Below are 55,994 nucleotides of genomic sequence, written 5' to 3'. Positions count from 1 at the left end.
AATCGACATAACGCACGGTTCCGCCGCCGCCGCTCTCCTCGCCCATCACGTGCCAGGGTTCGAGCGCCTGGCGGATTTCCATTTCGACGCCGCCATGATCGACGCGGCCATAGACTGGGAAGCGGAATTCACGCTGCGCCTCGAACCATTCGGGCTCGAAACGGTAGCCGGCCTCGCCAAGGTCGGCGAGCACGCCGAGGAAGTCTTCCCAGACGAATTGGGGCAGCATGAACCGGTCATGCAGCGACGTGCCCCAGCGGATCGGCGCGCCGCGCTGCGGCTCGCGCCAGAACCAGGCGACCAGCGCGCGCAGCAGCAATTGCTGGGCGAGGCTCATGCGCGCGTCGGGCGGCATTTCGAACGAGCGGAATTCGACGAGGCCGAGGCGTCCCGTCGGACTATCGGGCGAATAGAGCTTGTCGATGCAGATTTCCGCGCGATGCGTATTGCCGGTGACGTCGGTGAGCAGATTGCGGAACAGCCGGTCGACGAGCCAGAGCGGCGGCGCGGCTTCGCCCGGCTGCGGCAGATTGGCGAGCGCGATTTCGAGCTCGTAAAGCTGATCGTCGCGCGCTTCGTCGAGCCGCGGCGCCTGGCTGGTCGGCCCGACGAACAGGCCTGAAAACATATAGGACAGCGAGGGATGGCGCTGCCAATAGACGATCAGGCTGCCGAGCAGATCGGGCCGGCGCAGGAACGGCGAATCCTCCGGCTTGGCGCCGCCGAGCACGACATGATTGCCGCCGCCGGTGCCGGTATGGCGCCCGTCGTTCATGAATTTGTCGACGCCAAGCCGGGTCTGGCGCGCGTCTTCATAAATCGCCGTTGTGGTCTCCACCGCCTGGCGCCATGTCGCGGCGGGATGAATATTGACCTCGATCACGCCGGGGTCGGGCGTGACCTTGATGAGGTCCATGCGCGGGTCGTAAGGCGGCACATAGCCTTCGATGCGCACCGGCATGCCTTTGTCGCGCGCGGTTTCTTCGACGGCGGCGAGCAGTTCCAGATAATCGTCGAGCTTGGGGACGGGCGGCATGAAAACGCAGAGAACGCCGTCGCGCGGCTCGATCGATAGCGCGGTGCGCACGGCGCCGTCCTCAGCGACCTGGTCCGAGATGGCCTGCTGATCGCCAGCCTGCGCCTGAGGCACACTGACGGCCTGCTGGAAATGCCGCGGCTCGGGCAACGGCCCGCGCGGCTCCAACGGGTCCTGCTGATGAATATAGGGATAGGCGGAGGGCGGCACGAAGGCCAAAGCCTTCATCGGCAGACGATAGCCGACCGGCGAATCGCCGGGCATCAGAAACAATTTGCCGCGGCGCAAAGGCCAGCGTTCGCTGATCCAGCGCGAGCGCGTCGACGCCGCCGCATTCCAGCGCTGGATCGGCAGCACGAAGCCGGTCGGGCGCGACAGGCCGTGTTCGAACGTGCGCACCATGCGCGCGCGCTCTTCCGGATCGTCGATCTTGGGATCGGAGGGATCGACATTGACGGGGAGCGCGTTTTCCTTCAGCAGCCAATAGGCGGCGTCCTCATAGGCGGGCACGATATAATCGGCGTCGATGCCCAGCCGTTCGGCCAATTCGGTCGCCACCGCTTGCGCGTCCTGCTCCGTCAGCGACGTTGGCGTCGCCACGCCGGCGATCAGCGCAGGATCCCTCCAGATCGGTTGGCCGTCCTTGCGCCAGTAAAGCGAAAAGGCCCAGCGCGGCAGGCTTTCGCCGGGATACCATTTGCCTTGCCCGAAATGCAGGAAGCCGCCGGGCGCGAAGCGCTGCTGGAATTTGCGGATCAGCGTCTCGGCGCGCGCACGTTTGGTCGGGCCGACGGCGGCCGTGTTCCATTCGGGCGCATCATAATCGTCGATCGAGACGAAGGTCGGCTCGCCGCCCATGGTGAGGCGCACATCCTGGGCGACGAGATCGCGATCGACGAGATCGCCGAGCGCGTCGAGCTTGCCCCAGGCCTCGTCCGAAAAGGGCAGCGTGACGCGGGGCGCCTCGCGCAGGCGTTCGATGCGCATGCTGAAATCGAACGTCACCTGCGCCGGCTCGACCACGCCGGAAATCGGCGCCGCCGATTGGTGATGCGGCGTCGCGCAAAGCGGCAGATGGCCCTCGCCGCACAGCAGGCCGGAGGTGACGTCGAAGCCGATCCATCCGGCGCCGGGAATATAGACCTCCGCCCAGGCGTGCAGATCGGTGAAATCGCGATCCGTGCCCATCGGCCCCTCGATCGGATCGACATCGGCCTTGAGCTGGATCAGATAGCCCGACACGAATCGCGCCGCGAGGCCGAGCCGCCGCATGATCTGCACCAGCAGCCAGGCCGAATCGCGGCACGAGCCCGACCCCAGCTTGAGCGTCTCGTCGGGCTCCTGCACGCCCGGCTCCATTCGGATGACATAGGCGATCTTCTTTTGCAGCTCAGCGTTCAGTTCGACGAGAAACGGAATCGTGCGCGTCTTCTCCTTGGAGAGGCCGGCGACGAATTGCGTCAGCAAGGGGCCCGCCGGCTCGGCAACGAGATTGGCGGCAAGCTCCGCCTTCAATTCTTCGGGATAAGCGAAAGGAAATTCCTCGGCATAAGGCTCAACGAAAAAGTCGAACGGATTGATGACGGCGAGTTCGGCCGTGAGATCGACTGCGACGCTGAATTCCTCGGCCTTCTCGGGAAAGACGAACCGCGCCAGCCAATTGCCATGCGGGTCCTGCTGCCAATTGACGAAATGATTGGCGGGCGTGACTTTCAGCGAATAGCTCGGCACTTTCGTGCGGCAATGGGGCGCCGGCCGCAGTCGAACGGTCTGGGGGCCGAGCGCGACAGGGCGATCGTAGATATAGCGCGTGACGTGCTGCAGTCCGACCAGAATCGCCAAAGCGCACCTTTCATGAGATGGGTTCGACGCCAGCGCGGCTGCCCGAAACATCTACGCAGCGATTTGGCCCGCAGGCGGTTGCGAATGTCAATGCGTCGCAGCGCCTGCCAGCGCGATTGCCTAAATTCGCGCCAAGGAGCCTGCGATGTGATCGATGGGGGCGTGAGTTGGAGTACCGTATGGTTTTCCTTGCCTCGCTTGATCGAGCGCGTTTCCGGAGCGATCGGCTAAACACATAAAGGACGATCCAAGAGACTCACGTCCGCCGCCCCCCCTTGCTTGCGCATGCCCATTTCCTTACTCTTACGTATAAGAGTAAGGAAATGGGCATGCGCATCACATCAAAGGGGCAAGTGACGATCCCGGTTGAAATTCGTGAGCAGGCGGGTCTGTTGCCGCACACGGAAGTTGATTTTGAATTCGACGGCAAAGTCGTGCGGATCGTTCCCGCCGCCGTTAGAAACAAGGACAGCCGGGGAGCCCGCGTCGTCGCCCATTTGCGAGGACGCGGCGATATCGCCATGAGCACGGACGCCATCATGGCGCTCACCCGCGCCGAATGAGATGACGGCCGTATTGATCGACAGCAACGTCCTGCTTGATTTGATGAGCGAGGACGCTCGATGGTTCTCGTGGTCGGCGGCGGCGGTGGAAAAGGCGGCCGACAGTTTTCGTCTCGTCATCAATCCGGTGATCTACGCCGAGGTTTCAGCGCGGTATTCCCGGATTGAGGATCTGGACGCGGCGCTGCCCAAAGCAATATTCGATCGCGAGGCGATTCCCTACGAGGCCGCTTTTCTCGCGGGGAAATCATTTCTGGCCTATCGGCGACAAGGAGGAATAAAGCGGTCGCCGCTTCCCGACTTCTTTATCGGCGCCCATGCCGCCGTCGCCGGTTATCAATTGTTGACGCGCGACGCGGTGCGTTATCGCACTTACTATCCGAGGCTGTCATTGATTGCTCCAGAAGCCACACCATAGGCATAGCGCTGATCATCATCAGGCTTCGCCCGCAAGCTGCCGACGCCTCCTTCGCGCCCTCGCCCTTCACATAAAACTCTGCGGATCGACATCCACCGCCACCCTCACGCCGCCGCGCGGCGGCGGCGCTGCTGCGAGCAGCGCGCGGAGGAAGCCCTGCAGATCGGAAGCGCGCGGCGCTTTGACGAGCAGCCGAAAGCGGCAGCGTCCGCGCAACATCGCGATCGGGGCTTCCGCGGGGCCAAGCAGCAGCATCTCGCCTTCTTGCAATTCGCCGCCGGCCGGCGCGAGGCGCCAGCGATCGGTCGCGCTCAGCGAAAATGCGGTGCGCGCCAGCGCTCTCGCATAGGCCTCCGCGCCGCCGCGATCGGCGCCTGAAACCACAATGGCCGCGAGGCGCCCGAATGGCGGCAGGTCGCCGCGGCGGCGCTCCTGCGTTTCCTGAGCGTAGAAGCGCTCGACGTCGCCCGACAGCAAGGCGGCGATGACGGGATGTTCGGGTTGCCAGGTCTGAATGAGTCCTCGCCCGGATTTTTCGCCGCGTCCCGCCCGACCCGTCGCCTGCTGCAGCAATTGAAAGGTGCGTTCGGCGGCGCGCGGATCGCCGTTGGCGAGGCCGACATCGGCGTCGACGATCCCGACCAGCGTCAGCAGTGGGAAATTATGGCCCTTGGCGACGAGCTGCGTGCCGATGATGATGTCATAGGCGCCGCGCGCGGCTTCTTCCAATTGATGGCGCAGATGTTCCAGCCCGCCGGGAACATCGGACGACAAAACGAGCAACCGCGCCTGCGGGAACAATGTCTGCGCCTCTTCCGCGAGTCTCTCGACGCCGGGCCCACAGGCCGTCAGGCTGTCGGCTTCCTGGCATGTCGGGCAGATGTCGGGGCGTTTTTCGACATGGCCGCAATGATGGCAAAGCAAAGCGCGGCGAAAGCGGTGCTCGACAAGCCAAGCCGCGCAATTGGGGCATTGGAAGCGGTGGCCGCAGGCGCGGCACAAAGTCAGTGGCGCATAGCCGCGCCGATTGAGGAACAGCAGCGATTGTTCGCCTCGCCCGAGTCCTTCCTCGATGCCGGCGATCAGGCGCGGCGACAGCCAGCGCCCGCGCGGCGGTCCTTCGCGGCGCAGGTCGATCGCGGCGAGCAGAGGCAGCTTGCGCTGGCCAAATCGCGAGGCGAGCTTGAGCCAGCGATAGCGGCCCTGTTCGGCGTTGACGCGCGTTTCGATCGAGGGCGTCGCCGAAGCCAGAACGACCGGCGCGCCTTCCAGCCTTGCGCGCACCACCGCCATGTCGCGCGCGTTATAGGCGACCCCTTCTTCCTGCTTATAGGCGCCTTCATGTTCCTCATCGACGATGATGAGGCCGAGCGCAGCGAAGGGTAAAAACAAAGCCGAGCGGGCGCCAGCGACGACGCGCGCTTCGCCGCTGGCGACGGCGCCCCAGAGACGCTCGCGCCGCCGGGCGGGAACGCCAGAATGCCATTCAGCGGGGCGCGCGCCAAAACGCATCGCGAAGCGATCGAGAAATTGCGCGGTTAAGGCGATTTCGGGGAGGAGAATCAGAGCCTGCCGTCCGGCGCGGAGCGCCGCCGCGACGGCTTCGAAATAGACTTCGGTCTTGCCCGATCCGGTGACGCCTTCGAGCAGGGTCGCGCTGAACGCGCCTTTCTCTACCGCCTCGACCAAAACTTGCGCCGCATGCGCCTGGTCGGGTTCGAGCGCGGTCGGCGCGAAGTCCGGATCCGGGATTTCTGCGATCGGCTCGGGGGCCAAAGCGACCACTTCCAAGGCGCCGTCGTCGACCAGCCCGTCGATGACGCCCGTCCCGCATCCGGCGGCCTCCGCGAGCGCGGATTTGGCGAGGGGCGTGTCGTCGCCAAGCGCGGCGAGAACGCGCTGGCGCGCCGGCGTCAGGCGTTCGGGCGCTTTGCCTGTCTTGCGCACGCCAAAACGCGCGGCGGGCGGTCCGGCGGCCTCGGGCGCGCGCGTCGCCATGCGCAACACCATGCCGCGCGGCGCCAGCGTCCAGCGCGAAACCCAATCGATGAGATCGCGCAGAGGTTTGCGCAGCGGCGCCCAATCGCGAAGCTTCGCAATGGATTTTAAATTATCGCCGCCCGCTCCCTCGCGCAAAGCCCAGACGACGCCGGTCGCATGACTGCGGCCCAGCGGAATTTCGACGAACTGACCAGGCTGAAGAGGCGCGCCGGCGGGAATGCGATAGCTGTACGCAATATCGACCGCGACGGGCGCGAGAATGTCGGCGACGCCATTTGGCGCGGTCGCTCCGTGATTGTAATCGCCGATCATGACGCGAGGTCTAGCACTTCGCGATTGCCGGTGGCGCCTAATTTTGGCGCGATGCATTTGAGTTCAAGGACTTCAGGCAAACGCCACGCAAATTCTATGACCGACGTAAGAGAATTTAAAGCCCGATATTGGATCGCCGAACCGCGCGCCGTCAAATTTGGTAGGGACAGTTCCCGGGCGGGGCGGCTTTTATTGCGAGGGATTGCCACGATGAGATTCAGCGTCTTGTTTGCTTTGGCCATTCACGGTGATTGGCCGTCAGGCGCGCCGATTCGCGTCGAGCTCGTCAATTTCTTTCTACCGGTCGCCGACGGAGAGAAGGAGGGTGAGAGCATCGGATGTCGCCTATGCCGATAATGCCGATCCGGATTTCCCGTCGAAGAAGTTTTGCCGCCGCCAGCGCTGACGAATGCCTCGCCTGACGACCGAACGAAGGGCGACCTGATATGCGCAGACTCAAAGACGTCGACAGGATATTTCTGTTGCTCGTCCTCGTCATGATCGAATTTGCGGCGGCGGCGATCTATATCCCGATCCAGCAGGTGCATGTCGCCGCCGGGATCGAGCGCGCCTCGCGGTTTGAACTTGCCTTCGTCGCACAGGAGGCGAAGGTTGATCTCGCGTCTTTCAACCGGGATATCGCGCGCTATCTGGGAGAGCGGACCGCGGACCGCGCCAACAGCGTTCGGGCCGACTACGCCGCTTTGGCCGAGCGTGGAAAAGACTTTCGCCATGGCGATTTTGGCGCATTCGTCGCGGACGCTGCGACCCCCCAGATGGCGGCAGATTTTTTCGATCGGACGATCGCGTCGCTCGAACCGCTCATCCCCAATATCGAGGATGATGCAAACGCCGCCAAAGCCGCCGCGCTTGGCGAAAAACTGGAGCCGGGCGTCCAATCGCTGGCGGCGCAAGCTCTCGCAGCCAATGGCGAGATCGCCGCTCGCCGCCAGGAGCAATTGCGTGATCAGCAATTCGAAACGGTGGCCCTCAATATCGGGCTTCTCCTGACGAGTTGCGGCCTCATTGCGATGCTGGGAAGGCAAAACCGGTTCGTTCGCTTGATGCATGAAAAGCAAATCGAAGCGACGAAAAAATATGAATTTCTCGCCAATCATGACGGATTGACGGGCTTGCCGAACCGATTCCATTTCAGACAGATGTTGGCGCAGGCGCTCGCCAAGCTGGGCGAGCCCGGGCGCGAGGTCGCCCTGTTCAGCCTCGATCTCGATCGATTCAAGACGATTAACGACACGCTTGGCCATGCTGCCGGCGATGCGCTCCTCGTCTGCGTCGCTGAGCGATTGGCGGCTATGACAAAGGAGGAGTCCGGCGTCTTCGCCGCTCGTCTGGGCGGCGACGAATTCCTGATGATCGTTGAGGGCGAGGCTATTGGCAAACGCGTAATCGACATCACCGAGGCCACGCTGCATGCTTTAAGTCAGCCCTATTTGCTCGAGGGGCGCTCGATCGTGGTCAGGGCGAGCGTCGGCATCGCAATCGCGCCGCGCGACGGCTGGAACGCGGATGAAATCGTTCGCAGGAGCGATGTCGCGCTCAATCGCGCTAAAATAGGGGGGCGCGCCGTGGCGCGTCTGTTCGATGAAGAGATGGATCGCGAGAATCGCGAACGTCTGGCGCTTGAGATTGATCTTACGGAAGCGATCGAGCGCGACGAGTTCGAGCCCCATTACCAGCCCATCGTCGAATTTTCGACCGGCGAAATTATTGGTGTGGAGGCGCTGGCCCGCTGGCGCCATGGCCGGCTCGGCCTCGCTTCGCCTGGCGTTTTCATGGCGGTTGCCGAAGAGACGGGCCTGATCGCCGCCATTGGCCGCAGGATGCTCGATCTCGCCTGCCGGGACGCCTTCTCTATGCCGGAGCATATTCATGTCGCGGTCAATTTGTCTCCCGTGCAGTTTTTGCGCGGCGATATCGTGGAGACGGTGGAGCGCGCGCTCGCCCGATCGGGCTTGGCGCCCTCGCGCCTGGAATTGGAGATCGCCGAAGGGGTCATGCTCGCCGACGAGAGCAAGACTTTCGAGGTGATCGGCCGCTTGCGCGCGCTCGGCGTGCGCATTGCGCTCGATGATTTTGGCACCGGCTACGCCAGCCTATCGCATTTGCGGCGCTACGGTTTCGACAAGCTCAAGATCGATCCGTGCTTTATTCGCGAAATCGATCGCGCGCCGCAGGGCTTTGAAATCGTCCAGTCCATTGTCGCGCTCGGCCGGGCGCTCGGCATGACCATCGTCGCCGAGGGGGTCGAGACCGCCGAGCAATCGCGAATGGCCTGGCTGGCGGGCTGCGGCTACGGACAAGGATTTCTGTACGGCCGCCCGATGTCGGCGGCCGAACTGGGCAATCACTGCGGCTGGGACGATCGCCGCCCCACCCGGGAAATCGCTTAAGCGGACGTCAGTGCGTCACGCGCCTTTTTTGGCGCCCTGATTCTCGACGCGTTCGGCGATGCGGGCCGACTTGCCGCGACGATCGCGCAGATAATAGAGCTTGGCGCGACGAACCTTGCCGCGGCGCACGACCTTGATCGAGTCGATCATCGGCGAAAACACCGGAAATACGCGTTCGACGCCCTCGCCATAGGAAATCTTACGAACCGTGAAGCTTTCCTGCAGGCCGCCGCCATTGCGCGCGATGCAAACGCCTTCATAGGCCTGAACGCGCGTGCGCTCGCCTTCCTTGACCTTGACGTTGACGATGACGGTGTCGCCGGGCTGGAATTCCGGGATTTTGGCGTTGGCGCCAAGCTTTGCGGCCTGTTCGGCCTCGATCGTCTGGATGATATTCATAAGATGTCTCCATGCCGTGACGCCAAACAAGCGATATGTCTAGCGAAGCGCTTCGGCGCGCTGTTTTCAGTTAGGGGGCGGCTGTTACACCAAAGCGGCGCTGGTGTCGAGGCCAACGCTGGCGCGTCCGCGACAAATGCGATCAGCGCTGAAGATCAACAGCGTTCATTTTGGCAAGCCGGATTCGTTGTAGAAATGGTCGTGATGCGAAGATAGCGCCCCCGCGCTCCTCGACCCTTGTTCCTCGCTAGGCGCAACGGCCGCGTCCTGAATGCGGCTCGCGTCGATGACGCCTGCGAGTGCGCGCAGAACTTCCGTCACGCCGATTCCGGCCACTGCGGAAAGCTCCAGCGGGCTCGCCCGCTTCACGCCTTCGGCGAGCGCCGGCCCATATTCGCGCATGACTCGCTTGAGCCTATCCCTTTGCTTCTTGAGCGTTTCCTCGTCGATGGCGTCGACTTTCGACAAGGCGACAATCTCCGCCTTGTCGCTGAGTCCGCCGCCGTAAGCGGCAAGTTCACGGCGGATGGTGCGATAATCCGCGCCGGCATTCTCGCCCGTCGCATCGACCAGATGCAGCAAGACGCGGCAGCGCTCGATATGGCCGAGAAAACGATCGCCCAGGCCATGGCCTTCATGCGCGCCTTCGATCAGGCCGGGAATGTCGGCCAGCACAAAATCGCGTCCGTCGATGCGCACGACGCCGAGGCCTGGGTGCAAGGTCGTGAAGGGATAATCGGCGATCTTCGGCTTGGCGGCCGAAACGCTCGCCAGCATCGTCGACTTTCCCGCATTGGGCAGGCCGACAAGGCCGGCGTCGGCGATCAGTTTGAGGCGCAGGATCAACGTGCGTTCGATGCCGACTTCGCCAGGATTGGCGCGGCGCGGCGCGCGATTGGTCGAAGTGGTGAAATGGGCGTTGCCGAAGCCGCCATTGCCGCCCCGCGCAATGCAGACCCGGTCGCCTTCGTTCTTCATATCGGCCAGCAGCGTCTCGCCGTCTTCGTCGAACACCTGCGTGCCGGCCGGAACCTTGAGAATGGCGTCGGCGCCGCGGCCGCCGGCCCTGTTCTTGCCCATGCCGTGTACGCCGACCTTGGCCTTGAAATGCTGCTGATAGCGAAAATCGATCAGCGTATTGAGGCCCTTCGCGCATTCGACGATGACGTCGCCGCCGCGCCCGCCGTCGCCGCCGTCCGGTCCGCCAAATTCGATGAATTTTTCGCGCCGGAACGAGACGCAACCGGCGCCGCCGTCGCCGGAGCGGACATAGACCTTGGCCTGATCGAGAAATTTCATGGCGTCGCTCTTTGTTCGTCAGGCGGCAAGGCGCCGGGCGCCGGCGCGCGTCGGCTGGCCCAGGCCGCGCGCTCCAGGCGGAAGCGATCGCAGGGTACCATGCCGCCGCGCGCCGGCGCGCCTTCCAGTCCCGTCCCGCTATGGGCGAACCCGCATTTGTCGAGCACGCGGCGCGAGGCCGGATTCTCGACATGCGCCGTGGCGAGCATTTCGATCGCGCCGGTCAGCGTGAAGCCCGCTTCGATCGCCGCCAGGGCGGCCTCGGTGGCGAGGCCCTTGCCCCAGACTTCGGGGGCGAGGGCGTAGCCGACCGTCAGGCGCCCTTGCAGGCGGCTCTCCAGGCTGATCATGCCGATCGGTTCGCGTTTGCCGCGAATGGGGGCGATGACGAGAATGAGGTCGCGGCCCAAAGCATTGGCTTCGCGCGCGGTGAAGATGAAACGCTCGGCTTCGCCGGGCGGATACGGATGGGGGATGCGGGCCGTCATTTTCGCGACTTCCCAACGGCTGGAATAACGCTCGATCGCCTTGGCGTCGGCGACGCGCGGCCAGCGCAGCCAAAGCCGCTTCGTCTCCAGGCGAAAGACGTCGTCGCGAGCTATATCGGGAAACATAGGCGGCTCCGGTCCAACTGGGGCTCAGCGCAAACTGCGCCCCGTAACGACGAAGGGGAAGTGGAGCCCCACTTCCCCTTGCAGGCCTCTTGGGCCTACCGGACTTTTCGAGGGAGATTTCTCTCGCCTGCGATGTCTCTAGGGCTGTTCCTGGAGACCGTCCGCGGGGCTGGCGCCAAGCGGGGGGTCTCGTCCTTGCCCCGCTTTATTCCGCTGCTTGAAGAGCTACGACCGCTACATAGGCTCGACCGTTAGCTTTGGTTTCAAATGCAACCTTGCCGGCGGTCTTGGCGAAGAGCGTATGGTCGACGCCAATGCCGACATTGCGGCCGGGATGAAATTTCGTGCCGCGTTGGCGAACGATAATCATGCCGCTGATCACATTCTCGCCGCCGAATTTCTTTACGCCGAGACGGCGGCCAGCCGAGTCGCGACCGTTTCGCGAAGAACCGCCTGCCTTTTTATGGGCCATAACACCTGCTCCAAATCAGACGCTCACGCGGCATGCCGCAATTTAGCGCCTCTATAATCCAATTTTTCGTTTTAAGGAACCCGCCTTTAGGCGTGATCCTCGTGATGATGGTGACCCGTCTTGGGGACCGGCGGGTTGCCGGCCATCAGATCGCGCGCCTGGTCTTTCCAGTGGTCGCGGTCGGCGCGGCCGGCAAAGCCAACCTCGTGTTCGATCGCGGCGATATCCTCAGGAGCCAGCGCGGCCACCTGCCAGAAATGGAAGACGCCGACGCCATGCAGCTTCTTGGCGATGCCGGGGCCGATGCCGTGAATCCATTCGAGATCGTCAGGCGCGCCAAAAGCCTTGTCGAGCTTCTGGAACTTCGACGTGTCGAGCCCTGCGGCCTTGGCGGCGGCTTCGGCGGCGTGATGCGTCCCCTCGGTCTGGGACAACAAAGCCGCGGGAGCGGTCGATGCCGATTTATGCGCCGGCTTGGCGCCGCCCGTCAGGAATTCGGTGATCCGGACGACGGTCAGATCCTGCTTGTGGCCGCGCTTGCGGCGCGAGTTCTTGCGGCGACGCTTCTTGAAGGCGATGACTTTGGGCCCGCGTCCATGCGAGACGATCTCGCCGGCGACCGAAGCGCCCGCGACAAGCGGCGCGCCGATATGGCTCGTCTCGCCGTCGAACAGGGCGAGCACATCGAAAGCCACGACATCGCCGGGTTCGCCCGCGAGCGTCATGACCGTAATTTCGTCTTCGGCGGCGACCTTATATTGCTTGCCGCCGGTCTTGATGACTGCGAACATCGTTTTCTCCGTGTTCAATCCGGCGCTGCGCCTGAAAGGACGCGGCCGGCTTCTTTGCAGTATTGACCTGCTGGTGAATGCTCGGCCGCCCTAGGCGAAAGCCCAGAAAAGCCAAAAGCGCGGCCGAGAGCCGCGCTAGAGCGATGCGTCCTATAGGGGCGTCGGGGGCCGCTGTCAAACGATTTGCGCGCGCCGCCGCCGGTTTTGCGCGGACGTCGCCGACAGCAACCTTGCCCCTTTTCCGAGGAAATCTGCAGGGAAGAAAGCAGCCTCTTGCGCTGCGGGATGAAGACTGATAAATATTGAATATCGTCAGTTATCATTCTTCACGGTCCGCATGAACATCGTCCGCCGAACCTCGGAAGAAACCCGCCAGTGCATTCTTGTGGCGGCATGGGACCTGTTTCGCCAGATCGGCTTTCGCAAGACGACGATCGCCGATATCGCGGCGGCGCTCCGCATGTCGAGCGCCAATATCTATCGTTTCTTTCCCTCGAAAGACGCGCTGACGGAAGCTATTTGCCGCAACTTGCTCGGCGGCCTGCTGGAGGCGGCGCGGGCCTTGGCGGCGGGGCCGGGCGCGGCAGGCGAACGCATCCGCGCCGTGCTGTTGTTTCTGCATCGCAACCATCGCGAACAAATGATCAACGAGAAACGCGTCCACGAAGTGGTCGCCGTTGCGATGGAGCAAAACTGGACCGCGATTGAGGAATTCCTGGAGGCCTGCGACGCCGTAATCGTCGGCCTCGTCGGCGAGGGGCAGGCGAATGGCGAATTTGGCCCCGGCGATCCCGTCTTGCTCGGCGAGAGAACCATGGCGGCCTGCGCGTGCATCCTCCACCCGGACATGATCGCCGAATGCAGCGGCGACGATCCTGACGCTGATGCGCAGGGCGTCATCGACTTCGTGCTGCGCGCGCTCGCCAACAAAAATCCGCCCGCCCCTTTGCAAAGCCTGGAGTAAGCGTCATGAAACTTCGCCCGGCCGCCTTCGCCCTGCTGCCCGCTTTGCTGCTGGGCGCCTGCAATGCGCCGACCGAGGCCAAGAAAGAAGCGCCGCAGCGTCCGGTCCTTGTAGCGACGGTACATTATGCGCCGCGGGTCAACGGCCGCGTGCTGCCCGGAATCGTCAAGGCGCGCATCGAGAGCGATCTCGCCTTCCGCGTTTCGGGCAAGATGGCCGAGCGCCTCGTCGATGCCGGCGCCGTCGTGAAAAAGGGCGATCCCCTCGCCAGGCTCGATGATACCGATTTCCGTTTGCAGGTTGATCAGGCCGAAGCCGATTATTCCTCGGCCAAGGGCGCGCTCGCGCAGGCGCAAGCCGAAGAGGAGCGGATCGGCACGCTCAAGCGCCAAGGCTGGTCCGCCGCCGCCGACGTCGACAAGACCAAGGCCGCCGCCGATCAGGCGCGCGGCGCTTTCGCCAGGGCCGAACGCGCGGTGACTTTGGCGCGCAATGCGGTGAGCTATGCGACGCTCGCCGCGGATGCGGACGGCATCGTCAGCGCGGTTCTCGCAGAGCCCGGCCAGGTGCTCGCCGCCGGCGCGCCCGCGATGCGCCTATCCCATACGGGCGAACGGGAGGCCGCGGTCGCCATTCCTGAAACGCTGGTCGATCGCGTCCGCGCGGCGCCCGCGCGCGTCGAATTCTGGGCCTTGCCCGGCGTCAAGATGGCGGCGACTTTGCGCGAACTGTCGCCCAACGCCGATCCGACGACGCGCACCTATCTCGCGCGCTACAGCCTCGCCGACGCGCCCCCAGCGGTGCATCTCGGCATGAGCCTCACCGTGATGCTCGCCGATGGGGCTGAGAATGTCGCGCGTCTTCCGCTCGGCGCTTTGTTCGATCAGGGTAAAGGTCCGACCGTCTGGGTCGTCGATCGCGCAAACGGCGCGGTGACGGGGACCCCTGTGCGCATCGCCGGCTATGAAAACGAATCCGTGCTCGTCGTCGATGGCGTCGCGGAAGGCGCGGAAGTCGTCGCCTTGGGCGCCCATAAGCTCGACGCGGCGCAGAAAGTGCGCATCGTTCAAAATCTTGCGGGGTCGTGATGGGCCAGATCAATCTCTCGCAATGGTCGATTCGCCATCCCGCGTTGATCGCCTTTTTGATCTTCGCGATCGGCGTCGGCGGCGCCTTGAGCTATTTTCAGCTCGGACGCGCCGAAGACCCTTCTTTCACCATCAAGAACGTCAACGTCAGCGCGATCTGGCCGGGCGCGACGACGCAGGAAATGCAGGATCAGGTCACCGACCGCATCGAGAAAAAGCTGCGCGAGCTCGCCTATTTCGACAAGACCACCACCTACACCAAGCCCGGCTTCACCTCGATCGGCATCGACTTCAAGGATTCGACGCCCGCGCACCTCGTCCCCGCGCTGTTCACCGAATTGCGCAAGAAGCTCGGCGACATGCGGAGCGATCTGCCCGCCGATCTCGTCGGCCCGATCGTCAATGACGAGTTTGGCGACGTCGACGCCGTTCTCTATACGATCAAGGGCGAAGGCGCTTCCTACGCGCAGTTGAAGGAAGTCGCCGAAGCGTTCCGCCTTCGCTTGCAGCGCGTGCCCGACGTCACCAAGGTCGATCTCTTTGGCGATCAGGCGCAGCGCATCTTCGTCGAATTCAGCAACGCCAAACTGTCGACGCTCGGCGTGCCGACGCAGGCCCTGTTCGACTCGCTCGCCAAGCAGAATTCGGTCAATCCCGCCGGCGAGTTCCAGACAACGGGCCAGCGCGTGCCCGTGCGCGTCACCGGCGCGCTGGAAGGCGTCTCCGCCGTCGCCGAGACGCCGGTCTACGCCAATGGCGGGACGTTCCGCCTGGGCGATATCGCCGAAGTCTCGCATGGCTATGAGGATCCCGCCTCCTATCTCATTCGCTCGCAAGGCGAGCCGGCGCTGGAGATCGGCGTCGTCATGCAGAAGGGCGCCAATATCCTGGCGCTTGGCAAGAATCTCGACGAGGCGCTCGCCGATTTCGAAACCAATCTGTCGCAAGGGATTTCGATTCAGCGCATCGCCGATCAACCGAAGGTCGTCGGCGTCGCCGTATCCGAATTCACGCGCTCGTTCATCGAGGCGCTGGTGATCGTGCTGGCCGTCAGCTTCCTTTCGCTCGGCTGGCGGTCCGGCATTGTGGTGGCGACTTCCGTCCCGCTGGTGCTGGCGATCGTCTTCATCGTGATGGCGTTCCTCGGCCTCGATCTGCAGCGCATCACCTTGGGCGCGCTGATCATCGCGCTCGGCCTGCTGGTCGACGACGCGATCATCGCCGTCGAAATGATGGTGGTGAAGATGGAGCAGGGCTGGGACCGCGAGCGCGCCGGCGCCTTCGCCTGGACTTCGACAGCGTTTCCGATGCTGACCGGCACGCTCGTCACCGCGATCGGATTCCTGCCGATCGGCCTCGCCAATTCTGCGGTCGGCGAATATGCGGGCGGCATTTTCTGGGTGGTCGGGATCGCGCTTGTCGCCTCGTGGTTCGTCGCGGTGATTTTCACGCCCTATCTCGGCGTCAAATTGCTGCCCGACGTTGCGCGCAAGGCCCATCATGCCGACCCCAACGCGGTCTATAACGGCCGCTTCTATCGCGCGTTTCGCCGCGTCCTCCAGTTTTGCGTGGCGCGGCCGCTCGTCGTCATCGCCATTACCGTGACGTTTATTGGCGTCGGCCTCAGCGGCTTCAGCCACGTGCAGCAGCAATTCTTTCCACTGTCGGAAAGGCCGGAGCTGTTTCTCGAAATGCGCATGGCCGAGGGAACCTCGATCGACGCGACGTCGAAGATCGCGCATGAGGGCGAGCAATTGCTCGCCGGCGATTCCGACGCGTCGTCCTATACGACCTATATCGGCAAGGGCTCGCCGCGCTTCTGGCTCGGCCTGCTGCCGGTCCAGCCCAATGAGGCTTTCGCGCAGATCGTGATCGTCGCCAAAGACGTTGAGGCGCGCGAGCGGATCAAGGCGCGCCTCGACGCGGCGATCGGCAAAGGCGCGCTCAGCGCGGCGCGCGTGCGCATCGATCGCTTCAATTTCGGGCCGCCCGTTGGCTTCCCCGTGCAATTCCGCATCATCGGCCCCGATCCGGCGAAGGTGCGCGACATCGCCTACCGCGTGCGCGAAGTCATGCGCACCGACGACCGTATCGTCGACGCCAATCTCGACTGGAACGAGAAAATGCCGTCCGTCACGCTTGAGGTCGACCAGGCGCGCGCCCGCGCCCTCGGCCTGACGCCGCAGGACCTTGCGCAGACTCTGCAGACCTTTATCGGCGGGCTCACGGTGACGACGATCCGCGCCGGCGAGGAGAAGATCGATGTCGTCGCCCGGGCGGTTCCCGAGGAGCGCGCCGCGCTCGACCAGATCGGCAGCCTGACGGTTCTCGCGCACGACGGCGCCGCGGTGCCCGTTTCGCAGGTCGCGCATGTCCGCTACGGGACGGAAGAGCCGATCATGTGGCGGCGCAATCGCGACATGGCGATCACGGCGCGCGCCGACGTCGTCGACGGCGTGCAGGCTCCAGACGTCTCGACCGCTTTATGGCCGAAGCTGCAGGGGATTCGCGACAGCCTGTCGCCTGCCTATCGCATAGAGATGGGCGGCGCGATCGAAGAATCGCAGAAGGGCAATGCCTCGATCTTCATTCTGTTCCCAATCATGCTGCTTGGGATGCTCACGCTTTTGATGGTCCAGTTGCAGAGCCTGTCGCGCCTCGCGATCGTGTTCTGCACCGCGCCGCTTGGCATTGTTGGCGCGTCGATCGCGCTCAATCTCGCGCATCGGCCGTTCGGCTTCGTCGCGCTGCTTGGCCTGATCGCCTTGGCGGGCATGGATATGCGCAACACGGTGATCCTGGTCGACCAGATCGAGCGCGACGTGCGCGAACTCGGGCTGACTCGCGGCGAGGCGATCGTTTCGGCGACGGTGCGCCGCGCCAGGCCGGTCGTCCTGACCGCGCTCGCGGCGATCCTGGCGATGATCCCCCTGTCGGAGAGCGCCTTCTGGGGGCCGATGGCCTATACGATCATGGGCGGCCTGTCCGTCGCCACTTTCCTGACCCTGCTGGTCCTGCCCTCGATTTATGCGCTGGTGTTTCGCCGATCGCTCGGCCGGCAGAGCGCCGCCAAGGCCCCGTCGCGCGACATCGGCTTCGGCCCCGTGCTTCCCTCGCCAGCCGAATGATATGCCCCATTCACGACAGGACTCGATGAGCGCGGAAATCCCTTCCCCGCGAGCGCGGGGAGGGGGAGTCCCACCGCAAACGCGAAGCGTTTGCCGAGACACAGGGGGAGGGAATGAGCCTCAATGTCTCAGAAAACTCAACCCGGCAACTGCGGAAGGAGCCCGGCCACAACGGCTCGGGTTCGTCAATCAGGGCGATCAAAGAATCTCTGTTTCAGAGTACCGGAGCTTAAGCCATGTTCGCCGACTGGGCGCTCGCCAGCCTTCATCATCTCGCGATTTTCACGCTCGCGGCGACGCTCGCCGCCGAACTCGCCCTGCTGACGATCGACGTCGACGCCAAGGCGATCGGCCGGCTCGCGAGAATCGATATGGCCTACGGCCTGTCGGCGACGGCCGTGGTGATCGTCGGAATCGCCCGCGTGATCTGGGGCGCCAAGGGCTACGAATATTATATGGCCAACCATATTTTCTGGACCAAGATGGTCCTGTTCGCGATCGTCGGCCTGCTGTCGATCGCGCCGACGCTTCGCTATTTAGGCTGGCGGAAGGCGCTGCGCGCCGACGCCGCATTTCGCCCGGCGACCGCGGAAGTCGCGCGGATGCGGATCTATCTTTGGGCGGAAGCCGCATTCTTCCTCGCGATCCCGGTCGCCGCCGCCGCGATGGCGCGCGGCTATGGCATGGCGAACTAGTGGCTTGCGTCAGTGAAATTGAAGGGCTGGCGCCTCTTCTCCCTCCCCCCTTGTGGGGGAGGGCCGGGGTGGGGGGTCGCACTGCACTATCCGAAAGAATCTCTGTCCCTCACATTGATAGTTCAGCGCGACCGCCCTCCCTTACCCTCCCCCACAAGGGGGGAGGGAATTTCCAGCGCTTCATCAATTTCACTGGCGCAAGCCACTAGACGATCGTGACCACGCGCAAGCGGTGGCGAGACCGGTACGAAAATCAGCCAAAGGGAAATGACGATGAGCACAGTTCTGGTCACCGGCGGGTCGGGCTTTATCGGCGCCCATTCCATCCTGCAGCTTTTGGCCGCCGGCCATCAGGTGCGCACGAGCGTGCGGAGCCTGAAGCGCGAGGGCGAGGTGCGCGCCATGCTGAAGACCGGCGGCGCCGAGCCGGGCGAGCGTTTGTCCTTCGTCGCCGCCGATCTTGAAAACGACGCGGGTTGGCCGGATGCGGTCGCCGGTTGCGACTACGTCCTGCATGTCGCCTCGCCGTTCCCGAGCGGCGTCCCCGCCCATGAGGACGAACTCATCGTGCCGGCGCGCGAAGGCGCGCTGCGCGTCTTGCGCGCCGCACGGGCTGCCGGCGTCAAGCGCGTCGTGCTGACCTCTTCGTTCGCCGCGATCGGCTATGGCCAGCCGCCGCGCGATGCGCCATTCGACGAGACGAACTGGACCGATCCTAACGCCGCCGGCGTCAGCGCCTATGCGAAATCGAAGACTCTGGCCGAGCGCGCAGCCTGGGATTTCATCGCCCGTGAAGGCGGCGGCCTCGAACTTTCCGTCGTCAATCCGGTCGGCGTGTTCGGTCCGGCGCTCGGGCCGGACTATTCGACCTCGATCCTGTTGGTGCAGCGCCTGATGGATGGCGCCGTGCCCGGCGTTCCCAAACTCTCTTTCGGTCTTGTCGACGTGCGCGACGTCGCCGACCTGCATATCCTCGCCATGACGCATCCGGCCGCCAAAGGCGAACGCTTCCTCGCCGTCGCCGGCGATTTCATGACGATGCTCGACACCGCCAGACTGCTGAAGGCCCGTATGGGCGCGTCGGCCAGTAGAGTGCCGGCGCGACAGATCCCTAATTGGCTGGTGCGCCTCGCCGCGCTGCGCGATCCCGCCGTCCGGCTGATCCTGCCCGAGCTTGGCAAGGTGAAGAACGCCACTAATGAAAAGGCCCGGCGCATACTGGGCTGGGCGCCGGGTTCGAACGAGGAATCCATCCTCGCCGCCGCCGAAAGCCTGGTGCGGCTCGGGCTGCTGAAAGGTGGCGCGAAAAGGGCGGCTTAGCGCTGAAGGTATGGCGGTCGGCTCACGGCCCAACTCGTGAGCCACGAGCCGACCCTTTCGGTTTCCGCCGTTTCAAGAGCTCGCGCCGATCTTCAGAACGAGAAGCGACCTGTCCGAGTCACGATTGAGGCGGCGATGATCAGCCGCCGTCGAGCGCGGGCGCCGAACCGGTCAGCGCACTGATCTTCTCCACATCCGCCGGCGTCGCCGGATTATAGACCACCATGCTGAGGTCCGGCCGGCCATCGACCGCGAACGCCGAATATTCAAAGGCGAGCGGGCCGAGAACCGGGTGGCGTATGTGCTTGACGGCTTCCCCGTGGGCGCTGCGAACGTCGTTTTCCCGCCACATCGCCCTGAACTCGGGACTGAGTCGGCAGAGGTCTTCGACGAGCGATTCCACTTCCGCCGCCGCTCCCGCGCGCGCTGCATCCACCCGGAACGCGCCCAAGATGAACCGCGCGACGCTTTCCCAATCGTATTGCGCGGCGCGGGCGCGCGGGTCGAGGAAGGTGAACCGCAGGATGTTGCGCTGCTCCGGCGGCAGCGATCCATAGTCCATCAGCATCACGGTCGCCGCCCGGTTCCAGGCCACGACGTCCCATATCGCGGTCCTGATAATGGCGGGGCTCGGGTTCAACGCGTCGAGCACGCGCTGCAGCCGCGGCGTAACGCCTTCGCTCTTCCGGTAGCGCACCTCAGGCGGCCGGCCGAGGCCGAGCAGAAAAAGATGTTCGCGCTCGACATCCGTCAGCATCAGCGCGCGGGCGATCCGGTCAAGCACGTCCGCCGAGGGCGCCCCGCCGCGCCCCTGTTCGAGCCACGTGTACCAGGTCGGGCTGATGTTGGCGCGCTGCGCCACTTCCTCGCGCCGCAGCCCGAGCGTGCGGCGACGCTCCGGCGCAAAGCCGAACGCGGCCGGATCGAGCTTCGCCCGGCGGTCCTTCAGATAGATCCCGAGCCGATTCTCCTGCGCGACGCGCTCGCTCATCCTGTTAGCCATTATACTACGATAATCTCACTACTTTACCACGATATCAGGGAAGCAGATATTTGTCTCCAACAAAACCAGGAGATTTTGCTCATGCGTATTTTTGTCACCGGCGCCACGGGCTGGGTCGGCTCGGCCATCGTGAAAGACTTGATCGCCGCCGGTCATAAGGTGCTCGGTCTGAGCCGCTCGGACGCGGGGGCCGAAGCGCTGGCTGCGGCGGGCGCCGAGGTTCAGCGCGGCGCGCTCCAGGACCTGGACAGCCTCAAGAGCGGCGCCTCGCAGTCGGATGGCGTGATCCATACCGCTTTCAACCACGACTTCTCGAAATTCGCGGAGAACGGCGCGGACGAGCAGCGCGCCATCGAGGCGATCGGCGGCGTGCTGGAAGGCTCCGACCGCCCGCTCATCGTCACCTCGGGAATAGCGCTGCTGGCGCCGGGCGGCGTGGCGACCGAAAAGAGCGCGCCCCGTCCGGCCTCCGCGTCTTTTCCGCGCAACCCGGAGGCGGCGATCGCCGCGCTGGCGGAGCGCGGCGTGCGCGCGACAGCGGTGCGGCTTCCGCCGTCGGTTCATGGCCACGGCGATCACGGCTTCGTGCCGCGCGTCATCGCCCTTGCCCGCGAGAAACGCGTCTCCCCCTATCTCGGCGACGGTCTCAACCGCTGGCCGGCCGTGCACCGGCTGGATGCCGCCCGCGTCTTTCGGCTCGCCCTCGAGCGCGGCGTGGAAGGGGGACCCTTCCACGCGGTCGCCGATGAAGGCGTGCCGTTCAAAGAGATCGCCGAAGTGATTGGCCGGCGACTGAACGTTCCGGTCGTCTCACAGTCGCCGGAGGAGGCGGCGGAGCATTTCGGCTGGTTCGCCAGATTCACGGGCATCGACTGCCCGGCTTCGAGCGAGAGAACCCGATCGCTGCTCGGCTGGGCGCCCGGACAGCCCGGACTCATCGCCGACATCGATCATCCCGCTTACTTCGCCCATTAGAAAAAGTGCAATCGGGCGACCATCGCTCTCGATATCTCAGAAAGAAACGGAGACTTGCTCATGCGTGTGTTTGTAACCGGCGCCACCGGATTCATCGGTTCGGCCGTCGTCAAGGACCTGATCGCGGCGGGCCATCAGGTCATCGGCGTCTGCCGTTCGGACGATAAAGCGTCGGCGTTGGCGGCCACTGGCGCCGAGGTCTATCGCGGGTCGATCGCGGACCCTGACAGCCTCAAGGAAGGCGCCGCGCGATCGGATGGCGTCATCCATCTGGCCTTCAACCACGACTTTTCGAGATTTGTCCAAAACTGCGAGGACGATCGCCATGTGATCAAGGCGCTCGGCTCGGCTCTCGCGGGCTCCGACCGGCCCTTGATCGTGACCTCCGGCACCGGGATCGCCAATATCGCGCCCGGCCGGCCGGCTGAGGAAGACAATGCGACCGTCGGTTCCAACGTGCATCCGCGCGCAGCCTCGGAAGAAGCAGCTGTCGCTGTCGCCGCGCAGGGCGTCAATGTGTCGGTGGTGCGCCTCCCGCAGGTTCACGACACGGCCAAGCAAGGCCTCATCACCCCTGCGATCGCGGTCTATCGCGAAAAGGGCGCCTGCGCCTATGTCGGAGAGGGACTCAATCGCTGGCCGGCGGCCTATGTTCTCGACGTAGCCTGTCTCTACAGGCTAGCGATCGAAAAGGCCGAGCCGAACGCAAGATATCACGCGGCCGCCGAAGAAGGCGTGTCGACGCGCGATATTGCCGAAGCCATTGGCAGGCGTCTGAAACTGCCGGTCAAATCCATCGCCCCGGAAGAGGCTCCAGCCTTTTTCGGCTGGCTCGCCATGTTTGCCGGGCTCGACATGCCCGCCTCCAGCGAGCAAACGCGGAGAAAGCTGGGGTGGCGGCCGACCGGGCCGGGACTGATTGCCGACCTTGAACGGCTGGACGTTTCCGACGCCTGAAGCGCGCTGGGGTTTCCGCGGAAACCAGCGGCGCGCGCCTCGTTCATCTGCGCTTCCCGAATACCGGCGGCGCTGAACGCGACGGGTTGCGCGCCTCTGCGGCGATTGCGGCGCCCGGACTTGTCGCAGTCTTGGCGGCGGCGCCCCTTGCGGCGAGCGCCCGCGCTATGATGGCGTCGACGTCGCCGGCGCCGGGATCATCGGCTTCGGCTTGCGGCTTCAGCGCCGGCGCGCCCTCGCTGGGCGCTGGACCAAAACGGTTAGGGCCGGGATCGCCTCTGACGAACCCGGCGAAGCCGATGAGGATATAAAAAAGAACGGCGGTCAGGTTCTGCGCGGCAGGCGGGATGTCGGGGAAAAAGGCGAGATTTGTTTCGGACTGCTTCGCCTCCATGATGAACGCAAGGGGAATCGCCATCTGGATGAAAGCAACGCCGAGCCATGCCCAGAAAGGCGACCAGCCGAAATCGCGCATGCGCCTGCCAACCAACGCGGCGACCAAAATATCGTCGAAATCGGAAAGAAGGGCCCAGCCGGAATCTTCAGGCGCCGCATTCGTCGCAACCACTTGGACGACGATAAGAAAACCGATCCCTATCCAGTAGGGTTTCCTGGCCAATCGGCCTCTAAGCCACGGGAATCTGGGCTGGACACTCAAATCGCGCCCCGGGGCATCTATCTATTGAGACGTTCTGGCGCCTCACATAGTCTTGCATTGTTAAGTTAGCCCTAAGCCAGCGGGTCAAACGAAGTGGGCGTCCCGCTCTCCGCCGGGTTGCGATGGTCGCCGTGCTTTCGCAGAGCCGTCTTGGGATGTCGTGCTATGCCTTGGAGTGCCGGCTTCGCGGCCCTCAACAATCGAGAAAAGGAACAATCATGGCCGACCCTGCCGCCCTCATCGAGCTTGACGAACGCATCGCCGCGATCCGTGACAATATCCGAGAACTCACCGAGCAGGCCGCCGCCTTTTCCGGCGCCGGCGACGAGGCCTTCGCAGCGGACCGTATCGCCGCGCAAGAACAGGCGCTCGCCGCGCTGCTGAAAGAACGTCTGTCGCTGGCGAAATAGAGCCCGTGAAAGCACGGCCGGCCGTCATGACAAGCGCACGTCGCGCTCCGTCTCGACATGGCGTTTCCATCGGTGTCTCAGGTCGCTGAGACGGCAGCCGTGGCGCTCGTCGAGAAATTCGGCGGCGACGATGCGATCGGTGCGAAAGTGCCGAAAATCCTGACGCAGCTCGCACCAGGCCGCCAGCAGGCGCACCGTTTCGGCGTAGCCGATGATCACCGCCCATATCGTGCGCTCGCTGTCCTGCGCCTCCTGGTTTCGATAGCGGATCCTGATCTTGCGCCCGCTGCGGATCCATAAGCGGGCCTTCGCGATATCCAGGCCGTCAGGGGCCGGCCTATTGTTTGGCGGCGCGCCAATGGTCGGTTCGGCGATGAAAGGACGCAGACGTTCGGGAACCGCTGCGGCGATCTTGGCGATCAGGTCGCGCGCCGCGGCGGCCAGCACAGGATCCCCGCGCTCGGCGACCCATTGCGCGCCGAGCACTGCTGCTTCGATTTCATCGGGCGTCAGCATCAGCGGCGGCATATCGAAGTCGCGATCGAGGACATAGCCCAGCCCCGCCTCGCCGCGGATCGGCACTCTTTGCCCGATCAGATCCGCCATATCGCGATAGACGGAGCGCCGCGACACTTCCAGCTCTTCGGCCAGCATGTCCGCGGTGACAGGCCGGGTCGAGCGCCGCAGGATCTGGATGATCTGAAACAGGCGGTCGGCGCGGCGCATGGAATCTCCCTGCTGACAGGACGCTGTCAGCAGCACCCTGCCACAAGCCGATCGCCGCCGCATCCGCGGCGCAAAGACCTAGGGAAAGAGGACATGATGAAATTCGTCTCCGTGCGCATCATCGCCAGCGACGTCAGTCGTCTGGTCGAATTCTACGAAGGCGTCACAGGCCTGTCGGCGACGCGCTACACCGAGGATTTTGCTGAACTGGCGACGCCTTCCTGCACGTTGGCGATCGGCAGCGCGCGCACCGTGGCTCTATTCGGAGCCGGCTCCGCGCGCCCTGCCGACAACCACAGCTGCATCATCGAGTTCCGCGTTGACGATGTGGACAAAGAATATGGAAGACTCGAAAAAATCGTCCGCGAATTTGTCCAGCGGCCGACAACCATGCCGTGGGGAAACCGCTCCTTGCTGTTTCGCGACCCTGACGGCAATTTGATCAATTTCTTCACGCCCGTCAGCGCCGCGGCGATCAAGAAATTCAACGCTTAGGCGTTGAACTCGCGTTACGGCGATGACTTGGGTGGCGTCGAGGCGGAGGCCGTCAAACGCCCGGTTTCAGCGCAGCGAATTGCTCGACCAGCGCCGCGCGGAAAGCGGCGAGCGCTCGCTCATCGCCGGACAGATGCTGCTGAAGGTAGTAGCGAAACAAGCTGTCGCATAAGAGGTAGAGGCTGAACGCGCTCATTGTCTCCAAGTTCAATCGCTTGAGAAACCGGCCGACGAGCGCGATCAGCGCGTCTTCGATTTCACGAACGACGGAATGAAAGGCTTCGTCGAACAAGGCCTGGGCGCGGATGTCGTACCACAATCGATGAGTGCTCGCATGCTCGGCGATGGCGCCGACAAGCCCGTCGATGAACCCATCGATGACGGCGGCGGGCGAGCCCTCGGACAAAATCGGCGCGTCGAGCAATTCTACGAAATTTTGCTTGTAGAGCTTCACGCAATAGGTGATCAGCTCGACCTTGTCTTCGAAGTAATAATGAAGGACGCCGAGCGAAACGCCCGATTGGCTCGCAATATCGCGCAAGCTGGTGCGCGCATAGCCAAGGACGCCAAGCGTCGAGATCGCGTGTCCGGCGAGTTCGCGCTTCTTATCCGCCCGCTTGCCGGATCGCTTCGTCGCTTTCCCAGGCGATTTCGCCAGCTTGCTCGGCGGGATCGCAAATGAAGTCACGACGCTGGCGGCCGGCGAATGTGCAAAGCGTCTATCCCATCAGAGCGTTCAGGAAGATTTGCGGAATCTTCAGCCAGCTCGGTCGATATTCGAAAGATGTCAGCAGCTTGCCGATAACATGCTGCTTGCGGTTTGTCACGAACCACGGCGGGCGCGGCAGCAGGCTCATCTCGCCGCTGAGCAGGTTGCGCGGATACGGCCTGAACGGGGCCTCCACCACGGTGCGTTCGGGCTTGTCGAACATGAAGGTGTTGTGAACAAAGCCGATTCCGCTCTGCGCGTCGTCAAGCGTGTGGCCGGGAAAAGCGCCCCAGGGCGTCTTGACGAGCAGAAACCCAAGCCCGCTCCAGGCGTTGATGGCGATGCAGCCATAGCGCAGATCGACGAGGATCGCCTCGAATGTCTTGCGGCCGATCTTTCGCATCGTCGCGGGATGGATCAGGATATTGGCGCCAAGCGTGCCGCGCAGCCGCGTGTTGGCGTAGGCGATTGCAGCGCGGAGAAAGGCTTCCGGATCAGTCTCGTCGATGCGTCGCACGCTCATCGCCGGCGCAAACACTTCGTTGGTCTCGAACCACGCATCCCCGTCGCGGACGAAAGGCACGACCACGCATGACGAATCATTGGCAGGCGCGGGATTCGCCGCGTCGTGACCCCGGTCGCTGAAATCGCTCATGCGTCGCGTGGCGCCAGGGTAATAGGGCGCCCGCGGCGGCATCGCCTTGATCGTCGCCTCGATCTTCTGCAGCAGAGGCGCGGTCCCTTCCCAGCGCTCGGGCGCGATCAGCATCTGGCAGGCGATGCAATTGAAGCCCGAATTATGCATCTTCTGCGTGGCGATATGTTCGGCCTGAAACGACAGATCGGCGGCCGACCACGGACCGGGAACCACGATCGTCGGACATACCGCGCCAAGTTCCGATGTGATCGGCCTGCGGTTGCGCGGCGCACCGGCCTGTTTGTTGCGGCGGCCCTCTTCGCCCGGCCCCCAGACGATGACGTCGTGCGAGGCTTCGGCGCCGGTAATATGAATTTCGTCGACGCCTGGATGATTGCAGAGATATTCGCCGGCATCGGCGCCGCCTTTCACGATGCGCAGGGCGCCGCGCGCGATCAAGGGCTTCAAGGCGGCTTCAAGAACGTCGATCAGATAGTCGTTGACCGGGTTCAATTTCAGGATCGTCGCCTGATGCTCGGAAAAGAGCTTCTGGAAGCAGTCGAGCGGCGCGATGGCGGCGATATTGCCCGCGCCAAGCACGAGCGCGACCTTCCCCTCGCGCTTTTCGGGCGGAACATCGTAGGCGCCGGCGGTATGGCTCGCCAGATTGTCCTTCGTCACGCCCGCCTGCATCCAGATCTCGGCCTTGACGCCCGAAAGCAGAAGGCGGTCCCATAGCGAGTTGGGAACCACGGAAACGGCGATCCGTCCATTCGCCAGATCGCGGACCGGGAGGCCTTGCAGGAATGTCTTGTCCTTCATCCCCGACAAGGTCTGGATCAGGGCGTTGCAGCCCGACATCAGGGCGTAGGGCCCGGAAATCCATTCCTCTCCGGCGAGCGGCGAGCCGGCGGGAATCTGTTTCTTGCGCGCCGCCGTCAGCGCCCAGCTTTCCGCGACGTTCATCAACGCCTTCTTGATGTCGGCGAGGATCGATAGGCGCTCTTCGACGCTCGTTCGCGCCCAGGCGTTCTTGTTCGCCTGGAGCTCGGCGATCGCCTGATCGAGATGTCCGAAGGCGAATTGTTCGACGGGTGCGGGCTGGGCCATGGATTCGTCTCCGGTTCAGTGAATCGCCGCGGGCGCGGGCTTGCCTTGAATCATGTCGGCTGCCTTTTCGGCGATCATGATCGTCGGCGCATTGGTGTTGCCGCCGATGAGCGTTGGGAAGACCGACGCGTCGACGACGCGCAGGCCCTCCAGCCCACGCACGCGCAATTGCGGATCGACGACCGCCATCGCGTCGACGCCCATTTTGCAGGTGCCGACGGGATGGTAGATCGTGTCCGCCCGCGCGCGGATATGGCTTTCCCATTCGTCGTCGCTCATGCCGTCCTTCGTGTAGATTTCCTTGTGACGGTATTTGGCCATCGCCGGCGCTTCGAGGATGGCGCGGGTCATTTTCGCGCCCTTCATCAGGACTTGAAGATCTTCAGGGTTCGACAGATAGCGCGGATCGATGCCCGGCGCCGCCATCGGGTCCGCGCTCTCAAGAAAAACCTCGCCGGTCGAGCGCGGCCGAACGACGCAAACGTGACACGAGTAGCCGTAGCCCATGTGTAATTTGCGTACATGGTCGTCGACGATCGAGATGACGAAATGCAACTGGATATCGGGCCGGGAGAGCGCCGGATCGGTCTTCAAAAACGCGCCGACTTCCGCGAAGGGAGTGGCGATCAGGCCGGTTCCGTCTTTGCGCCATTGAAGGATGTGTTTGATCAGATTGACGGTCCCCGCCGCGCCGATGCCGAACAGATCGGTATCCTTCGATTTGTAAGCGAGAGTAAAATCGAGGTGGTCGCGCAGGTTCTGCCCGACGCCGGGAAGTTCGTGCGTCATTGGGATGCCATGGCGCTGGATGTCTTCCAGCCGGCCGACGCCCGATAATTGCAAAAGCTGCGGAGAATTGAACGCGCCGCCGCACAGGATGATCTCGCGATTGGCCTCGACCTCAACCTCCGCGCCGCGCGCGCGATAGCGAACGCTCCTCGCCCGTTTGCGGTCAAACACGATCTTCGTGGCGTGCGCTTTCGTGGCGATCGTCAGATTCGGCCGGTTGGAATTCGGATGCAGATAGGCGGCCGCCGCCGAGCAACGCTCGCCGTTTCTCTCGCGGCTGTGGAACTGGGTCACCTGATAGAGGCCGACGCCTTCTTGCTCGGGCCCGTTGAAGTCATTGTTGGTGCGGAACTGCAGTTCGCTCGCAGCCTGGATAAACGCGTGAGAAATGGGCCGCGGACTCTTCTGGTCCGAGACATGGAGCGGACCAGCAGCGCCGTGCAGCGCATCGGCGCCGCGCTCATTGGCCTCCGAGCGCATGAAATAGGGCAGGACTTCGTCATAGGACCAGCCTTCGCAGCCAAGACTCGCCCAATCGTCATAGTCCGAGCGGTGTCCGCGAACGTAGAGCATCGCATTGATGGCGCTGGAGCCGCCGAGCCCCTTGCCGCGCGGCTGATAGCCTCGGCGTCCGTACAGGCCCGCCTGCGGAACCGTGTTGAAAGCCCAATTGTTGATTTTGGGTCGTCCAGGCAGCATGGCGGCGACGCCGGCGGGCGCGCGGACAAGCCAGCTTTTGCCCTCGCCGCCCGCTTCAAGCAGGCAGACCGTCGCCGATGAATCTTCTGACAGGCGCGCGGCGAGGGTCGAACCGGCGGAGCCGCCGCCCACGATGACATAATCGAACTTCATGGCTTCCTCCCCGTTTCACTTTATTTCGTCTTCTTGATCCATCGCCGCTCTCTGAGGACCGGTTTTGATGGCGAGACTTTGATAGGCGGTCGATGCGTCTTCCGCTCCGACGCCACGCCGATAGTCCGAAGGTTAGGATAATCTGGGCGATTGTCCAGTTCTATTGTCCAAATAGAAATGACCGGACGAAATCGTGGGCGCGTTTGGCGCCGCCGGACGGGGCTTCGGAATGGCCGTCAACTGCGAGGGAGCGTCAGCGACGAAGCAACGGGCGATGGGCGTTCCGTCCCGCTCTATCGCTTGTCCGGCGCCAGGTCGGGCCGGCGCTCTTGGGTGATCCGCACGGCTTGCTCATGCCGCCATTGGGCGATGCGCGCGTGATCGCCGGACAGGAGTATTTCGGGGATCGTGCGCCCCTCCCATTCGCGCGGGCGCGTGTAATGGGGATATTCGAGCAGGCCGGATTCGAAGCTTTCCTGCGCCGCCGATTGCGCTTTGCCCATCACGCCGGGAATAAGCCGGACGCAGGCGTCCAGCACGGCGAGCGCGGCGATTTCGCCGCCCGACAGGATGTAATCGCCGATCGAGACTTCCGTCAGATTCCGCGCCGCAATGACGCGCTCATCGACCCCTTCGAAACGCGCACAGAGAATGACGAGGCCAGGGCCATCAGCCCATTCGCGCGCCATATCCCGCGTCAACGGTTTGCCGCGCGGGCTCATCAGCAGGCGCGGGCGGGCATCGCCGGGATCGAGCGCGGCGTCGAGGCAGGCCGCCAAGACATCGGCGCGCATCACCATGCCCGGGCCGCCGCCGGCCGGCGTATCGTCGACGGCGCGATGGCGTCCGACCCCCTGCGTGCGAATGTCCGATGTCTGGCAGGACCACAGACCGCGCGACAGCGCATCGCCCGCCAGCGAGAGGCCGAGCGGGCCGGGAAACATTTCGGGGAATAGCGTCAGAATCGTCGCCGCGAACATCAGCGTTCCTCCTGGCGAGGTTCGCCTTCGATTTCATGGGGCGGAACGATGATGATGCGTCCCTTGTCAAAATCGACTTCGACTGCGACGGCTTTGGTGAACGGCAGAAGCAGCGTTTCTCCGCCCGCCGCCGGCGCGATTTCAAGAATGTCGCCCGCCCCGAAATTGCGCAAGGCGATGACGCGGCCGAGCATCTCGCCTTCGCGTGTCAAAGCTTCGAGGCCGACGAGATCGTCATGGTAGAATTCGTCGTCCGACGGCGGCGGCAATTGCGCGCGCCGCGCGAAGAGTTCGACGCCCGTCAGCTTTTCCGCTTCTTCGCGGCTGCCCATTCCGGCGAGGCGCACGACGAGCATGTCGTCCTTGAGGAGACGCAGTGCCGCGAACTTGAAAGTTCGCGCGCCCGCCTTGTCTGTGAGATCGCCGTAAGCGCCGATCGCCTTGGGATCCTGCGCATAGGATTTGACGCGCAATTCCCCGCGAACGCCATGCGGCGCGCCGAATATCCCCAGAGGAATGAGGCGGTCGGATGCGGGCAAGAATCGCGTCCTTGCGGTGTAACCCCTTCTCCCGCTTCGCGGGAGAAGGTGGCCCGACGAAGTCGGGTCGGATGAGGGCCTGTCGGCGTGATGACCCTAATACGGATGCGGCGGTTGAGGTCGCGACCAGGGCGGTCGCCCTCATCCGACCTCGCTTCGCGAGGCCACCTTCTCCCGCGAAGCGGGAGAAGGTGATGCCAATTACGCCGCTGGCGCAGCCGCAGCAGCCGCCTTTTCAGCCGCGGCCGTCGCGGCGGCGGTGCGCTCCTGCGCCTTCTTCTTGGGCAGCGCTTTCTGCGGATTGTTCTGCGGCTCGCGCTTGGCGATGCCCAGGCCATCGAGCAGGCGCAGCACGCGATCGGTCGGCTGGGCACCCTTGGCGAGCCAGGCCTTGGCCTTTTCGACGTCGAGCACGAGGCGCAAAGCGTCGTCCTTGGCCTTGACCGGATCGAACGTGCCGATCTTTTCAACGAAGCGGCCGTCGCGCGGCATGCGCGCGTCGGCGACCACGATGCGATAGAACGGGCGCTTCTTGGCGCCGCCGCGCGCGAGACGAATTTTCAGAGACATGTTTTCATTCCTTTCTTGACGAATACGATACAAACTCTTCTCCCCGCGAGCGGGGAGAAGGTGGCCCGAAGGGCCGGATGAGGGGCGGCGCGACGCCGACCATTTGGTCTTGTTCGCGTCTCACCCCTAACGTCACGCCGCCCCTCACCCCAACCCTCTCCCCGCTTTGCGGGGCGAGGGGGCGCGGAGCGACTTCTTCTCAGTTCATTTCTTCTTACCTCCGAATGGATTGAACCCGGGCAGGCCGCCGAGGCCCGGCAGGCGCGGCGCGCCAAGGCCCGGCAGGCTGGGGAATGAAGAGGGGGGATTGAAGGCGCCGGGCGGGGGCGCATCGGGAATGCCGCCGCTTTTGGCGCCGGGCAGGGCGCCGCCCATCTGTTTTTGAAACGCTTCCAATTGTTCGGGCGTTGGCTGCGGCATGCCGCCGCCCATGCCGAACATCTGGCCGAGCTGCGCCATCGGTCCGCGCTTGGCGCCGCCGCCCATCGATTTCATCATGTCCGCCATCTGGCGATGCTGTTTCAGCAGGCGGTTGACCTGCTCGACATTGACGCCCGACCCCGCCGCGATGCGCTTCTTGCGCGAGGCCTTCAACAGGTCGGGATTGCGCCGCTCCCTAGGCGTCATCGAGGAAATGATCGCGCGCTGGCGCCCGATCACCTTGCCGTCGAGATGGGCGGCGGCGACCTGGTCCTTGATCTTGGCCATGCCGGGCAGCATGCTCATGATGCCGCCCATGCCGCCGATGTTCTCGATCTGCGCGAGCTGATCGGAGAGGTCGTTGAGGTCGAACACGCCCTTGCGCATCCGCTCGGCCATTTTAGCCGCCTGCGCCATATCGATATTCTGCGCCGCCTTCTCGACGAGGCTGACGATGTCGCCCATGCCCAGAATGCGGTCGGCGAGGCGCTGGGGATGGAAATCCTCCAGCGCATCCATTTTTTCGCCAACGCCGAGCAGCTTGATCGGCTTGCCGGTGACCGCGCGCATCGATAGCGCCGCGCCGCCGCGCCCGTCGCCGTCGACGCGGGTCAGCACGATGCCGGTGACGCCGACGCGTTCGTTGAAGTTTTTCGCCAGATTGACGGCGTCCTGGCCGGTGAGGGCGTCGGCGACGAGCAGGATTTCATGCGGCCGCGTCGCGTCGCGGATCTCGGCCATTTCGGCCATCAAAGGTTCGTCGATATGGGTGCGCCCCGCCGTGTCGAGCAGCACGACATCATAGCCCTGCAGCCGCGCGACGGTCTCGGCGCGTTTGGCGATTTCGACCGGGCCTTGGCCCGCGACGATCGGCAGCGTGTCGACGCCGATCTGCCGGCCGAGCACCGCGAGCTGTTCCTGCGCCGCCGGCCGCTTCACGTCGAGCGAGGCCATCAGCACCTTGCGCTTCAGGCGCTCGTTGAGCCGCTTGGCGATTTTTGCTGTGGTGGTGGTCTTGCCGGCGCCCTGCAGGCCGACCATCATGATCGCGATCGGCGCCGGCGCGTTGAGATCGATCGCCTGGCTTTCGCCGCCCAGCGTCTCGACTAGCGCGTCATGGACGATTTTCACGACCATCTGGCCGGGCGTGACCGATTTGATCACCGCCGCGCCGATCGCCTTGGTGCGCGCCTTGTCGACGAACGAGCGCACGACTTCGAGCGCGACATCCGCCTCGAGCAAGGCGCGGCGCACTTCGCGCATCGCGGAATTGACGTCCTCTTCCGAGAGGGCGCCGCGGCCGGTCAGCTTATCGAATATGCCGGAGAGCTTTTCCGAAAGGCTCTCGAACATGGGTCGCTCCTGAACTGTCCAACGACAATCGCGCCCGGGGGCGCAACGCGCTGCCGGACGGTGACCGCCAGCCTCAAGGGCTAGGTCGGCTGATCGACGAGGACGAACCTGACGAAGATAGGGGAAGGTGTTTAGGGGAGGGGGAGGGGGAAGTCAAACTTGAGGCCACCATGAGAGTCAGATGGATTTCGCGCCATAAAGCGAGCATGCGATATTATCACTTGCAACCGATCGATATCGTAGCGATAATATCGCTGTGAAGACCATCATCTTCAGTCACGCGGCCGCCAGAGACTTCGACGGACTTTCCAACGACGCCCGCGAGGCTGTGCAGAAGGGATTAGTCCGCTATGCGACGACCGGTGACGGCGATGTGAAATCGCTGTTTGGACGCGCCGGCTTTCGGCTCAGAATTGGAAACTACCGGGTCATTTTTGACGAAGATGCTTCGACCATTCTGGCGATCTATATCGGAAGACGCCAGACAACGACTTACCGGCGCAATTGAGGACGGATGAGATGACCGAACCGCAGATTATCCGTACCCCGTCGGGCGAGGAAATGGTGATCATTCCCCGCGCTGAATACGAGGCGCTGATCGCCGCCGCTCACAATGAAGACGAGGACGACGTCGCTATCTATGACGCGCGCAAGGCGGAGCTCGCGGCCAGTAGGAACGGTTTGCTTCCGCAGCCTGTCACCGAAGCTATGCTCAAGGGCGACAGCTTGCTTCGCGCCTTGCGGCGTTGGCGCGACATCACCCAGTCGGACCTCGCCGCGAAAGCTGGCGTTGGCCAGGGCTACATCTCTGACTTGGAAAACTGCCGTAGAGCTGGCGCACCGGAGACCTTGCATCGACTGGCGCGAGCGCTGGATGTGCCGCTGCAATGGCTCGAATAGCTAAACTGCGACGCCCTCACCCCTTCATTTGCGCCAGTGCCCCCGCTATGTCGCCCATGCCCCAATGTTCTGCGATCAATCCGTCGCTCACGCGGAAAATATCGCATGAGGTGAAGCGCAGCTTTTTGCCCGTCGGCGGCACGCCGAGATAGACGCCCTGGTGCGTGCCCGAATAGACGAAACTCGCGGCGACTTTATCTTCGCTCGCCACCAGCGCTTCGATTGCGACGCTGAGATCGGGCATTCCTTTCAGCCGGCCCGCGAAGAACGCCACCGTGCCCTGTTTCGGCGTCGCTCCCGCCGCGGGCGGCGGCGCGGCGGCGCTCGTCTGGTGGTTCACATAAGCGTCGGAAAACAACGCCGCGAAAGCGTCTATGTCATGGGCGTTGAGCGTGGCGACGAATTGTTCGGCCAGCCGGCGAGCGGGCGGGCTGGCCGTCTGCGCGGCGGCCTGCGTGCTTCCAGCCGCGCCGATGAGCAGGCCGGCCATTACCGTGCGGCGATCCATTTTCGGCTCCCTATCTCAGAGTCAACGAAACAGCGCGAAAAAGACAACGTAAATCCAGCCAAAAATCCCGTCGATGATCGCCCACAGGATCGAATGGTTATTCGTGTAGGAGATCGCAATCGCCAAGGCCGAGCCGAAGCCTACGCCATATTTGGCGCCTTCGACGCGCACGCCGTAATAGCGGCTTCCGTTCATTCTGTTCTCCTCAGAATCGCTTGCGCGCGATGGCGCCGAGATCGACGCGACTTTATCTGAATTTTCAATCCTTGATGAGTTCGGGCCGTCGCCATCGAACGCGGAGGCTGCTTTACCCCTAGATTCTTATATTCTATAACAATCGAACGAAAGACTCGGGAAGCGCGTGCGATCGGCGCGCATGTGGGGCGGGAAGCCTATGGCGCGACAGCGCACGCAAGTCGCCATTGTCGGGGCTGGGCCGGCGGGCCTTCTTCTTGGCCATTTGCTGCATCTGGCCGGCGTCGAGACGGTCATCCTCGAGCGCCAGAGCCGCGCCTATGTCGAGGCGCGCATCCGGGCGGGCGTTCTCGAACAGGGCACGGTCGACCTGCTCGATGAGGCGAATTTGGGCGCGCGCATGCGCCGCGAGGGCCTGCCGCATGGCGGTTTCGATCTCGCCTATGACGGCGTGCGCCATCGCATCGATCTGGCCGAACTGACCGGCGGCAAAAGGGTGATGGTCTATGGCCAGACCGAGCTGACCAAAGACCTTGGCGACGCGCGCGCCGCGGCGGGATCGCCGACGATCTATGAGGCGGCCGATGTTTCGATCCATGGCGCTGATAGCGACGCGCCGATTCTGCGTTACCGCTCGGGCGGCGCGGAACATGAAATCGCCTGCGATTTTATCGCCGCATGCGACGGCTCGCATGGAATCGGCCGGCGTTCGATTCCCGCCGCCGAGCTCAAGACGTTCGAACGCGTCTATCCCTTCGGCTGGCTCGGCATTCTCGCCGAGGTGCCCCCTTGTTCGCATGAACTGATCTATGCCAGGCACGAGCGGGGCTTCGCGCTCGCCAGCATGCGCTCGCCTGCGCGCAGCCGCTATTACATCCAGTGCCCGGTCGACGAGCGGCTGGAGGATTGGCCGGACGAACGCATCTGGGCGGAGCTCAAGCTGCGCCTCGGCCCCGAGGCGGCGGCCGCGATGACGATTGGCCCCTCGATCGAAAAGAGCATCGCGCCCTTGCGCAGCTTCGTCGCCGAGCCGATGCGCTGGGGCCGTCTATTCCTGGCCGGCGACGCCGCCCACATCGTGCCGCCGACGGGCGCCAAAGGGCTCAACCTCGCCGTTTCCGACGTGCGCCTGCTGAGCCGCGCGTGCGTCGCCTTCTACAAATCAGGACAGAGCGCCGGCATTGACGGCTATTCGCAGGCCTGTCTGGCGCGGGTTTGGAAAGCGGTGCGTTTTTCCTGGTGGATGACGCAGCTCATGCACAAATTCGGCGACAACGAGAGTTTCGAGGCGCGCGTCCAGGGCGCGGAACTAAGCTACCTCTTCGGCTCGCGGGCGGCTTCGCAGGCGTTGGCGGAGAATTACGTCGGGCTGCCGTTCTGAGGGCGGGGTCGTCCGTATCGTTGTCTCGCTTTCAGCGCGGCCGCCGGGCGTGAACCTCCGCGATATAGCCGCCTGGAAATCGCACGATAGCGGCGTCGCGATCTTCGGAGCTATAGGGGCCGGCCAGCAGGTCGACGCCCGCCGCCTTCGCCTTGGCGAGCGTGGCGGCGAGGTTTCCGACCTCATAGCCGGTAAGCTCTCGTCCATAGGGCCAGGGAAGATGTCCGTCGGTGACCAGCGCCGTGATCTTTCCGAAGGTCGATTCCAGGCGCACGCGGCGATAGGAATCGCCCGGCCTGCCGATCTCCACGCCCGGCGCCGTCGGATCGTCGGCGACCACGCGGCCGCCTGAGAACGTCGTAAAATCATGGATGAAAGCATCGATCTGATCGCGCGACACATAGACCCGGTTCTCCGGCACGGTCGCCAGCGGCGCGTAGGACGGCGGCGTATTATGCCAATAGATCTGCATATTCACCCCGCCCGGCCAGCGGATGACGACGTCGCGGCCAATGGGGTCGGCAAAGGGCGACACGACAATTTCGGCGCCGGCATGGCGGGCCGAAGCGATCGCGGCGTCCATGTCCGACACGAGATAGCCGGTGCGCTCTTCTCCGAACGGATAGGGGATCGGCGTCTTGAAGCCGAACACCGACAGGAAGCCCGCCGGCGTGAACACCACTTCGGAGATGGTCGAACTCGAAGTTGGCGTGACGTTCACCACAACCGGTTTGCTTGACCCGCCGCCAAAGACGGCGATGAAACTCGCCGCCAAAAGCTCGACCTGGTCGGGCGCGACATAGACGTGCGTCGAATCATATTGCGGTCCGACCGCCACGCTTGCGGGGGCAGAATCAGAGGCTGTCGCGGCCTGGGCGAAGGCCGCCACGGCTGGAAGGAGCGTCGCGAGAGCAAAGACTTTCAGCTTGTGCATTGGCAGGTTCCGGGACGCTTTTGGCGCCAGCGCCAAAATTGCGCTCGCTTGGCTCTTCGCCCTCACGAAGTTGGCGTGGATCCTATCGCGACTTGCCGCGCTCGACGAGGGCGGCCGAGCACCTATCCCAGCCTCGGCCATGTATCGCTGAGCCGATACCCCGCCGGCCACGGGTCCGCTGGGTCAAGCATGTGCTGATGCGTTCCCGTGATCCATGCGCGGCCCGAGATCACCGGCGTGATCGCCGGCCGCCCCGCGACCATCGTCTCCGCCGCGATGCGGCAATCGAACGTCGATCCGATGATCGAGCGCGCGCGATAGAAATCGCCGACCTTCATGCGGCCCCTGGCGTGCAGCGTCGCCATACGCGCGGAGCAGCCGGTGCCGGTCGGCGAGCGGTCGATCTTGCCGGGACGCACGACCACCGCATTGGCGCCCGTCAGGGCGCCGTCTTCTTGCATCAGCGGGCCGGCGAACTGGCAGAACGAGATATGATCCCATTCGGCATTATCAGGATGGACGAAGCCCAATTGCTCGTTGGCCGCCGCAGTGATTTTCATGCCGGCCTCGGCAAGGTCGCGCGCCTCGTCCGGCCGGATGGAAAAGCCCAAGGCGGCCGCATCGACGATGACGAAACTGTCGCCGCCATAGGCGATGTCGACTTTCAGCGCGCCAAAACCCTTCACATCGAGCAGCGCGTCGAGCTTGTCGGCGAAGGAGGGTACGTTCTGCACGCTGATCCGTTCGGCCTTGCCGTCCTTGCATTCGGCGACAATGTCGATCAGGCCGCCCGGCGCCTCCAGCGTCAGATGGGTTTGCGGCTCCCGCATCGGGACAATGCCGCTGTCGAGGAGGACAGTCGCGACGCAGATCGAATTGGAGCCCGACATCGGCGGCGTGTCCTCCGGCTCCATGATGATGAAGCCCATCTGGGCGCGCGGATTCTTGGGCGGCACGAGAAGATTGACATGGCGGAACACGCCGCCGCGCGGCTCGTTGAGCATGAAGTCGCGCAAGGTCTTGTCGCGCGCGATGAAGCGCGACTGCTCCCACAACGTCTCGCCCGGCGGCGGCGCGACGCCGCCGACAATGACGTCGCCGACCTCTCCCTCCGCATGGCAGGAGACGACGTGGATGGTTTTCGTAGACCGCATGATGAGGCTCGCGTGGGAGGGGCGGGGTGCAAGATAGGGCGCGGGCGGGGCGGCGTCACGCGGGCAGCGATGAATTCTTGACCCTAAGCAGGCGGTATGGGACGCGTGGGCTCGATGACGTTAGGGGGTGACGTTCAGCGCCATGAAGACCACGCGATATTTCGACGAGCAGGTCATTCGAAAACGCCCGTATATCAAGCGTGAATGGTGCAAAGTAGCTGTCACCGAGCCGCTTCGTCGCGAGACGCAACCCGACGGGCGCATTCGTCATTGGCTGTTAATTTCCGATACGCCGGACGGGAAACCGCGTATATTGCGGGTCGTTACGCTGGACGATGGGGAAACGATCCACAACGCTTTCTTTGATCGTGACTTCCCCAAGGAATAAGCCATGAAGCTGCACTATTATTCTGAAACCGACAGTCTCTACATCGAACTCTCCAGTCGGCCCGGCGTCGAAACGCGCGAGATCGCCGAAGGTCTGATCGCCGATCTTGATGCACAGGGCGGAGTTGTGGGCCTCGATATCGACCGCGCATCAAGCAAACTCGACCTCACAACGCTGGAAACCATCGCGTTGCCTGTCAAGAGAATGCCGGCGGCTTGACGGGCGGCCGAGACGCGATCCGCCTATCGGCAGACGCCGCTGTGAAGGGCCCCAGACCTCGATCCTGTTACTTTCTGTCCCCCTTTTCTCTTGCGCCCATTGGGCTTAGATAGCGGGCAACGCCATTCCAACCCCTCATGCGCCTCATTGGCGCGGGAGCCATTGATGCCCAAGGCCCGCACGCTCTACGACAAAATCTGGGATGATCATGTCATCGAGACGCAGTCGGAGGGGTCGACCCTTCTTTATATCGACCGCCATCTCGTCCATGAAGTGACCAGTCCGCAGGCTTTCGAGGGCCTGCGCATGGCCGGGCGCAAGGTGCATGCGCCGGAAAAGACGCTCGCCGTCGTCGACCACAACATCCAGACGACCGATCGTTCGGGGGGCATCGAGGATCCGGAAAGCCGCCTGCAAGTCGAGCAGATGGCCGAGAATGCGCGCGAATTCGGCATCGAATATTACAATGAATTCGACGCGCGCCAGGGCGTCGTCCATATCATTGGGCCCGAACAGGGTTTTACGCTGCCGGGCACGACGATCGTCTGCGGCGACAGCCACACCTCCACCCATGGCGCGTTTGGCGCGCTCGCCCATGGCATCGGCACCTCCGAGGTCGAGCATGTGCTCGCCACCCAGACGCTGATCCAGTCCAAGGCCAAGAACATGCGCGTGACGGTCGATGGCGCGCTGGGCGCCGGCGTCACGTCGAAGGACATCATCCTCGCCATCATCGGCGAAATCGGCACGGCGGGCGGCACCGGCCATGTCATCGAATATGCCGGCGAGGCGATCCGCGCTTTGTCGATGGAAGGACGGATGACGGTCTGCAACATGTCGATCGAGGGAGGTGCGCGCGCGGGCATGATCGCGCCCGACGAGAAGACCTTTGACTATCTCAAGGGCCGGCCCAAATCGCCCAAAGGCGAATTGTGGGACCGGGCGGTCGCCTATTGGTCGACGCTGGCGACCGATGAAGGCGCGCATTTCGACCATGAAGTGCGCCTCGACGCCGCGCGCCTGCCCCCGATCGTCTCCTGGGGCACCAGCCCGCAGGACGTCGTTTCGATCGGCGGTCTCGTGCCGCATGTTGAGGACGGCAAGACCGAGCAGAAGCGCGCCTCGATAAAGCGTTCGCTCGAATATATGGGCCTCAACGGCGGCGAGAAGATCACCGATATCGCGATCGACCGCGTGTTCCTGGGGTCCTGCACCAATGGCCGGATCGAGGATTTACGTGCGGCCGCTAAAATCATTGAAGGCCGCCGCGTCGCCGACAGCGTCAAGGCGATGGTCGTGCCGGGCTCCGGCCTGGTCAAGGCGCAGGCCGAGCAGGAAGGGCTCGACGCGATCTTCCGCGCGGCGGGCTTCGAATGGCGCGAGCCCGGCTGCTCGATGTGTCTCGCGATGAACCCGGACAAGCTGGCGCCGGGCGAGCGTTGCGCCTCAACCTCGAACCGCAATTTCGAAGGCCGCCAAGGCTACAAAGGCCGCACCCATCTGGTGTCCCCCGCGATGGCGGCGGCCGCGGCCATCGCCGGACGCTTCGTCGATGTCAGGGAGTGGCGGTGAGCACGCCGCCAAGTTCCCTCCCCCCTTGTGGGGGAGGGTTAGGGAGGGGGGTCGCGCTGAACTATCTGGTTGGGGCGCGAATATTTTCCCGATAGTCCTGCGCGACCCCCCACCCCGGCCCTCCCCCACAAGGGGGGAGGGAGAAACAGCGCCACGCTTTCGCAGGTCAGAGCAGACGATCGGGCCAATGTCATGAAGATCGGCGCGCTGTTCATCGACGAAAGCGATATCGCCGAAAGTTTTGTGCGCGCGTCCGGCCCCGGCGGGCAGAACGTCAATAAGGTCTCGACCGCCGTCGAATTGCGCTTCGACGCGCGCCGCGCGGCTATGCCCGAGGATGTCGGACGGCGCCTCACGCAACTCGCCGGGTCGCGCATGACGAACGACGGCGTGATCGTCATTTTCGCGCAGCGCTTCTCCAGCCAGATCCGCAACCGCGAAGACGCACGCGAGCGGCTCGCCGCGCTGATTCTCAAGGCGCAGGAGACGCCGCGGCCGCGCCGGGCGACGCGGCCGACGCTGGCTTCGAAGACGAGGCGGCTGGAGGCCAAGGGGCGACGTAGCGTGGTCAAGAACCTCCGCAAGAACAGCCCCGAAGATTGAAAGGCCGGTCGCCGCCGCAAGGCAACGCGCTCTGCTGCGCTTTGGCCGCCGAGCGACAAAAAGCGCCCGATCCATCTCTTGCGGGAAAAGCTTTTCCCGATTAAGCTCTTGGCAGCGCCGCGGCGCTTCGCGAGACCGGCAAAGACCGGCTCGAACAGGGAGGAACAGATGGGCGTTTCAAAAACTTTGCGGCGCGGCATTCTCGCGGCGGCCTTGTCTCTGGCCGCGGCGCTGTCGTCGCCTTCATGGGCGGCGGACAGCCTCACCATGTGGGTGCGCGCCAGCGGCGCCAATGCGGCCCAGCATCTGGTGGACCTCTGGAATTCCGGCCATGCCGATAAGATCGCGCTGACCGTCATCCCCGACAATCAGGTCGTCTCGAAACTCGCCATCGGCGTGCAGTCGGGCGATGTGCCCGACGTCATCTCTTTCGATCTCATCTACATGCCGGATTTCATGCGCGCCGGCCTCCTCACCGACATCACCGATTCCATGAAGGGCGATCCCAATTTCGCGAAAGTCGCGCCGGCCTACGCCCATCTGGCGACCTATAAGGATCGTCTCTATGGAACCGGCTTCACGCCGGACGTTTCGATCCTGATCTATAACAAGGATCTTTTCCGCAAGGCGGGGCTCGATCCCGACAAGGCCCCGACGTCGCTCCAGCAGATTCACGACGACGCCAAGAAGATCAGAGCGCTCGGCCCGGACATCTACGGCTTCTATTTCTCCGGCTCCTGCCCCGGCTGCAATATTTTCACGACATCGCCGATGATGGTGGCGTCGGGCGCCAAAATCCTGCCGGCGAACGGCGACGAAGAGCCACTGGCGGGAACCGGCGTGAAGGAAGTCCTGCAGCTCTTCCGCGATATGTGGAGCGAGGGCCTCATCCCGAAGAGCGCCCAGACCGACAATGGCGCGAATTTCGCCGCGACTTTCAAGACCGGCAAGATCGGCATCCAGGGCTCCGGCGGCTTCATCATCTCCGATCTGAAGAAGGATGCGCCCAATCTCGATTTCGGCCTCGCTTTCCTGCCTGGCGTCAAGGAGGGGCAGGCGTCCGCTTTTGTCGGCGGCGATGTCGTCGCCATCCCCAAGGGAAGCAAGCATAGCGATATCGCCTTGGCGTTCATCAAATGGGAGCTGACCGACGAAGCGCAATTGGAAGGCCTCGCCAAGAACAATATTCTGCCGTCCCGGATCGATCTGGCCGCCAACAAATATTTCCAGGCCGACCCGCGCATCGTCACGACCGCCAAAGCCATTGGCATCGGCTATGTGCCCTGGGTGTTCCACTTCAACGATATGGTCAACAGCGATTCCTCGCCCTGGATTCAGATGATCCAGACCGCCGTCTTCGACGGCAAGGTCGATGAGGCGATCGCGGCGGCGAAGGCCAAGATGAAGGAAATCGCCGACGAATGAACAAGCCTCAGAGCCGGCGAGCCTCATATCGGCTCGCCGGCGTCCACATCCAGCCCAACAGATTACGGAACAAGACATGATCGCAACGCGCCGCGGCGCCATGGGTCTTCTCTACGCGGCGCCCGCCGTCGCTTTTGTCGCGTTCTTCGTCGTCTATCCCATGCTGGACTTGATCCGCATGTCTCTGACGAACGCCTCGCTGCTGGGCGGCGGCGAATTCATCGGGATGAAGAATTACGTCAAGGCCGCCGGCGATGCGACATTCTGGCATGCGCTGGCGTTCACGGCAGAATATACGCTGTTCATCACGCCGATCCTGATCGGCGCGGGCTTTCTGCTCGCGCTCCTGGCGGTCGCGCCGCCGCGCATCGCGAAACTCACGCGGGCGGTCGTGTTCATGCCGGTCGTCATCGGCCTTGGCAGTTCGAGCCTGTTGTGGGTCTGGTTGTTCGACGAGCAGGTCGGCCTGATCAACAAGCTGCTGCAGGATCTCGGGCTGATCGGCCAGCCGATGGTCTGGTTCGCCGACGCGACGCTTGGCCTGTGGGCCGTCATCCTCTCGATCGTCTGGAAGGTCGTCGGCTACGGCATGATCCTGCTGGTCGCCGGCATCCAGTCGATCGGCGCCGACATATTCGAAGCCGCGATGCTCGACGGCGCCAGCTACTGGCAGAGGGTGGTCAGGATCACGCTGCCGTTGACAGTGCGCACGATCGCGCTGACGACCCTGGTCAGCGCGATCGGATCGATGCTCGCTTTCGACCAGTTCTACATCATGACGTCGGGCGGCCCGAAGAGCGAAACCTTCACTTCGGTCTATTGGATCTATCAAAACTCTTTCATCTATTTCAAGCAGGGGTACGGCGCGACGCTTTCGATCCTGCTGATGGCGATCATCTTCATCGCCTCGACCGCGCAGCTTCTGCTGATGCGCCGCGGCGCCGGGACATGAGCGCGTCGCCGCGATCCATGCACGGCGCCGGTCCAGCGCGCCTGGCGCCGAGATTGTCCGGCAGGGGTTCACTACGCCCCACTCTTCGTCGGGCCTTCGCTAGCCCTCGCCTCTATCTCTTCAGCGCGCTCTGCATCGTCATCATGGCGTTGATGCTGTTTCCCATTGTGATGTCGCTGCTGGCCTCGCTCAAGACGAGCGCGGAGGCCTCCGCCGTCCCGCCGCACTATTTTCCTTCCGCGATCAGTTTCGAGAATTATGCGCGGGTCTTTCATTATCAGGCGGGATTGCCGACCTATCTGTTCAACAGCCTCGCCGTCGCGTTTATGACCATCGCTTTATGCCTACTCCTCGCGGTGCCGGCGGGCTATGGCCTCGCCTGCTTTCCGGTTCCCGCCAAGGAAGCGATCTTTCTCGTTCTGCTCCTCAGTCTCATGGCGCCCTATCAGGCGTTGCTGACGCCGCTGCACCGGTTGTTCACGAGTTTGGGACTCGCCAACACCTATCTTGGCCTCGCGATCGTTCACACGGTGCTGCAACTGCCCTTCAGCGTCTATCTCATGCGCAACAGCTTCGAAGCCGTGCCGAAGGAATTGGCGGAAGCGGCTGTTATGGACGGCGCCAAAAGTTTCCAGGCGCTCTGGTGGATATTCCTGCCGGCGTCCTTGCCCTCGCTCGTCACGCTGACTCTGTTCGCCTTCATCACATCGTGGAACGAATTCATCGCGGCCCTCATCTTCATGAACAGGGAGACGGGGTTCACGATGCCGGTCATGCTGGTCGGCGTGCGGCAGGGCCATTTCGGCGCCGTCGATTGGGGCGCGGTCCAGGCTGGCGTCATCATTTCGATCCTGCCCTGCCTGCTGATCTATCTGCTGTTGCAGAAATATTACGTTTCCGGCTTCCTGAACGGCGCGATCAAATGAGCGAAGACGACAAGGCGCGTCCGACGCGGGATTTTGGCGAGACGCGCAAGCGCGCAGCGGGCCAGCAGACGACCATCCACGATGTCGCCCGCCTCGCCGCCGTCAGTATCGGCACCGTATCGAAAGCGCTTAATCGCGGCGGCCGGCTGAAGCCTGAGACGCGCGAACGCGTCATCGCGGCGGCCAAGCAACTCAGCTTTCGGCCCAACGATCTCGCCCAGAGCCTGCATCGCGGCCACAGCCTCACGGTCGGGCTCATCTCAAAAGACAATTTCGGCCGCTTCGCCATGCCGATCATGGAAGGGCTGGAGGAATGCATGGCCGACCGGAGCATGGCGGTGTTCATGTGCAATGCGACCGATGATCCCGAGCGGGAATCCCATCACGTGCGGTCGCTGCTGGGCAAACGCGTCGACGGCATTGTCGTGACGGCGCGGCGCGCCGATCGGCGCCCGCCTCTTGAAGTGGCCGCTTCCGGGCCGCCGGTCATCTATGTCTTCTCGCAAACCGATGATCCCGATGCTTTGTGCCTGTTGCCCGACGACGAGGGCGGTTCTTTCATGGCGACCGAACATCTCGTGAAATTGGGACGGCGCCGGATCGCCCATGTCACCGGGCCGGAGAATTTCGAAGCGGTTCAACTTCGCCGCCGCGGCTATCGCGCGGCGTTGCAAGCGGCCGGCCTATCGGCGCCGGACGCCCATTGCCTGACGGGCGCCTGGTCGGAGGCCTGGGGCCGGCAGGCTCTGGCCTCGCTGTTCGACGATGCGGATAACGCGCCCGACGGAATCGTCTGCGGCAATGACCAGATCGCGCGCGGAATCGCCGACGGCTTGCGCGAACGCGGCGTCGATGCGCCGGCGGCCGTTTCGATCGTCGGCTTCGACAATTGGCAGATTCTGGCCGAAGCGACGCGCCCCGCGCTGACGACCATCGACATGAACTTGAAGGAACTGGGCCGCGAAGCGGGGCGCCGGCTGATGGAAATGATCGCCGGCGCCAGCATGAAGGGCGTGCGGCGGCTGCCGTGCAGCCTGATCGTACGCGATTCCTGCGGCGGCCGCGCCAAATCATAGATCAGCTAAGGGAAACAGCGACGATGCGACGATATACGCCAGTACGATTTGCCGATGTCGATTTCGGTCAGGGGTTCTGGCACGAGAGGTTGGAGACCGTGCTCACGCGCACGATCCCCAGCCAATATGAGCAGCTTGGGAGCCATGGCATTCTCGAATCGCTCAAGGCGCCAAAGCCGGCGCCGGCGCTGCGCATTCCGATCAGCAATCACGGCATGTCGACGCAGGTGTTCTGGGATTCGGACGTCGGCAAATGGATCGAGGCGGCGAGCTACGCCTTGTCGCATCGCCGCGACGCCGTCATCGAGGCGCGGATCGAAGAGATCACGGACTGGCTTGCGCAAACCCAGCTTCCCGACGGCTATCTCAACTGCTGGTATATCGGTCGCGAGATCGACAAGCGTTGGACGAACTTGCGCGACCGGCATGAACTCTATTGCGCGGGTCACATGATCGAGGGCGCGGTCGCTTATTTCCAGGCGACCGGCCGGCGGCGGCTGCTCGATATTTTCTGCCGCTACGTCGATCACATCGCCGCTGTTTTCGGCCCCGGCCCCGGCCAGAAGCGCGGCTATTGCGGCCATCCGGAGATCGAACTCGCGCTGATCAAACTGCACCATGTCACGGGCGACCGCGCCCATCTTGATCTCGCCGCCTATTTCGTCGACGAGCGCGGCAATCAGAACCCACAATATTTCGACGTCGAGGCTCTGGCGCGCGGCGACGATCCCAAGAAATACTGGTTCAGCACCCATGAATACAGCCAGTCCCATAAGCCGGTGCGCGAGCAGGACAAGGCGGTCGGCCATGCCGTCCGCGCGCTCTATCTCTATGCCGCGATGGCCGATCTGGCGTCCGATCTCGGCGACGAATCCTTGAAGAAAGCTTGCGAGTCGCTGTGGCGCGACGTGACGACGAAGCGCATGTACGTCACCGCCGGCGTCGGTCCATCAGCCTCGAACGAGGGCTTCACTAGGGATTATGACCTGCCCAACGACACCGCCTATGCCGAGACATGCGCTTCGGTCGCGCTGATCTTCTGGGCGCAAAGAATGCTCAATATCGACTGCGACGGCGCCTATGCCGATATCCTCGAACTCGCGCTCTATAATGGCGCGCTGTCCGGCCTATCGCGTGATGGCGTGCGTTATTTCTATCAGAATCCGCTGGAGAGCGACGGCGCTCATACGCGTTGGGAATGGCATCCCTGTCCCTGCTGCACGATGAATGTCGCGCGCCTCGTCGCCTCGGTCGGCGGCTATTTCTATTCGACGGGGGAGGGCGCGCTCGCGGTCCATCTCTATGGAACCAATAGCGCGCAAATGACGGTCGACGGCCGCCGCGTCGGAATCAGCCAGCAGGCCGACTATCCCTGGTCAGGCAAGGCGACGATTGAGGTGGCCCCGGAGGAGCCCGCCGCATTCACCCTAAAGCTTCGCATCCCCGGCTGGGCGCGATCCCATAGCATTGCCGTCAATGGCGTCCCGCTCGCCAATCTGACGACGAGCCACGGCTATGCAGAGGTTCGACGCGAGTGGCGCAAGGGCGATTCTGTCGAACTCATTCTGCCGATGCCGATCGAAAAGTTCTACGCCAATCCGAACGTTCGCGCCGATGTCGGGCGCGTCGGCCTGCGGCGCGGCCCGCTGATCTATTGCGTCGAAGAAATCGACAATCCGTCGACCCCAGTTCCTCTGCTGCGCCTGCCCAAAACGGCGCAAGCGGGCGCTGAGTTCCGGCCTGAGCTTTTCGACGGGGTCGTCGCGGTCGTCGCCGAAGCGGAAGTCGTCAAAGACAGCGCGGACGACAGCGCGTTATACCAGGCGCAACCCTTCCCGCGCGAAAGCGCTCGGCTGACCGCCGTCCCCTATTACATCTGGAACAATCGCGGACCCAATCGCATGGCGGTGTGGCTGCCGGAGACGTAGCGGCGGAAATGGCCGCATGGCGCCCGGCGCCCGCTCGCGGGTCGGCTACCCTCTCCTCTATCCGCTGGTCCCACCTAGCCGATGGCGCAGTCCGAGGATCATCGGAACCGTTGCGAGCGCGGTCAGGCCCGCCGCGATCACGCCGACGGTCTGGCCGGCATGGTCGGCGAGCGCTCCATAGGCGATCGGCGCCAAGGCGCCGGAGCCAATGACGCCGGTGTAGAAAATGGCGAAGGCGCGGCCGGAATCACCCTTCGGCGCTAGTTCCGGCACGGTCCCGTAGAGCACCGACGAGGTGCCGTTGAGGACGATTCCGAGAAGGGGAAGGAGGACCATGGTCGGCCCGAGCGACAGCGGCAGGCTTGCAATGATCAGGCAAGCGGTCACCGCTTCCGTCGCGATCACGCTCCAGACGACGCCAAGCCGGCCGCCGAGCCATCCGCAAGCCGCCTTCCCGAGCGCGCCGCCGATGAACAGCGCGGCGAGGCCGAACCCGACGCTCGCCTGCCCGCCTCCCTTCGCATGGAGCAGGAATGGCAGGAACAGGAGATAGCCCATCCGCGTGGCCGTATCGAGCGCCCCGACCATCAGCAGCAGAGCAAAGCCGGAGCCGCCGCCGGTTCGAGCGCGATGGCGCTCCTCGGCGGGCGCCTCGTAGGCTTGTCGCGGCAGCACCGGCAGCAGCGCGAGCGCAACGAGCAACCCAATGAGCGCCATCAAGCCGACAGCCGGCCGCCATGCCATCGTTGTCACCAGCAGCGCGACGAGGGCCGGAAATATCGCCTTTCCAAGATCTCCGGCAAAATTGTAAATGCCGAGCGGCGCCCGCGCAGCGCTTCCATACGCCTGCGTCACCAGGACCGAGCCGCGCGGATGCTGCACGCTCGATCCGACGCCTGCGAGGACCAACCCGACGCAAAGGCCCGTGAAGCTGTGAGAAAGAGCCATCGTCAGGAAACCGCTTGCGGCGACGACGGTGGCGCAGACCAGCGCGACGCGTGATCCCAGCGGTCTGATCAGCCGGTCGCCTGGTATCTGCAGGCCTCCCATGGTCCCGGAATAGAGGCAGCGAACCGCGGCGAGTCCCGAATAGGAAAGGCCGAACTCCGTCTGCCAGAGCGGTAACAGCACATAGAGCAGGTCCGTGTATCCGTCGTGCAGCGTATGCGCGATGCAGGCGCCAAGTAGGCTGCGGCCTTGCGCGGACGTCCACCCGCGCAAGGCCTTTCCAAGGCGGGGTTCGGCGATTGCGGCCTGCATTCCTTCTCCACAGGTTCGTGATCGGGCGAAGACCTTAGACGTGTTCATTTTTTGCGTTTAGGGTCTGTCTTCTCACGCTATCTGTCATATTTGCTCACAGGTTATATGCGCCGCCTCCTGCCGCTCAACGCGCTCCGTGTCTTTGAGGTCGCCGCCCGCACGGGCAGCTATGTGGAGGCCGCGGCGGAGCTCGGGCTGACCCATGGCGCCGTCAGCCGGCACATCGCAACGCTGGAGAGCTGGCTCGGGCAGCGGCTGTTCGTGCGCGTCGGCCGGCGCATGGCCGCGACACCGGCCGCCAAGGCCTTTGCGGCGGAGGTCAGCCTGTCTTTCGATCGCGTCACCGCGGCGGCCGAGGCCTGCGGCCGCCCTACCGCGTCCCGCGTGCTGCGCGTCAGCGCGCCGACGACCTTCGCGATGCGCTGGCTGATTCCGCGCCTTGACCGCTTTCATGGGCAACGCCCCGAGGTGGAAGTGGCTGTCGCGACCACGACGACGCTGCACGACGAATTGCGCGGCGGCTTTGACATCGCCATTCGGCGCGCTTCATCCGTGACGGGAGAGCAAAACTGGGCGCAGCATCATGCGGCGCCGTTCCTCGACGAGTTCGACACCCTTATCGTCGCCCCGGCGCTGTTTGGCCGCCGCCCCATCCGCGCGCCGGCCGACATCGCCGAGCACACGCTGCTTGCGTCGGAGACCCGCCCGCGCGATTGGGCCGACTGGCTCGCCGCCGCGGGATTGCCGGTCCCCGCCAGCCGGCGGCGTGTGTTCGACCATTTCTTCGTCACGCTGCAGGCGGTCGCCGACGGGCTTGGGCTCGGCATCGGGCCGCTGCCCGTTCTCAGCCTGGAGATCGCCGCCGGCCGGCTCGTCGCGCCGCTTCCGCAATTCAGCGTGCAACGGCCCGGATATGTCGCGCTGATTCCCTTCGACGCCGATAAGACGCCCTCGCTCACCGCCTTCACCGATTGGCTGGTGGCGGAGGGCGCTGGCCGCTGACGCTGAAATGACGCGAGGCGATTTCCACGCACAGCGGCGTCAGGAGAACCTGATTTTCAACGCCGCAGCCGCCGCGAGCGTGACGAAGGCGACGCCGATCGACAGCAAGAGCGCGCCGGCTTCGCCGAACCGCCCGATGACGAACGCATAGATGGTCGGCGCCGCGGCGGATAGGATGAAGCTTGGCGTGATCAATCGGCCGACGAACGTCCCATAGGCGCCATGGTCGAACAGGATAAGCGGCAAGGTTCCGCGTGTGATCGTCAGGATGCCGTTTCCTGCGCCGTAAAAGAAAGCGAATGCGAGCGCGGCGATCCCGGCTTGACCGCTGAACAGCCCGGCGATGAAGCAAAGCGGCAGCAGCGCGGACGCGACGAGATTGAGCGTCAGCGGATTGAAGCGTCGGCCGAACAGGACCTCGCCCAGCCGCGCTCCGGCCTGGCCGATTCCTCTGAGCGTGGCGATCCATACCGCCGCCGAGGCGGCCAGGCCCAGGCCCGTCAGAATGCCAATCATATGGGACGACATCCCGGCATTGAGAAAGTTGGCGAGGGTTGCGATCAGCGCATAGAGGCTGCCGGCGAATAGGATTTCACGCCGGCCCGCGGCGAGAGGACGAGGACTGGAGATCGCTTCGTCTGGGGCGACGTCCTCGTATTGGCCTTCGGGGATGGCCAGATGGAGCGGCACGGTCAGCAGCGCGAATCCGGCATACACGAGCACTGCGCCGCGCCACCCCAGATGGTCGGCAAGCAGATTGCCGAGCGGCCAGAAGACGGTCGAGGCCAGCCCGCCCAGCAGGGTGATCTGCGAGATCGGCCCGCGCGCCTGCGGTCCGCCAATGCGCGCCAACGCGGCGAACGCAGCATCGTAAAGGCTCAGCCGCATCGACACGCCGAGGCATATCCAGGCCGCATAATAGGCTGGCGCGCTATGGGCAAGGGCGAGGCCGGCGCAGCCCAAGGCATTGAGCAGCGACCCGGCGACCATCACGCGCCGCCCGCCATGCCGGTCGACGAGACGGCCAGCAAAGGGCGAGACCAGGCCCATCGTGAGCAGCGCCGCTGAGAAACCGCCGTAGACGGCGTCGCCCGTCCAGCCGAGATCGGCGGCGATCAGGGCGCCAAAACCGCCGACCAGATAATAGGTGACGCCCCAGGAAATCAGTTGCGAGAAGCCGAGGCAGAGGACGGTTTTCCGATCGATCAAGACGTCTGCCCGCGTTCATCGCGAACCTTCGGCGGCGCGCCATCGCCCGCGCCTAACGTGCGCTGCATCAGCACCGTATCGACCCACCGGCCGAGCTTGAAGCCGACCGACCTCAGCGTACCAACCGGCTGAAAGCCGAGGCGACGATGAAGCGCGACTGACCCCGCATTGCCGCTATTGCCGATGACGGCGAGCATCTGCCGCCATGGACCCGCCTCGCACCGCACGATGAGCGTTTCGAGCAGCGCCGTTCCGACGCCCTGTCCGCCGAGCCCGTCGGCGACATAGACCGAATCCTCGATCGTATGGCGATAGGCGGGGCGCGGCCGATAGCCCGTGGCGTAGCTATAACCGACGATCCGGCTTTCGATCTCCGCCACGAGATAGGGGAGACCCAGCGCCAGTACGGATGCGCGGCGCGATAGCAATTCATCCGTCAACGGCGGCGTTTCCTCAAAGGTCGCCAGGCCATATTGCACGTGATGAGCGTAGATAACCTGCACGGCCGGCATATCGACCTCCGCTGCGTCGCGAATGATGAGCGTGCGCTCGTGTTGCTGTTGATCATGCGTGCGTGCGGAATTCCTCATGATGCTCTCTTCGCGGTGTCTGGCGGGTTGTCGGGTCGCCGGAGGCGCGATCGCTCAACCGCTGGCGGCGCTTTGTTTCCTGGCGCCATCGATCGCGAAAACCGCATATTCGGCGCCAAGCGTATCCCCATCTTGCCTCGCCCAGCGTCATAAGAGAAGATTTGAGGAATTATGCAGCGCATAAGAAATACTTTGGCATGCACAACCTTAGCCTCGACTCCCTTCGCACCCTCCTCGACGTCATCGAGCTTGGCAGTTTCTCGGCGACCGCCGAGCGGCAAGGGCTGAGCCAGCCCGCCGTCAGCCAGCAAGTGCGCCAGCTTGAAAAACGCCTCGGCGTCTCATTGATCGAGCGCATTGGTCGCAAGGCGCGTCCGACAGCGGCAGGCGCGGAGCTGGCCGGCTACGCCAGTCAAATCAACGTCCTGGTCTCGACAGCCCTTGATAGCATGGCCCGACACGCGACGGGCGCTGTGGGCCGCGTTCGGCTCGGAACTGGCGCGACGGCATGCATATTCCTGCTGCCGCCGATTCTTCGCAGGCTACGCCAACGACTTCCGACCCTCGAGATCATAGCCACCACCGGCAATACGGCGGACATCGTGAAGGCCGTCGAAGAAAACACGATTGATATCGGGCTCGTGACCTTGCCCGTCGCCGGGCGCATGCTGGAGATAACGCCTGTCATGGACGACGAGCTCGTGGCGATCGCGCCGCCTGAGACGCCATTGCCGGCACGCGTAACCGCAGCCGCCCTGTCGACGCTGCCAATGTTGCTGTTTGAGCCGGGCGGCGCCACCCGGCATATTGCGGATGAATGGTTCGCCCGCAGCGGCGTTGCATTGCGGCCGGTCATGTCGCTCGGCAGCGTGGAAGCGATTAAGGAACTGGTCGGCGCCGGTCTCGGCTGCGCCATCCTGCCGAGCATGGCGATGCGCAATGTCGGGGATAGGAGCGACCTGGTGGTTCGATCCCTATCGCCGAAACTCTACCGAAAGCTTGCGGTTGTGATCCGCCGCGATAAGCCGCTCTATCGAGGCGTCAGGGAAACCATGAAGGCGCTCAAGCAATTGCGCTAACCGTGACATTCGTGAGGCGACGGCCCAGGAGTTTTGGAGAGCGAGGCCGCTCCCCAAGGCCCCTCGCCAGCAAGATCTCAGAACCCGACTTTATCTCCGCCCTTCAACGACAATATTTCGCGCGCCTCGTCGGGCGTCGCAACAGAGAGGCCGAGCCCCTCGATGATCTGGCGCACGGCGCGCACCTGCTGGGCGTTGGACTCGGCGAGCTTGCCGGGGCCCGCCCATAGCGAATCCTCAAGGCCCACCCGCACATTGCCGCCCATCGCCGCGGCTTGGGCGGCGATAGGCAGTTGGTTGCGGCCCGCGCCCAGCACTGACCATCGATATTGATCGCCAAACAGGCGGTCGGCGGTCCGCTTCATATGCATCACGTCTTCGGGATGCGGGCCGATGCCGCCCAGAATGCCGAACACGGTCTGCACAAAGAGCGGCGGCTTGACGAGGCCGCGCTCCAGAAAATGCGAGAGATTGTAGAGATGCGACGTGTCGTAGCATTCGAACTCGAAGCGCGTGCCGGCGCCGTCCAGACGGCCGAGCACAAATTCAATGTCCTTGAACGTGTTGCGAAAGACGAGGTCGCGCGAATTCTCGAGCGCTTGCGGCTCCCAATCATGCTTGAAATTCTTGAAGCGGCCGAGCATCGGAAACAGGCCAAAATTCATCGAGCCCATATTGAGCGACGCGACCTCGGGCTTGAACGTCTCCGCAGGCTTCACCCGCTCGGCGACCGTCATGAAGGGGGCCCCGCCGGTCGTCAGATTGATGACGGCGTTCGTCGATTGTTTGATGCGAGAGAGGAAGCGGCCGAACGCTTCTGGCGACTGGTCGGGCCGGCCCGTCTCGGGATCGCGCGCATGCAGATGGACGATCGCGGCGCCCGCCTCGGCCGCCCCGATCGCCGCGGCGGCGATATCGTCGGGCGTGACCGGCAGGTGCGGGGACATCGACGGCGTATGGATCGCGCCAGTGACGGCGCAGGTGATGATGACTTTTGCATTGGCCGCCATTGTATTGAGCTCGCTTCCTTGTTGGGATGGGTTCAGCGCCCGATTTCGTCATTCGCACGACGCTTATGCGCGGCGAGCGCCATCAGGCGCCGGTCGCGCCAAGCCTGACGTTCGGCAAGTTGGGCCGCCGGCAGCGCCGCGCGGCGCTCGGCTTCGACAATGTCGAGAACCGGCCCGGTCCAGTCGGCGCGCCATTGCACGGTGGGGAAAATATCGGCGTACATTCCCTGATAGCGCTCCGCATAGTCGCGCACGCCCGCGGGCGCGTTGAGGTCGATGGTCTCGAACGGCCCCATAAAGGACCAACGCAGCGCCAATCCCTCGCGGATGCCGATGTCGACGTCCTCCGCCGAGGCATAGCCTTCCGCGACCAGACGAAACGCTTCTTCCAGCAATGCGCCCTGCATTCTATTCATGACGAAGCCGTCGATCTCGCGCTTCATCACGATCGGGGCATGGCCCGCCGCGCGCAGGAAGGCGGCGGTCCGGTCGACGACGGCCGGATCGGTCCACGGTGCGGGCACGACTTCGGCGGCGGGAATCAGATACGGCGGATTGATGGGATGCACGACAAGGCACCGGCCGCGGCCAGCGAGCGCTTCGGTGAACTTTGAGGGCAGGATCGCCGAAGTCGAACTCGCCAGGACGGCTGTCGGCAATGCCGCGGCATCGAGCCGCGCGAAGACCTCGCGCTTCAGCGAGACGTTTTCGGGCGTGTTTTCCTGAACGTGTTCGGCGCCGTCAAGCGCCTGTTCAAGCGTCACAGCGACATGCATCCTTGCGCGAATGTCCTCGGGCCTCGCGCCATCGAGAAGATCGTTGCGATGGAGATCGGGCAACAGCCCCTCGATATAGGCGAGCGCCGCCGCTGGCGCGGCGGGCGCGGCGTCCCACAGGGCGATCTCATGCCCTGCCCTGGCGAAGCTGATCGCCCAGCCGCGACCCACGAAACCTGTTCCGATAATAGCGACTTTCACCACACGAATTCCTTCTAAAGCTTCTCGATGCGATTATCGGCCCGTGACCGCAAGCCGGCGCCGCGAATAGGCGTCGATCGTGACGGCGAGCAGAAGGATGGCGCCTTCGACCATATATTTGACGTCCGCCGGCTGGCCGACCAGATCGAGGCCGTTCGAAACGCTGCCGATCACGAGAGCGCCGAGCAGCGCCGCCCAGACGCTGCCGCGGCCGCCGAACAGGCTGGCCCCGCCGATCACCGCTGCGGCGATCGATTCGAGCAGCAATGTTCCGCCGCCCGTCTGGGTGCTCGCCGCCTGCAACCGCGCCGTCGAGATCAGGCCGCCGACTGCGGCCAAAGTGCCGGCCAGCGCAAAGACGCAAATGCGAATGCGAATAACCGAAATGCCCGCCCGGCGCGCGGCTTCGGCATAGCCGCCGACCGCATAGATGTGGCGGCCGAATGTCGTGCGGCGCACGAGCCAATCGAAAAAGGCGACGAGCGCAAACAGCAGCACGCCCGCCGTCGGCACGCCATAAGCGCAATTGAGCACGCCGACCGCGCCCAGCAGCAGCGCGGCGATCGTCGCAGTCTGCACGAACAGGATCGGCAGCGAGCGGGCCGACATTTCAGCCCGGCGTCGTTGCGTATCTTCGACAAGACGACTGCCGGCGTAGCCGATGACGGCGACCGCCGCGAGCCCCCAGCCCCATGCATCGGGGAGGAAGGTCGAGGCGATCGCGGTAATGCGGGCGTCGAAGACGTTCAGCGTCCCCGCATCGCCGAGCACATGAAGCTGCACGCCGAGCCAAACGAGCAAACCTGCCAGCGTGACGACAAAGGAAGGGACGCGCAGCACCGCGAACCAGACGCCTTGCAAGGCGCCGATCAGAGCGCCGACCGCGATCATCGCGAGAATGCCGGCCCACCATGGCCAATTGTCGTCGACGGTCAGCACCCCCAGAACCGCCGCCGTCGCGCCCGCGACCGAGCCGACCGAAAGATCGATTTCGCCAAGCAGCAGCACGAGCACGACGCCGATGGCGATCGTGCCAGAAACAGAAATCTGGAGGACGAGATTGGAAAGGTTGCGCGCCGTCAGGAAATGCGTGTCCTGCAATTCAAAATAGGTCCAGATGAGCGCCAGCCCGAACACGACAGGCAGCGCGCCAAGCTCGCCCGAGCTGATGCGCATACGCGCGGCGCGAAAAAGCATCGCTGGCGCGAAACTAGGTCCGCGCTCCAGCGCCTTGATGGCCTGCTTACTCGCAGAAAGCTCCGAGCCCGGTTCCATCAGCCTCTTCGCGCTCCTGTGATGGATGCGACGACATCGTCGGGCGTCGCCTCGTCGCGCTTGAATGTCGCGACCCTGCGGCCCAGGCGCAGCACGATGATGCGATCGGCGACTTCGAACACGTCGTGCAGATTATGCGAGATCAGCACGACGCCGAGCCCGCGCGTTCGCAGCCGCTTGATCAATTCGCGCACCTGAAAGGTCTGCGCCACGCCAAGCGCCGCGGTCGGCTCGTCGAGGAGCACGATTTTTGAGTTCCACATGACGGCGCGCGAAATCGCCACCGACTGCCTTTGGCCGCCCGAGAGGGTGGCGACCGGCGAGCGCACGCTTTTTATCGTCGTCACATTGAGCTGGCGCAGCACATCCAGCGCGCGCCGCTCCATATCGAGTTCCGAGAGCCGGCAAAGCGCGGCCGGCGCGCTCACGGTCTCGCGGCCAAGAAACATATTGGCGACGACATCGAGGTTGTCGCATAGAGCGAGATCTTGGTAGACCGTCTCGATGCCCAGTTGCGTCGCGTGGCGCGGCGAGTTGATGACCACTTCGGCGCCGTCGAAACGAATGATGCCGGCATCGGGCGGATGCGTGCCGGCGATGACCTTGAGGAGCGTCGATTTGCCGGCGCCATTGTCGCCGGCGAGCGCCACGACTTCGGCGGGATAGACTTCGAAGTCCACTTCGGAGAGCGCCTCGACAGCCCCGAAATGTTTGGAAATCCCCTTGAGTTCAAGAACCGGGGCGGGGGCGATTTCGCCTCCATCCCGTTCATCTCTTCGCGTATCCGCCTCTGGCACAGTCAGGACTTGCAGGGGCCGACGGCCGGCATGCCCTTGCAAAGCGCGTCCTTGGTGACGGCGCCGTCTTCGATCTCGAGTTTCATATTGTCGAGCGT

Annotated in this window: 55 protein-coding genes (2 of these 55 running past the window's edge); 26 read left to right on the top strand and 29 right to left on the bottom strand. The window is 64.0% G+C overall.

The features are described from left to right. On the bottom strand, positions 1-2,878 hold the 5' portion of the coding sequence (locus tag GSQ90_RS19385; protein WP_158816523.1) for a DUF2126 domain-containing protein. 428 nt of this gene lie to the left of the window's left edge; the window shows 2,878 of its 3,306 coding nt (coding positions 1-2,878); its start codon is at positions 2,876-2,878; its stop codon lies beyond the left edge, outside the window. Positions 2,879-3,207: 329 nt separating this feature from the next. Between GSQ90_RS19385 and GSQ90_RS19380 the strand changes: the two genes are divergently transcribed. Next, complete coding sequence (locus GSQ90_RS19380) at positions 3,208-3,441, top strand: AbrB/MazE/SpoVT family DNA-binding domain-containing protein (RefSeq protein ID WP_158816522.1); 234 nt, start codon at positions 3,208-3,210, stop codon at positions 3,439-3,441. A gap of 1 nt (position 3,442) precedes the next feature. Continuing rightward, positions 3,443-3,859, top strand: coding sequence for a type II toxin-antitoxin system VapC family toxin (locus tag GSQ90_RS19375; protein ID WP_158816521.1), 417 nt, complete (start codon positions 3,443-3,445; stop codon positions 3,857-3,859). 66 nt (positions 3,860-3,925) lie between these two features. On the opposite strand, the gene GSQ90_RS19370 is transcribed toward GSQ90_RS19375, so the two are convergent. Further along, on the bottom strand, positions 3,926-6,172 hold the full coding sequence (locus GSQ90_RS19370) for a primosomal protein N' (protein WP_158816520.1): 2,247 nt from the start codon (positions 6,170-6,172) through the stop codon (positions 3,926-3,928). 446 nt (positions 6,173-6,618) lie between these two features. Here GSQ90_RS19370 and GSQ90_RS19365 point away from each other — a divergent pair, with 446 nt between their 5' ends. Further along, complete coding sequence (locus GSQ90_RS19365; RefSeq protein ID WP_158816519.1) at positions 6,619-8,583, top strand: bifunctional diguanylate cyclase/phosphodiesterase; 1,965 nt, start codon at positions 6,619-6,621, stop codon at positions 8,581-8,583. Between the two features lie 15 nt (positions 8,584-8,598). Here the strand turns inward: GSQ90_RS19365 and rplS are convergent, their stop codons facing one another. The 5 genes from rplS to rplU all read right to left on the bottom strand — a co-directional run bounded on the left by rplS (position 8,599) and on the right by rplU (position 12,158). Then, the gene (gene rplS, locus GSQ90_RS19360) at positions 8,599-8,982 is read right to left on the bottom strand and encodes a 50S ribosomal protein L19 (RefSeq protein ID WP_158816518.1); all 384 of its coding nucleotides are present in this window, start codon (positions 8,980-8,982) and stop codon (positions 8,599-8,601) included. Positions 8,983-9,147: 165 nt separating this feature from the next. After that, positions 9,148-10,281 (bottom strand): GTPase ObgE, encoded by a 1,134-nt coding sequence (obgE, locus tag GSQ90_RS19355; RefSeq protein WP_158816517.1) that lies wholly within the window; start codon positions 10,279-10,281, stop codon positions 9,148-9,150. After that, entirely contained in the window at positions 10,278-10,895 is a 618-nt protein-coding gene (locus tag GSQ90_RS19350) for a GNAT family N-acetyltransferase (RefSeq protein WP_158816516.1), read from the bottom strand. Before GSQ90_RS19350 ends, obgE begins: the two co-directional genes overlap by 4 nt. A 205-nt stretch (positions 10,896-11,100) precedes the next feature. Then, positions 11,101-11,367 (bottom strand): 50S ribosomal protein L27, encoded by a 267-nt coding sequence (rpmA, locus tag GSQ90_RS19345; protein WP_158816515.1) that lies wholly within the window; start codon positions 11,365-11,367, stop codon positions 11,101-11,103. An 86-nt stretch (positions 11,368-11,453) separates the two neighbouring features. Then, positions 11,454-12,158: a 50S ribosomal protein L21 gene (rplU, locus tag GSQ90_RS19340; protein WP_158816514.1), complete on the bottom strand. Its 705-nt coding sequence runs from the start codon at positions 12,156-12,158 to the stop codon at positions 11,454-11,456. 337 nt (positions 12,159-12,495) lie between these two features. Here rplU and GSQ90_RS19335 point away from each other — a divergent pair, with 337 nt between their 5' ends. The 5 genes from GSQ90_RS19335 to GSQ90_RS19315 all read left to right on the top strand — a co-directional run bounded on the left by GSQ90_RS19335 (position 12,496) and on the right by GSQ90_RS19315 (position 19,353). Continuing rightward, on the top strand, positions 12,496-13,122 hold the full coding sequence (locus tag GSQ90_RS19335) for a TetR/AcrR family transcriptional regulator (RefSeq protein WP_158816513.1): 627 nt from the start codon (positions 12,496-12,498) through the stop codon (positions 13,120-13,122). A gap of 5 nt (positions 13,123-13,127) precedes the next feature. After that, entirely contained in the window at positions 13,128-14,210 is a 1,083-nt protein-coding gene (locus GSQ90_RS19330; RefSeq protein WP_158816512.1) for an efflux RND transporter periplasmic adaptor subunit, read from the top strand. Next, positions 14,210-17,338, top strand: coding sequence for an efflux RND transporter permease subunit (locus GSQ90_RS19325; RefSeq protein WP_158816511.1), 3,129 nt, complete (start codon positions 14,210-14,212; stop codon positions 17,336-17,338). The genes GSQ90_RS19330 and GSQ90_RS19325 overlap by 1 nt, the downstream gene beginning before the upstream one ends. A gap of 236 nt (positions 17,339-17,574) precedes the next feature. After that, positions 17,575-18,033, top strand: a complete 459-nt coding sequence (locus tag GSQ90_RS19320) for a DUF2214 family protein (protein ID WP_158816510.1) — start codon at positions 17,575-17,577, stop codon at positions 18,031-18,033. Positions 18,034-18,306: 273 nt separating this feature from the next. Continuing rightward, positions 18,307-19,353 (top strand): aldehyde reductase, encoded by a 1,047-nt coding sequence (locus GSQ90_RS19315; protein WP_158816509.1) that lies wholly within the window; start codon positions 18,307-18,309, stop codon positions 19,351-19,353. A 139-nt stretch (positions 19,354-19,492) separates the two neighbouring features. Here GSQ90_RS19315 and GSQ90_RS19310 read toward each other — a convergent pair whose 3' ends face one another. Next, a complete protein-coding gene (locus GSQ90_RS19310) occupies positions 19,493-20,344 on the bottom strand; it encodes a helix-turn-helix transcriptional regulator (RefSeq protein WP_158816508.1) in 852 nt (283 codons plus the stop codon). 93 nt (positions 20,345-20,437) lie between these two features. On the opposite strand from GSQ90_RS19310, the gene GSQ90_RS19305 reads away from it, so the two are divergent. Further along, positions 20,438-21,331: an SDR family oxidoreductase gene (locus GSQ90_RS19305; RefSeq protein ID WP_158816507.1), complete on the top strand. Its 894-nt coding sequence runs from the start codon at positions 20,438-20,440 to the stop codon at positions 21,329-21,331. 60 nt (positions 21,332-21,391) lie between these two features. After that, positions 21,392-22,288, top strand: a complete 897-nt coding sequence (locus GSQ90_RS19300; RefSeq protein ID WP_158816506.1) for an SDR family oxidoreductase — start codon at positions 21,392-21,394, stop codon at positions 22,286-22,288. A 43-nt stretch (positions 22,289-22,331) separates the two neighbouring features. Here the strand turns inward: GSQ90_RS19300 and GSQ90_RS19295 are convergent, their stop codons facing one another. Continuing rightward, positions 22,332-22,907: a DUF805 domain-containing protein gene (locus tag GSQ90_RS19295; RefSeq protein ID WP_158816505.1), complete on the bottom strand. Its 576-nt coding sequence runs from the start codon at positions 22,905-22,907 to the stop codon at positions 22,332-22,334. 257 nt (positions 22,908-23,164) lie between these two features. On the opposite strand from GSQ90_RS19295, the gene GSQ90_RS19290 reads away from it, so the two are divergent. Then, positions 23,165-23,356 (top strand): hypothetical protein, encoded by a 192-nt coding sequence (locus tag GSQ90_RS19290; RefSeq protein ID WP_158816504.1) that lies wholly within the window; start codon positions 23,165-23,167, stop codon positions 23,354-23,356. 24 nt (positions 23,357-23,380) lie between these two features. On the opposite strand, the gene GSQ90_RS19285 is transcribed toward GSQ90_RS19290, so the two are convergent. Next, a complete protein-coding gene (locus GSQ90_RS19285; protein WP_158816503.1) occupies positions 23,381-24,082 on the bottom strand; it encodes a YafY family protein in 702 nt (233 codons plus the stop codon). Positions 24,083-24,178: 96 nt separating this feature from the next. On the opposite strand from GSQ90_RS19285, the gene GSQ90_RS19280 reads away from it, so the two are divergent. Further along, positions 24,179-24,577 (top strand): VOC family protein, encoded by a 399-nt coding sequence (locus GSQ90_RS19280; RefSeq protein WP_158816619.1) that lies wholly within the window; start codon positions 24,179-24,181, stop codon positions 24,575-24,577. Positions 24,578-24,629: 52 nt separating this feature from the next. On the opposite strand, the gene GSQ90_RS19275 is transcribed toward GSQ90_RS19280, so the two are convergent. The 7 genes from GSQ90_RS19275 to ffh form a co-directional block, all read right to left on the bottom strand. Continuing rightward, entirely contained in the window at positions 24,630-25,265 is a 636-nt protein-coding gene (locus GSQ90_RS19275; RefSeq protein WP_158816502.1) for a TetR/AcrR family transcriptional regulator, read from the bottom strand. 31 nt (positions 25,266-25,296) lie between these two features. Next, a complete protein-coding gene (locus GSQ90_RS19270) occupies positions 25,297-27,033 on the bottom strand; it encodes an aldehyde dehydrogenase family protein (protein ID WP_158816501.1) in 1,737 nt (578 codons plus the stop codon). Between the two features lie 15 nt (positions 27,034-27,048). After that, entirely contained in the window at positions 27,049-28,674 is a 1,626-nt protein-coding gene (locus GSQ90_RS19265; protein WP_158816500.1) for a GMC family oxidoreductase, read from the bottom strand. 293 nt (positions 28,675-28,967) lie between these two features. Beyond that, entirely contained in the window at positions 28,968-29,654 is a 687-nt protein-coding gene (trmD, locus tag GSQ90_RS19260) for a tRNA (guanosine(37)-N1)-methyltransferase TrmD (protein ID WP_158816499.1), read from the bottom strand. Further along, positions 29,654-30,193: a ribosome maturation factor RimM gene (gene rimM / locus GSQ90_RS19255; RefSeq protein ID WP_246731667.1), complete on the bottom strand. Its 540-nt coding sequence runs from the start codon at positions 30,191-30,193 to the stop codon at positions 29,654-29,656. The genes trmD and rimM overlap by 1 nt, the downstream gene beginning before the upstream one ends. Positions 30,194-30,394: 201 nt before the next feature. After that, positions 30,395-30,763, bottom strand: coding sequence for a 30S ribosomal protein S16 (rpsP, locus tag GSQ90_RS19250; RefSeq protein ID WP_158816498.1), 369 nt, complete (start codon positions 30,761-30,763; stop codon positions 30,395-30,397). Positions 30,764-30,967: 204 nt separating this feature from the next. Continuing rightward, on the bottom strand, positions 30,968-32,536 hold the full coding sequence (ffh, locus tag GSQ90_RS19245) for a signal recognition particle protein (RefSeq protein WP_158816497.1): 1,569 nt from the start codon (positions 32,534-32,536) through the stop codon (positions 30,968-30,970). A gap of 256 nt (positions 32,537-32,792) precedes the next feature. On the opposite strand from ffh, the gene GSQ90_RS19240 reads away from it, so the two are divergent. Further along, positions 32,793-33,044, top strand: a complete 252-nt coding sequence (locus GSQ90_RS19240; RefSeq protein ID WP_158816496.1) for a type II toxin-antitoxin system RelE/ParE family toxin — start codon at positions 32,793-32,795, stop codon at positions 33,042-33,044. A gap of 11 nt (positions 33,045-33,055) precedes the next feature. Beyond that, positions 33,056-33,436, top strand: coding sequence for a helix-turn-helix domain-containing protein (locus tag GSQ90_RS19235; protein WP_158816495.1), 381 nt, complete (start codon positions 33,056-33,058; stop codon positions 33,434-33,436). Positions 33,437-33,452: 16 nt separating this feature from the next. Here GSQ90_RS19235 and GSQ90_RS19230 read toward each other — a convergent pair whose 3' ends face one another. Next, complete coding sequence (locus GSQ90_RS19230; RefSeq protein WP_158816494.1) at positions 33,453-33,944, bottom strand: ester cyclase; 492 nt, start codon at positions 33,942-33,944, stop codon at positions 33,453-33,455. A 21-nt stretch (positions 33,945-33,965) separates the two neighbouring features. Next, entirely contained in the window at positions 33,966-34,139 is a 174-nt protein-coding gene (locus GSQ90_RS32015) for a hypothetical protein (RefSeq protein ID WP_174247502.1), read from the bottom strand. A 199-nt stretch (positions 34,140-34,338) separates the two neighbouring features. On the opposite strand from GSQ90_RS32015, the gene pobA reads away from it, so the two are divergent. After that, positions 34,339-35,520 (top strand): 4-hydroxybenzoate 3-monooxygenase, encoded by a 1,182-nt coding sequence (pobA, locus tag GSQ90_RS19225; RefSeq protein WP_158816493.1) that lies wholly within the window; start codon positions 34,339-34,341, stop codon positions 35,518-35,520. Between the two features lie 31 nt (positions 35,521-35,551). Here the strand turns inward: pobA and GSQ90_RS19220 are convergent, their stop codons facing one another. Together GSQ90_RS19220 and GSQ90_RS19215 are read right to left on the bottom strand one after the other, a co-directional pair. Continuing rightward, on the bottom strand, positions 35,552-36,454 hold the full coding sequence (locus tag GSQ90_RS19220) for a glyoxalase (RefSeq protein ID WP_158816492.1): 903 nt from the start codon (positions 36,452-36,454) through the stop codon (positions 35,552-35,554). Positions 36,455-36,576: 122 nt separating this feature from the next. Next, entirely contained in the window at positions 36,577-37,608 is a 1,032-nt protein-coding gene (locus GSQ90_RS19215) for a proline racemase family protein (protein ID WP_158816491.1), read from the bottom strand. Positions 37,609-37,735: 127 nt separating this feature from the next. Between GSQ90_RS19215 and GSQ90_RS19210 the strand changes: the two genes are divergently transcribed. The 9 genes from GSQ90_RS19210 to GSQ90_RS19170 all read left to right on the top strand — a co-directional run bounded on the left by GSQ90_RS19210 (position 37,736) and on the right by GSQ90_RS19170 (position 46,697). Next, positions 37,736-37,996: a hypothetical protein gene (locus GSQ90_RS19210; RefSeq protein ID WP_246731666.1), complete on the top strand. Its 261-nt coding sequence runs from the start codon at positions 37,736-37,738 to the stop codon at positions 37,994-37,996. A 3-nt stretch (positions 37,997-37,999) separates the two neighbouring features. Continuing rightward, on the top strand, positions 38,000-38,215 hold the full coding sequence (locus GSQ90_RS19205; protein WP_158816490.1) for a DUF2283 domain-containing protein: 216 nt from the start codon (positions 38,000-38,002) through the stop codon (positions 38,213-38,215). 165 nt (positions 38,216-38,380) lie between these two features. After that, positions 38,381-39,787, top strand: coding sequence for a 3-isopropylmalate dehydratase large subunit (leuC, locus tag GSQ90_RS19200; protein WP_158816489.1), 1,407 nt, complete (start codon positions 38,381-38,383; stop codon positions 39,785-39,787). Positions 39,788-39,979: 192 nt separating this feature from the next. Continuing rightward, complete coding sequence (arfB, locus tag GSQ90_RS19195; protein WP_158816488.1) at positions 39,980-40,390, top strand: alternative ribosome rescue aminoacyl-tRNA hydrolase ArfB; 411 nt, start codon at positions 39,980-39,982, stop codon at positions 40,388-40,390. A 168-nt stretch (positions 40,391-40,558) separates the two neighbouring features. Then, a complete protein-coding gene (locus tag GSQ90_RS19190; RefSeq protein WP_158816487.1) occupies positions 40,559-41,815 on the top strand; it encodes a sugar ABC transporter substrate-binding protein in 1,257 nt (418 codons plus the stop codon). Between the two features lie 76 nt (positions 41,816-41,891). Continuing rightward, positions 41,892-42,767 (top strand): carbohydrate ABC transporter permease, encoded by an 876-nt coding sequence (locus GSQ90_RS19185; RefSeq protein ID WP_158816486.1) that lies wholly within the window; start codon positions 41,892-41,894, stop codon positions 42,765-42,767. Then, a complete protein-coding gene (locus GSQ90_RS19180) occupies positions 42,764-43,693 on the top strand; it encodes a carbohydrate ABC transporter permease (RefSeq protein ID WP_158816485.1) in 930 nt (309 codons plus the stop codon). Before GSQ90_RS19185 ends, GSQ90_RS19180 begins: the two co-directional genes overlap by 4 nt. After that, complete coding sequence (locus GSQ90_RS19175; protein ID WP_158816484.1) at positions 43,690-44,769, top strand: LacI family DNA-binding transcriptional regulator; 1,080 nt, start codon at positions 43,690-43,692, stop codon at positions 44,767-44,769. Before GSQ90_RS19180 ends, GSQ90_RS19175 begins: the two co-directional genes overlap by 4 nt. 23 nt (positions 44,770-44,792) lie before the next feature. Then, on the top strand, positions 44,793-46,697 hold the full coding sequence (locus tag GSQ90_RS19170) for a glycoside hydrolase family 127 protein (RefSeq protein ID WP_158816483.1): 1,905 nt from the start codon (positions 44,793-44,795) through the stop codon (positions 46,695-46,697). A 57-nt stretch (positions 46,698-46,754) separates the two neighbouring features. On the opposite strand, the gene GSQ90_RS19165 is transcribed toward GSQ90_RS19170, so the two are convergent. Further along, positions 46,755-47,957 carry an MFS transporter gene (locus GSQ90_RS19165; protein ID WP_158816482.1) on the bottom strand — a complete coding sequence of 401 codons (1,203 nt, stop codon included), beginning with the start codon at positions 47,955-47,957 and terminating at the stop codon, positions 46,755-46,757. 105 nt (positions 47,958-48,062) lie between these two features. On the opposite strand from GSQ90_RS19165, the gene GSQ90_RS19160 reads away from it, so the two are divergent. Next, positions 48,063-48,959: a LysR substrate-binding domain-containing protein gene (locus GSQ90_RS19160; protein WP_158816481.1), complete on the top strand. Its 897-nt coding sequence runs from the start codon at positions 48,063-48,065 to the stop codon at positions 48,957-48,959. 39 nt (positions 48,960-48,998) lie between these two features. On the opposite strand, the gene GSQ90_RS19155 is transcribed toward GSQ90_RS19160, so the two are convergent. Both GSQ90_RS19155 and GSQ90_RS19150 read right to left on the bottom strand, forming a co-directional pair. Next, a complete protein-coding gene (locus tag GSQ90_RS19155; protein ID WP_158816480.1) occupies positions 48,999-50,168 on the bottom strand; it encodes an MFS transporter in 1,170 nt (389 codons plus the stop codon). After that, positions 50,165-50,758 (bottom strand): GNAT family N-acetyltransferase, encoded by a 594-nt coding sequence (locus GSQ90_RS19150; RefSeq protein WP_158816479.1) that lies wholly within the window; start codon positions 50,756-50,758, stop codon positions 50,165-50,167. Before GSQ90_RS19150 ends, GSQ90_RS19155 begins: the two co-directional genes overlap by 4 nt. Before the next feature lie 197 nt (positions 50,759-50,955). Between GSQ90_RS19150 and GSQ90_RS19145 the strand changes: the two genes are divergently transcribed. After that, positions 50,956-51,837: a LysR family transcriptional regulator gene (locus GSQ90_RS19145; RefSeq protein WP_158816478.1), complete on the top strand. Its 882-nt coding sequence runs from the start codon at positions 50,956-50,958 to the stop codon at positions 51,835-51,837. 77 nt (positions 51,838-51,914) lie between these two features. On the opposite strand, the gene GSQ90_RS19140 is transcribed toward GSQ90_RS19145, so the two are convergent. The 5 genes in view from GSQ90_RS19140 to GSQ90_RS32480 are tightly spaced (at most 32 nt apart) and all read right to left on the bottom strand, a layout consistent with a single transcriptional unit that may run on beyond the window. Further along, the gene (locus GSQ90_RS19140) at positions 51,915-52,847 is read right to left on the bottom strand and encodes a 3-keto-5-aminohexanoate cleavage protein (protein WP_158816477.1); all 933 of its coding nucleotides are present in this window, start codon (positions 52,845-52,847) and stop codon (positions 51,915-51,917) included. 32 nt (positions 52,848-52,879) lie between these two features. Next, entirely contained in the window at positions 52,880-53,827 is a 948-nt protein-coding gene (locus tag GSQ90_RS19135) for a 3-hydroxyacyl-CoA dehydrogenase (RefSeq protein ID WP_158816476.1), read from the bottom strand. Between the two features lie 30 nt (positions 53,828-53,857). Then, a complete protein-coding gene (locus GSQ90_RS19130) occupies positions 53,858-55,099 on the bottom strand; it encodes a sugar ABC transporter permease (protein WP_158816475.1) in 1,242 nt (413 codons plus the stop codon). Further along, a complete protein-coding gene (locus GSQ90_RS19125) occupies positions 55,099-55,896 on the bottom strand; it encodes an ATP-binding cassette domain-containing protein (RefSeq protein ID WP_246731665.1) in 798 nt (265 codons plus the stop codon). The genes GSQ90_RS19130 and GSQ90_RS19125 overlap by 1 nt, the downstream gene beginning before the upstream one ends. A gap of 2 nt (positions 55,897-55,898) precedes the next feature. Continuing rightward, positions 55,899-55,994, bottom strand: partial view of a sugar ABC transporter substrate-binding protein gene (locus tag GSQ90_RS32480; RefSeq protein ID WP_158816473.1) — the 3' end only. It continues 987 nt past the right edge of the window; only the last 96 of its 1,083 coding nucleotides appear in the window; its start codon lies beyond the right edge, outside the window; it ends in the stop codon at positions 55,899-55,901.

Source organism: Methylocapsa sp. S129 (assembly GCF_009765995.1).
In the GTDB taxonomy this organism is placed as follows: domain Bacteria; phylum Pseudomonadota; class Alphaproteobacteria; order Rhizobiales; family Beijerinckiaceae; genus Roseiarcus.
This window is presented reverse-complemented; position numbering and strand designations above follow the sequence as displayed.

Bases quoted from the DNA above. Each gene is read 5' to 3' on its own strand.
- GSQ90_RS19380 (WP_158816522.1), top strand. From the start codon at position 3,208: ATGCGCATCACATCAAAGGGGCAAGTGACGATCCCGGTTGAAATTCGT.
- GSQ90_RS19375 (WP_158816521.1), top strand. From the start codon at position 3,443: ATGACGGCCGTATTGATCGACAGCAACGTCCTGCTTGATTTGATGAGC.
- GSQ90_RS19370 (WP_158816520.1), bottom strand. From the start codon at position 6,172: ATGATCGGCGATTACAATCACGGAGCGACCGCGCCAAATGGCGTCGCC.
- GSQ90_RS19365 (WP_158816519.1), top strand. From the start codon at position 6,619: ATGCGCAGACTCAAAGACGTCGACAGGATATTTCTGTTGCTCGTCCTC.
- rplS (WP_158816518.1), bottom strand. From the start codon at position 8,982: ATGAATATCATCCAGACGATCGAGGCCGAACAGGCCGCAAAGCTTGGC.
- obgE (WP_158816517.1), bottom strand. From the start codon at position 10,281: ATGAAATTTCTCGATCAGGCCAAGGTCTATGTCCGCTCCGGCGACGGC.
- GSQ90_RS19350 (WP_158816516.1), bottom strand. From the start codon at position 10,895: ATGTTTCCCGATATAGCTCGCGACGACGTCTTTCGCCTGGAGACGAAG.
- rpmA (WP_158816515.1), bottom strand. From the start codon at position 11,367: ATGGCCCATAAAAAGGCAGGCGGTTCTTCGCGAAACGGTCGCGACTCG.
- rplU (WP_158816514.1), bottom strand. From the start codon at position 12,158: ATGTTCGCAGTCATCAAGACCGGCGGCAAGCAATATAAGGTCGCCGCC.
- GSQ90_RS19335 (WP_158816513.1), top strand. From the start codon at position 12,496: ATGAACATCGTCCGCCGAACCTCGGAAGAAACCCGCCAGTGCATTCTT.
- GSQ90_RS19330 (WP_158816512.1), top strand. From the start codon at position 13,128: ATGAAACTTCGCCCGGCCGCCTTCGCCCTGCTGCCCGCTTTGCTGCTG.
- GSQ90_RS19325 (WP_158816511.1), top strand. From the start codon at position 14,210: ATGGGCCAGATCAATCTCTCGCAATGGTCGATTCGCCATCCCGCGTTG.
- GSQ90_RS19320 (WP_158816510.1), top strand. From the start codon at position 17,575: ATGTTCGCCGACTGGGCGCTCGCCAGCCTTCATCATCTCGCGATTTTC.
- GSQ90_RS19315 (WP_158816509.1), top strand. From the start codon at position 18,307: ATGAGCACAGTTCTGGTCACCGGCGGGTCGGGCTTTATCGGCGCCCAT.
- GSQ90_RS19310 (WP_158816508.1), bottom strand. From the start codon at position 20,344: ATGAGCGAGCGCGTCGCGCAGGAGAATCGGCTCGGGATCTATCTGAAG.
- GSQ90_RS19305 (WP_158816507.1), top strand. From the start codon at position 20,438: ATGCGTATTTTTGTCACCGGCGCCACGGGCTGGGTCGGCTCGGCCATC.
- GSQ90_RS19300 (WP_158816506.1), top strand. From the start codon at position 21,392: ATGCGTGTGTTTGTAACCGGCGCCACCGGATTCATCGGTTCGGCCGTC.
- GSQ90_RS19290 (WP_158816504.1), top strand. From the start codon at position 23,165: ATGGCCGACCCTGCCGCCCTCATCGAGCTTGACGAACGCATCGCCGCG.
- GSQ90_RS19285 (WP_158816503.1), bottom strand. From the start codon at position 24,082: ATGCGCCGCGCCGACCGCCTGTTTCAGATCATCCAGATCCTGCGGCGC.
- GSQ90_RS19280 (WP_158816619.1), top strand. From the start codon at position 24,179: ATGAAATTCGTCTCCGTGCGCATCATCGCCAGCGACGTCAGTCGTCTG.
- GSQ90_RS19270 (WP_158816501.1), bottom strand. From the start codon at position 27,033: ATGGCCCAGCCCGCACCCGTCGAACAATTCGCCTTCGGACATCTCGAT.
- GSQ90_RS19265 (WP_158816500.1), bottom strand. From the start codon at position 28,674: ATGAAGTTCGATTATGTCATCGTGGGCGGCGGCTCCGCCGGTTCGACC.
- trmD (WP_158816499.1), bottom strand. From the start codon at position 29,654: ATGTTCGCGGCGACGATTCTGACGCTATTCCCCGAAATGTTTCCCGGC.
- rpsP (WP_158816498.1), bottom strand. From the start codon at position 30,763: ATGTCTCTGAAAATTCGTCTCGCGCGCGGCGGCGCCAAGAAGCGCCCG.
- ffh (WP_158816497.1), bottom strand. From the start codon at position 32,536: ATGTTCGAGAGCCTTTCGGAAAAGCTCTCCGGCATATTCGATAAGCTG.
- GSQ90_RS19235 (WP_158816495.1), top strand. From the start codon at position 33,056: ATGACCGAACCGCAGATTATCCGTACCCCGTCGGGCGAGGAAATGGTG.
- GSQ90_RS19230 (WP_158816494.1), bottom strand. From the start codon at position 33,944: ATGGATCGCCGCACGGTAATGGCCGGCCTGCTCATCGGCGCGGCTGGA.
- GSQ90_RS32015 (WP_174247502.1), bottom strand. From the start codon at position 34,139: ATGAACGGAAGCCGCTATTACGGCGTGCGCGTCGAAGGCGCCAAATAT.
- pobA (WP_158816493.1), top strand. From the start codon at position 34,339: ATGGCGCGACAGCGCACGCAAGTCGCCATTGTCGGGGCTGGGCCGGCG.
- GSQ90_RS19220 (WP_158816492.1), bottom strand. From the start codon at position 36,454: ATGCACAAGCTGAAAGTCTTTGCTCTCGCGACGCTCCTTCCAGCCGTG.
- GSQ90_RS19215 (WP_158816491.1), bottom strand. From the start codon at position 37,608: ATGCGGTCTACGAAAACCATCCACGTCGTCTCCTGCCATGCGGAGGGA.
- GSQ90_RS19205 (WP_158816490.1), top strand. From the start codon at position 38,000: ATGAAGCTGCACTATTATTCTGAAACCGACAGTCTCTACATCGAACTC.
- leuC (WP_158816489.1), top strand. From the start codon at position 38,381: ATGCCCAAGGCCCGCACGCTCTACGACAAAATCTGGGATGATCATGTC.
- arfB (WP_158816488.1), top strand. From the start codon at position 39,980: ATGAAGATCGGCGCGCTGTTCATCGACGAAAGCGATATCGCCGAAAGT.
- GSQ90_RS19190 (WP_158816487.1), top strand. From the start codon at position 40,559: ATGGGCGTTTCAAAAACTTTGCGGCGCGGCATTCTCGCGGCGGCCTTG.
- GSQ90_RS19185 (WP_158816486.1), top strand. From the start codon at position 41,892: ATGATCGCAACGCGCCGCGGCGCCATGGGTCTTCTCTACGCGGCGCCC.
- GSQ90_RS19180 (WP_158816485.1), top strand. From the start codon at position 42,764: ATGAGCGCGTCGCCGCGATCCATGCACGGCGCCGGTCCAGCGCGCCTG.
- GSQ90_RS19175 (WP_158816484.1), top strand. From the start codon at position 43,690: ATGAGCGAAGACGACAAGGCGCGTCCGACGCGGGATTTTGGCGAGACG.
- GSQ90_RS19170 (WP_158816483.1), top strand. From the start codon at position 44,793: ATGCGACGATATACGCCAGTACGATTTGCCGATGTCGATTTCGGTCAG.
- GSQ90_RS19165 (WP_158816482.1), bottom strand. From the start codon at position 47,957: ATGCAGGCCGCAATCGCCGAACCCCGCCTTGGAAAGGCCTTGCGCGGG.
- GSQ90_RS19160 (WP_158816481.1), top strand. From the start codon at position 48,063: ATGCGCCGCCTCCTGCCGCTCAACGCGCTCCGTGTCTTTGAGGTCGCC.
- GSQ90_RS19150 (WP_158816479.1), bottom strand. From the start codon at position 50,758: ATGAGGAATTCCGCACGCACGCATGATCAACAGCAACACGAGCGCACG.
- GSQ90_RS19145 (WP_158816478.1), top strand. From the start codon at position 50,956: ATGCACAACCTTAGCCTCGACTCCCTTCGCACCCTCCTCGACGTCATC.
- GSQ90_RS19140 (WP_158816477.1), bottom strand. From the start codon at position 52,847: ATGGCGGCCAATGCAAAAGTCATCATCACCTGCGCCGTCACTGGCGCG.
- GSQ90_RS19130 (WP_158816475.1), bottom strand. From the start codon at position 55,099: ATGGAACCGGGCTCGGAGCTTTCTGCGAGTAAGCAGGCCATCAAGGCG.